Below are 44,468 nucleotides of genomic sequence, written 5' to 3'. Positions count from 1 at the left end.
GGACTTGGGGCGTCGAGAGCGAAAATCGGGCCCAGCGAGGACAGTTTTTGCCGGATTTGCAGACCCATAGCCCAGCTATGGGACAAAAAGACGGTGAAAAATGGACCGCTGCGGTCGATTTGCAGCCGACGATTCCCAAGCCCGACAGGCTCCTAGGGGCCACCGGCGGACCCTTGTTTTTGCAGCATTCAAAGTGCCTAATCGGGATGAATTTAGGGGGAACTGCCGGTTTCGGCGTGGTGTAAAGCCTGCCCTGAAGGACGCAGGGGCTTTATTTGCTCCTGTTTTGATAGCTGCTTGTGCCCGACTGGCAAGGGCTAAAGGCTAATTTGCCTTGTAGTTGGAGGTTTCGCACTGTCGGGCCCGGCAAGAATGCCCTGCAGGCTGGCTATTCTAGGGAAAACCCTTATATTGAACCCATGGTCACCCCCGGCACATTCTTCAAGGCTTCCCTGAACGCAGGCAAGGAGTTCTTCCGCGCGCCTGCGGAGGACAGCGAACGCCCGCCCTACCGCGCGCCCGTGATGGTGCCCATTCGCTCCATCGGCCCGAGCCATGGCGAGCGTATTGAAAAGCACCTGCTGGCGCTGGCTGCGCATGACCGTTATCTGCGCTTTGGCTACGCGGCCAGCGACGAGCAGATTCACCGCTATGCTGCCGGCCTCAATTTCGAGCGCGACGAGATTTTCGGCATCTACAACCGCAAGCTGGAGCTGATCGCCATGGCCCACCTGGCCCTGTCGGTGGACCCCAAGCTGACCAGCTGTGCCGAGTTCGGCGTGTCGGTCCTGCCGCATGCGCGCGGGCGCGGCTACGGTGCCCGCCTGTTTGACCGCGCCGTGATACATGCGCGTAACGAAGGCGTGAGCATGATGTTCATCCACGCCCTCAGCGAAAACACCGCCATGCTCAACATTGCCCGCAAGGCCGGCGCGGTGATCGAGCGCGACGGCTCCGAAAGCGAGGCCTACCTCAAGCTACCCCCGGCTGACCTGGACTCGCGCATGACCGAGATCGTCGAGCAACAGATTGCCCAGACCGATTACCGCCTCAAGGTGCAGGCCAAACAGTTCTGGGACATCCTGGCGGTGGTGCAGGAAGTGCGGCGCGGTGTGCGCGACAGCCGAAGGTTATAGAGCCCCCATGTTCGCTCGCTTCGCCTACGGACTGGCAAAGCCCGATCCGCAGCCCCGGCTGGTCAACACAGCCTGTCCGCAACTAGTTATCTTTCGCGATGCATGACCTGCAATCGAAGTACGTTATCCTTGTCAGCTTCGCAACTACCGAACACCGCCCGTGTCCGACGCCCCCCCCAGTAGATCTTCCAGACCGGAAGACAAACGCGGCTTTTTGCAGAAGCTCGCAGAGATGCTCCACCCGGGGCCAGATTCCAAGGACGAGTTGATCGAGACCCTGGTCGAAGCCCAGGACAACGACGTCATTGGCGCGCAAAGCCGCGAGATGCTGGAGGGCGTGATCCGCATGGCCGACATGACGGCCGGCGACGTGATGGTGGCCGCGCCGCGCATGGACGCGGTCAACATCGACGCGCCCTTTGACGAGCTGCTGCACCTCGTCATCGACACCGCCCACTCGCGTTTTCCCGTTTATGAAAACGAAAAAGAAAACATCATTGGCATTCTGATGGCCAAGGATCTGCTCAAGCTGCAGCGCGCGCCTGAGCTCAACATCCGCGCGCTGCTCAGGTCGGCGGTGTTTGTGCCTGAAAGCAAGGGCCTGAACGACCTGCTGCGCGAGTTTCGCGGCAACCGCAACCACCTGGCCATCGTGATCGACGAGTTCGGCCGCGTGGCCGGCCTGATCACCATCGAAGACGTGCTCGAACAAATCGTCGGCGAGATCGAGGACGAGTTCGACATTGCCGAGGACGACGGCGACATCTTCGGCCTGACCGACCACAGCTATCGCGTCAGCGGCGACACCTCGATAGACCGCGTCAGTGAGGCTTTCGGTGTGAAGCTGATAGACGACGATTTCGAAACCATTGGTGGCCTGGTTGCGCACGAGATGGGGCACGTGCCCAAACGCGGCGAAACCCATGTGCTGGACGGCCTGCAGTTCACCGTGCTGCACACCAAAGGCGGCGCCGTTCGCTGGTTCAAGGTCGCGCCCTTCTCCGCCGCAGCCGACACAGCCGTCCCCGTGGTCCCCGCCGCCCGATAGGCAGGCCGCGCAGCATGGGACAGCAGACCATTGACAGCCTGATGTCCCAGCTGCCCACCTTGCCGGCGCTGCTGGAGCACATCGGCTATCCGCGCCAGCGCAAGGGTTTGTCGCTGCTGCAGCTGGCTCTTGTAGTGATAGCGGGCGGCGCCCATGCAGCAAGCCTTGCATGGCCCTTTGCCTTTGGGTTGGCGCAGGGTCGGCCGGTCTGGTGGCTGCAGCTGCTGGCGCTGGGCGCGCTGGCCTGGCAACTTGACGGATGCAGGCGCTTCGGGCAGGGGTTGCAGGTTGGCTGGTTGTTTGCCACCGCCTGGCTGTGCGGCGTTTTCTGGTGGCTGTTCATTTCACTGCACACCTATGGCGGGCTGGCTGCGCCGCTGGCCGTGCTGGCGGTCATCGGGCTGGCGGTTTTTCTGGCCTCTTATTACGCACTGGCCTGCGCGCTGTATGTGACCGTGGCCCCGGCGCGGCGCACCCGGCGCGCACTGGTGTTTGCGGCCCTGTGGCTGCTTGCCGAGCTGGCGCGGGTCGAGTTTTTTACCGGCTTTCCGTGGGGCGAAGCCGGGTACGCCCACCTGAACGGCTGGCTCGACGACTACGCGCGCTGGGTGGGGGTGCATGGCATCACTTTTCTGGCCGCCTTTCTGGCGGCTGGCCTGGCGGGCTGGGGCCAGTCGCGCCGCCAGGTGCTGCTGTTTCCGATGATGGCCCTGGTGATCGTCGCGGTGTCGCTGGTGGCTGGCCGCCAGACCTCCACACCGGCAGGCAGCCTGCAGGTCACCCTGCTGCAGGGCAACATTGCCCAGAACGAGAAATTTCAGCCCGGCACCGGCCTGGCGACCGCGCTGCGCTGGTACGGCGAGCAGTTGCAGGACGCCAGAACTGCGCTGGTTGTGACGCCGGAAACCGCGCTGCCCCTGTTGTCCGGGCAGTTACCGCCCGGCTACTGGAGTGCGCTGGAAGCACGTTTTTCCTCGGGCGCGCAGGCTGCGCTGATCGGCATTCCGATGGGCAGCTACAGCGCCGGGTATGCCAACGCGGTGGTCGGGATCAAGCCGTTTTCCGCCGGGCCGCCCCAAGGAAAATCCGCCCCCTCGGGGGGCAGCGAAGTACGCGAAGCGACGAGCGTGGGCGCTTTGACCTCTGGCGCGGCGCCGACCTACCGCTTCGACAAGCACCACCTGGTGCCGTTTGGTGAGTTTGTACCGCCAGGCTTTCGCTGGTTCATCGACCTCATGAACATCCCGCTGGGCGATTTCAGCCGCGGCGCGCTCGGCCAGGCCTCTTTCGAGTGGCAGGGCCAGCGGCTGGCGCCCAACATCTGCTACGAAGACCTGTTTGGCGAGGAGCTGGCCGTCTCGTTTTCAGACGCCGCCACGGCGCCGACCATGATGGTCAACGTGAGCAACATCGGCTGGTTCGGCGACACCGTGGCGATTGACCAGCACCTGAACATCTCGCGCATGCGCGCCCTTGAGTTCGAGCGACCAATGATCCGCGCCACCAACACCGGCGCCACCGTCATCATCGACCACACGGGCAAGGTCACCCATGCACTGGCCCGCCACACGCGCGGCGTGCTGGTTGGCGAGGTCGAGGGGCGCAACGGTCTCACGCCTTATGTGCAGTGGGTGTCACGCTTCGGGCTCTGGCCGTTCTGGCTGGGCGCCGCCTTTGTGGTGGTGCTGGCCTGGGTGGCACGCCGTCGGCGCCGCTGAGCGGTCAACTGGATGCTACTAAAACAATAGCTGCTTGTAACCGTCATATAAGGGCTTGAGCCGGATTTTTCTACCAAGTCAGCGTGAAGGCAGGCCCATACGCACCAGCCGGCCGGGGCGCCCGGCGGTGATATCGCCCTCACGTTGCACCGCCACACCCGCCACCCAGGTGGCGACATAACCCCTGGCCTTTTGTAAAAACCTTTTGCCACCGGCCGGCAGGTCGCGCACCAGCGTCGGCGTGCCCACGCTCAGGCGCTGTGGATCAATCAGATTGAGGTCGGCGCGCAGTCCGGGCGCGATCTCGCCGCGGTCCGTCAGGCCGAGGTAGCGCGCATTGCGCCGCGTCAGCATCTCCACCGCCTGCGCCAGTGACAGCTTGCCCTCGGCCCGACGCTGCACCCAGTGCGTCAACATGAAGGTGGTGAAACTCGCGTCGCAGACGGTGCCCACGTGCGCACCGGCGTCGCTGAGGCTGGACAACACGCGCGGATGGTCCAGCATCTGTCGCACCGCGTCCAGCGAGCCATTGTTGTAATTGAAGATCGGGAAATAGATGAGGTGGCTGCCGTCGCCGCCGGCCAGGTGGTCATAGAGCGCCTCCAGCGGCGTGATGCCGCGCTGTTTGGCCTGCACCAGAAAACTCTGCATCACGGTTGGCTCGTAATTGAGCTCTTCATCCAGCGCAAACATGCGGCCGCTGATCATGTCGATGCGTGCCAGCAAAATATCCACCAGGGGTGGAATCGCGGTGCCGTCGCCCGCCAGACGTTCCGACTTCTCGGCCAGGATGCGCGCCTTGCGCGCCGGCTCACGCAGCGCGGCGGCGCGTTCAGCCAGCGGCAGGTGGGCGACGTCCTTGTAGCCGGGAAAACCCATGAAGGGGTGAAAGCTGGCGTCCAGCCCGTTGATCACGCCGATGCCGCGCGCGGCGGCCTGCAGATAAAGCGGCAGGCCGGCGGCCACGGCGGCATCAACGCGGGCGCGTATCGCCTCGCACTGTTCGCCGCCGGGGTCACGTTGCAGCCAGGTCATCGACAAGGGCTTGCCGCTGGCGCGCGCGAGTTGTTCGACCAGGTCAAATTCAGCGTCAAAGCCTTGCGGGCCCTGCAGCAAGTTGAAGTCGCTGACCACCTGCAGGACGCCATGTGCGATGCCTTCAAACGCGCTGGCCAGCCCGGTCAGTTCAGCAACGCTGGCTTCAGAGGCCGGCGTCTCCTTGCCTTCCGAGGTGCGGTGGTTGTCGCTGCGGCCGGTGCTGAAGCCTGCGGCGCCGGCCTGCAGCGCCTCGTGCAGCAGCGTACGCATGGCGGCAATATCGTCTGCCGTTGCGGTCTGTTTGGCCACCGCCCGCTCGCCCATGACGTACATGCGCAGCGGGTCGTGCGGCACTTGCACCAGGTAGTCCAGGCTGCGCGGGGTTTTCTCCAGCGCGTCCATGTACTGCGGAAAACTCTCCCAGTCCCAGCGTATGCCTTCGTGCAGCGCTGCGCCCGGAATGTCTTCCACGCCCTCCATGAGCTTGATCAGGTCGTCTTCGTGGCCCGGGCGCACCGGCGCAAAACCGACGCCGCAGTTGCCCATGACCAGCGTGGTTACGCCGTGGTAGATGCTGGGCGTGAAGTTCTCGTCCCAGGTGACCTGGCCGTCGTAGTGCGTATGAATGTCGACAAAGCCAGGGGTCAGCCACAGGCCGCGAGCATCCACGGTTTCGCGTGCGGCATCCGCGATGGTTCCGACTTCGACAATGCGGCCGTCCCGTACGCCGACATCGGCCACAAAGGGTTCGCCGCCGCTGCCGTCCACCACAGTGGCGCCTTTAACCAGGAGATCGAGCATCTTTTCTTCTCCACCAATAAACCAGGGCCAGGCCGCTCACGATGTGCCAGATGCCCCACAGGCTGGCCAGTGTGACCATGCCCAGGTCGCTGTTGAACTGCACGCCAATGATGCCCAGCGCCAGCCCCGAGTTCTGCATGCCGCCCTCGATCATCACCGCCCTGCGATCCTTCTCGCTGACGTGCATGGCCACGCTGGTAGCCCAGCCGAAAAACAGCCCGCAGGCGTTGTGCACCATCACAATCAGCAGCGTGGGCAGCAGGCCCAGCGTCAGCAGCTGGCGCTCCTTGATCAGCCCGGCCACGATGAACAGCAGCAGGCAGATCAGGGCAAAGTGACCCAGCGGTTTGCGAATGCGCGCCGTCAGCGTGGGCAGCTGGTGCGAAAACAGCAGGCCCAGGCTCATGGGCACGGCCAGCAAGAGCAGCAGGCTCAGCCAGATGCCGGAGGGGTCGATGCTGAGCTCGCGCATCCAGGCCGCTGTGCCGGGGTTGGTGGCGATCATCCAGCTGAAGTTGAAAGGCGTGGCAAACAGCGCAATCACGCTGGCCACGGCCGACACGCTGACCGACAGCGCCGTGTTGCCGCGCCCCAGGTGGGTGATCACATTGCTCAGGCTGCCACCGGGGCAGGCCGCCACCAGGATCATCGCGGCCTCGACATTGGGCGGCAGGTCCAGCAGCAGCGTGGCCGCCCAGGTGCCCACCGGCAGCAGGATGAATTGCGGAATCAGCCCGCAGATCACCGCGCGGGGCGTCTGCGCTACGCGCTTGAAGTCCTCGATGCGCAGCTCAAGTGCGACGGAAAAAACCATGGTCGCCAGGACCAGGGTCAGGATCAGTTGTTGTGTGGTCATGGCCTTTTGAGGGTAACCCGGTGAAAGCTCCGTAAAATCAAGGGTTTTCGCGGGCTCAGGCTCGTATTGACTTCTTCTTTCGGCCTGGTGCCGCGCGCACCCCAACTATGTTGACCTTTCAGCAAATCATCTTGAAACTGCAGTCCTACTGGGACGCGCAGGGCTGCGCGCTTCTGCAGCCTTACGACATGGAAGTTGGCGCCGGTACGTCGCACACTGCGACGTTTTTAAGAGCGCTGGGCCCCGAGCCCTGGAAAGCCGCCTATGTGCAGCCGAGCCGCCGACCCAAAGACGGCCGTTACGGCGAGAACCCGAACCGCCTGCAGCACTACTACCAGTACCAGGTGGTGCTCAAGCCGGCGCCGGCCAACATCCTGGAGCTTTACCTCGGTTCGCTCGAAGCGTTGGGCTTTGACCTGAAGAAGAACGACATTCGTTTTGTCGAGGACGATTGGGAGAACCCGACCCTCGGTGCCTGGGGCCTGGGCTGGGAGGTCTGGCTCAACGGCATGGAGGTCACGCAGTTCACCTACTTCCAGCAGGTCGGGGGCATCGACTGCAAACCCATCACCGGCGAGATCACCTACGGCCTGGAGCGCCTCGCGATGTACCTGCAGGGTGTGGACAACGTCTATAACCTGCAATGGACCGACAGCATGTCTTACGGCGACGTGTACCTGCAAAATGAGAAGGAACAGTCGGCCTACAACTTCGAGCACAGCGACGCGGACTTTTTGTTCACCGCCTTTGCCGCGCACGAAAAGCAGGCCAAACACCTGATCACCGTGCAGCTCGCCCTGCCGGCCTACGAGCAGGTGCTCAAGGCTGCGCACAGCTTCAACCTGCTGGATGCGCGCGGCGCGATCAGCGTGACCGAACGCGCCGCCTACATCGGCCGCATCCGCAATTTGGCGCGCGCCGTGGCACAAAGTTATTACGAAAGCCGCGAGCGCCTGGGCTTCCCCATGGCGCCACGCGAGTGGGTGGAACAGATGACGAAGAAGGCTGCCTGAACATGACGACGAAGAACCTTCTGGTTGAGCTGTTTGTGGAAGAGCTGCCACCCAAGGCGCTCAAAAAACTCGGCGAAGCTTTTGCCGGTGTGCTGTTTGACCAGCTCAAGGCCCAGGGCCTGACCGTGGCGGAGTCGGTGCTCAGCGTGTTTGCTTCGCCGCGCCGCCTCGCTGCGCATGTCACTTCTGTTTGCAAACAAGCGCCCGACAAACCGCTGGTGACCAAGCTCATGTCCAAGTCTGCCGCATTTGACGTGGATGGAACGCCAACGCAGGCGCTGCTCAAGAAAGCAGCAAGCAATCCGCGTTGTGTCGCCTTAGTCGCTCAGTGGCCAATTGTGGGAGATGGACCGGATCAACTGTATTTCGAAGGCGAAGGGAAAGCAGAGGCACTCTTCATGCGTAGCATTGCCAGTGGTTTTGATATCCGGGCTGGTTTGCAGCGAGCGCTTCTTCATGCGATTGAAAATTTACCGATCCCTAAGGTGATGACCTACCAGTTGGCCGATGGCTGGAGCGACGTGAAATTTGTCCGTCCCGCCCACGGGCTGGTTGCCTTGCATGGCAGTGAAGTCGTCAATGTCCAGGCGCTGGGCCTGACGGCCGGCAACAGCACCCACGGCCACCGTTTCGAGGCAGCGGTTGATCCCGTCATCCTCCAAGACGCCGACAGTTACGCCGCAACTTTGAGAAAAGACGGCGCAGTGATCGCCAGCTTTGCTGACCGCAAGGCAGAAATCGAAAAGCAACTGGCAGCCGCGGCTGCCAGGGTCGGCGGCGGTGTCAAGGCGATTGACGACGATGCCCTGCTCGACGAAGTCACTGGACTGGTCGAGCGCCCCAACGTGCTGGTCTGCGAGTTCGAGAAAGAGTTTCTGGGCGTGCCGCAGGAGTGCCTGATCCTCACGATGAAGGCCAACCAGAAGTACTTTCCGCTGCTGGAGGCTTCGGGCAAGCTCAGCAACAAGTTTCTGGTGGTCAGCAACATCAGCCCAGCGGACGCCAGCGCCGTTATTGGCGGCAACGAACGTGTGGTGCGACCGCGCCTGGCCGATGCCAAGTTCTTTTTCGACCAGGACCGCAAGAAAACGCTCGCGTCGCGTGTGGCGGGGCTCGACAAAGTGGTTTATCACAACAAGCTGGGCTCGCAGGGCGAACGCGTGGCGCGTGTGCGCGCGATTGCCAAAGCGATTGGCCAGCAGCTCGGTGGTGATGCCCTGGCACTGCAAGCCGACCAGGCGGCGCAGCTCGCCAAGACCGATCTGGTGACCGACATGGTCGGCGAATTTCCCGAGCTGCAGGGCACCATGGGACGTTACTACGCGCTCAACGACGGTCTGGCTGTCGATGTGGCCGATGCGATTGAAGACCACTACAAGCCGCGTTTTGCCGGCGACGAGTTGCCCCGCAATCAGGTCGGCGTGGTGGTGGCGCTCGCCGACAAGCTCGAAACCCTGGCCGGCATGTTCGGCATCGGCAATTTGCCGACTGGCGACAAGGACCCCTTCGCGTTGCGCCGCCATGCGCTGGGCGTTGTGCGCATGCTGATCGAGCGTGAGCTTCCGCTACAGTTTCACGAGCTCACCCGTCTGGCTTTTGGTGTCTTTTCTGGCGGCTTGCTGCAGGACAAGGCCGTCGAACTGGACGAGTTCCTGATCGAGCGCCTGAAAGGCTATCTGCGCGACGATGGTTATTCGGTGCCTGAGGTCGACGCGGCGATTTATGCGCAAAAGCTTGGCCTGTGGTCCACCCTTCCCCGACGCCTTGCCGCTGTGCGCGCTTTCGCGGCCCTGCCTGAAGCCCCAGCGCTGGCAGCCGCCAACAAACGCATCAGCAACATCCTCAAGAAGGTCGATGGCGTCGATGCCCATGTGAGCGAGCTGCTGTTGCAGGAGCCCGCCGAAAAAGCGCTGTATGCCGCGATGCAGCAGGTGGCGCCTCAGGCCAGTGCGCAGTTCGACGCCGGCGACTACGCGGCCTCGCTGCAAACCCTGGCTGCCTTGCGTGAGCCAGTGGACGCTTTTTTTGAAAGCGTGATGGTCAACGCCGAGCAGGCCGACCTGCGGCTGAACCGTCTTGGCCTGCTCAAAAGTCTGCACGAGGCCATGAACCGCGTGGCTGACTTGTCCAAACTCGCCAGCTAAGCGACACACCATGAAACTCGTGATCCTCGACCGGGACGGCACCATCAACGCCGACAGTGAAGACTTCGTCAAGACGCCGGACGAATGGATGCCGCTGCCCGGTGCGCTGGAGGCCATTGCGCGGCTCAACCATGCCGGCTGGCATGTGGTGATCGCCTCCAACCAGTCGGGGCTGGGCCGGGGCCTGTTCGACGTGGCTTCGCTCAACGCCATGCACGCCAAGATGCACAAGATGCTGGGTGCCGTGGGCGGGCGTGTGGACGCGGTGTTTTATTGCCCGCACAGCCCGGAAGAAAGCTGCACCTGCCGCAAACCGCTGCCCGGCCTGTTCGAGCAGATAGGCGCGCGTTTCGGCGTGCCGCTCAAGGGTGTGCCCACGGCCGGTGACTCGGTGCGTGACCTGCTTGCCGGCGCTGCAGCTGGCTGCGAGCCCCATCTTGTGCTGACCGGCAAGTCGGCGGCTTACAAGGACGGCGGACAACCCGAGGGCCTCCCGCAGGGCACGCAGCTGCATGCGGACCTGGCCGCGTTTGTCGAGTTCATCCTGAGCCGCAGCACCGCTGGACCGCTACAAAAATAATAGCTGTCAGCCCTTGTGATGCAAGGGCCGCAGCCCTCAAACACACACCACCTCACCGGGAACACCCATCATGCCCCTGATCCGATCCATCCTGCACCTGCTCTGGATGACCGTCACGGTGATTCCATGGGCGCTGGCCGTCCTGGTTTTCTCGCTGTTCGGCAGCAGCACCCAGATCTACTGGATGTGCGCGGGCTGGCTGCGTCTGGCCGTCAGCGGCGGCACAGTCATCCTGGGTATCAAGAACAGGGTGACCGGCATGGAAAACCTTCCCACTGCCGAAACCAGCGGTGCGGTGCTGCTGCTCAAGCACCAGAGCACCTGGGAGACCTTCTCCATGCCGACATTGATGCCGCACCCGCTGGCCTATGTGTTCAAGAAAGAGCTGCTCTACGTGCCGTTTTTCGGCTGGGCCATGGCCCGCATGGACATGATCCATATCGACCGCAGCCAGCGCGCGCAGGCCTTCAACAAGGTGGTCGAGCAGGGCCGCCGCCTGATGAGCCAGGGCGTCTGGGTCATCATGTTTCCCGAAGGAACCCGCATCGAGCGCGGGCAGCAGGGCGTTTATAAAACCGGCGGCACCCGGTTGGCGATTGAAACTGGCGCGCCGGTGATCCCAATTGCCGTGACCTCGGCCAAGTGCTGGCCGCGCAAGGCCTTCATCAAAAAGCCTGGCATTGTCGACATCTCCATCGGCAAGCCGATCAGCAGCGTCGGCCGCAAGCCTGAAGAGCTGATGCAGGAAGTGCAGGCCTGGATAGAAGCCGAAATGCGCCGGCTCGACCCCGAGGCTTACCAGGGACCCTCTGCCTGACTCCCGCCATGCGCGTTCGGATCCACAACGGGAGATTTGCTCGCCAACACCGTGCAGCGTGTGCTGAAGCACACGCAAGGGGTTTGGTGAGGAAAGCGCCCGTTTTGGTCCGAACCCCTTCGGGGGCGTGGTTTTGCGGGCTACGTACGGCCAAGGCCGTGCATACCCCATGGGCTCAAAGGGCTGCAACCGCGACCGCGGTTGCCAGCGCTTCGTTACAAAACCAGGCAAGGCAGAAAGCCTTGCCTTGGGTTTGGCGCCTCACGGCTCATCCCGCAAAAGGCCCGCCGCGCACGGCGCGAGTCAGGCAGAGGGTCCCTCGCCCCCACGCTTGTCGCTTCGCGCACTGCGCTGCGTTCGACGGCGCTAAACTGCCGTGATGCAAAGGCTTCTTCAGTTCACGCTTGACCTGTTTGGCACCGAGATACCGGCGCCGCTGCCCGGCAAGCCGCGCAAAGTCGGGAAAATCCAGCCAAATCGGACTCCAGCCCCTGCCACACCTGCCCAGGCAGCTCCTGAAAAGAGAGCGCCACTGCGCACAGAAGACCTGCTGCCGGCGCAGACGCTGCGGCAGGTGCTGGCTCCCGCCACCTACCGCCACCCGGCTGCCACGCGCGAAGCGCTGCTCGGCGACACGGTGGTGGCTTACCAGTTCCGGCGCGGCAAGCGCCGCACCATCGGTTTTACGGTGGGCGCCGACGGGCTGGTCGTCAGCGCGCCCAAGTGGGTGCCGCTGTATGAAATCGACAAGGCCGTCTTGGAGAAAACAGGCTGGATTGTCAGCAAGTTGCACGAGACCCGGGCCCGCCACGACCGGCTGGAGGCAGCGCGTATCGAGTGGCGCGACGGCGCGACCTTGCCTTTCCTGGGAGAGCCGGTGACTGTGTTGATCGATGCCCGGCACACCTTCGCAGGCATCGGTGGCGAACTCCGGGTCACAGACGCCGACGGTAGCCCGGCCGCGCCCGGGAAAAGCCTGCACATCGGTTTGGCGCACGATGCCACGGCCGAGCAGATTCGCGACTCGGTGCAGGCCTGGCTGATGCGCCAGGCCAAACGCGTCTTCACCGAGCGGTTGAACCACTTTGCGCCGCATCTGGGTGTGCAATGGCGAAAACTGAGCCTGAGCAGCGCCGGCACCCGCTGGGGCAGCGCCAGCGCCGATGGCGCGATACGCCTGAACTGGCGGTTGATTCACTTCAAGCCGTCGGTGATCGACTATGTGGTGGTCCACGAGCTGAGCCATCTGCGCGTCATGGACCACAGCCCGCGCTTTTGGGATACAGTGCGCACCGTGGTCCCTGACTACGCCGAGCTGCGCAGCCAGTTGAAAGACGAGGCTGTCCCAAGATGGTGAGCAGGTTTTGGGACCAAAAAGGCAGACGTGAGTAAAAAGGGAGTAGCCAAGGGTCCGGCTGGACAAGTTTGTGAATTTCTGTAATATGATAAATATGATGAAAATGACAACCTGCAAATAATAAGCGCATTGAAGGTCCTATGAATGACAACCCCATCCTCGTCGTTGAAGACAATCCGGACCACCTGGAACTCACGGTCCTCACGTTGCAAGAGCAGGGTGCAGACACGGCCATCGTCACCGCGCGTGATGGCGCCGAGGCACTTGACTACCTGTTTGGCCAGGGGGCGCATGCTGGGCGCGACACGCACAAACAGCCGGCCTTCATTCTGCTGGACATGAAGTTGCCCAAGCTGTCGGGTCTGGACGTTTTGCGCAGCGTGCGCGCCAATCCGCTGACAGCACTGGTGCCGGTGGTCATGCTGACCTCTTCCAGCGAGCAGTCCGACATCATTGCCTGTTACCAAAGCGGAGCCAACGGCTTCGTCCGCAAGCCCGTGGACTTTGGCGAGTTCACTGAAAAACTGAGCCGCCTGCAGGAGTACTGGCTCAGGGTCAATGAGTCCATCGCCACGGCGTGAGCTTTGACCCCGGCGGGGGGGACACGTTTTCTGGACCGGCATGCCCTGTCCGCTGCCCGCCAGTTGCTCAGTGCTGGCGCGGCCTGGCTGTAGCTGGCCTGCCTGTGCGCCGCCATCGCGGCGTGACTTACAGTCGGGGCAATCAACATTGCTGAAAGCACCATGAAGGCCAGGATCAGTTTGCGCGCGCGTATCGTCATGCTGGTGGTCGTGGCGATTGTTCCGCTGTTCGGGGTGTCCCTCGTCAAGGCCCTGCACAACGCCGACGCGGAGGTGGAACGGGCCAAAGACAACCTCCAGTTCGCCGCGTCGCTGGCGGCAGCCAGCCAGGTGCACGTTGCCGACTCCGCCCGCCAGGTACTCACCCTGCTTGCTTCGCTGCCGGGCATGCAGGAGGGCGGCACCTCCGACTGTGACCGCTATGTCGCAGGCCTGACCCGCAGCCTTCCCGAATATACCAACCTGGGCATCATCGGCCTGGACGGTTACACCCGCTGCCATGCCGTGGGCAGTGCGAAAAAGGTCTTTCTCGGAGACCGCCCCTATTTCCGGGACGCGCTCGCACAGCGACGGTTTGTGGTGGGTACCTACGCCCTCGGGCGCCTGGCTGGCAAGCCGGTCGTCACTTATGCCCAGCCGGTGATGGATGCGGGTGGCCGGGTGATCGGCGTGGCATTCGCCTCCTTCGATCTGGTCGAGATGGCCAAATTGATCGCCAGCATCCAGTTGCCCCCCGGTGCCGCACTGGGGATTCAGGATCGCGAAGGCGCCCTGCTCGCCGGAAAACCCAGGCTGTCTACCCAGGTCGGCGACCAGGTTCGCAGCCCGGTGCTGAAGGATGCCGTGAAAAACTGGAGCACCGGCGTACGCGAGGGCGTGGACGCCGCAGGGCAGAACCGGCTGTGGGCATTCATGCCCAGCAGTACCAACAAACACACAGCGGTTTTCGTTTCCGTGAGCATGGACCGCAACCTGGTTGTGGGTCCCAGCCGCACCCAACTCTGGCTGGAACTGAGTGCGCTCGCGCTGGTCGCTTTTTTGGGCGGATGGATCGCGTGGCTGATGGGCGGCGCCTTCATTGTTGCGCCGATGCGGCAGATTCTCGACGCCACGCACCAGCTGGAAGGCGGCCATCTCAATATGCGCATCCCGCTTGGTCATAACCGGCTCCAGGGGGAGTTCGCAAGGATTGCCGCCGGCTTCAACCTGATGGCCGACTCGCTTGAGCAGCGCGAGCGCGATGTCGAAAAAGAACTGGCGCGCAGCAGGCAGGCGTATGCCACCCTGGAGCTGACTGTCAACAGCATGCAGGAAGGCCTGATGGCGGTGGACGTCGCCGGACGGCTGCTGCTGATCAACGAGACCGCGTCCCGGCTGTTTGCTGTCGACGATATGTCGCTGGTCCTGTCGCCGCGCTGGCCGGAGCGCCAGGGGCTGTTTGTGCCCGGCACGCAGACGCTCTATGCTTTTGACCGGCTGCCCCTGCACCGGGCTTTGCAGGGCGAGAGCGGCGGGCCCGTGCATATCCTGGTGCGCAAGGAGAGCGAACCAGCAGGCCGCCTGATCAGTTGCAGCTACCGGCCCATGCGGGGCCAGGACGGCGTCGTCGGTGCATTGATGGTCTTCAGCGATATCACGCAGGTCGCGCAGTTGCAGATCGCGCAGACCCGCAGTTTCGAGCAACTGAGCGAAGTCCAGCGCAAACTGCTCAATGCACAGCGCCTCGGGCGCATTGGCAACTGGGAGCGGGATCTGGCGACCCGGAAAATGTGGTGGTCCGACGAGGTTTATGAATTGTTCGGTCTAGACCGGCAGACCTTTTTGGTCGAGCCGGATACGACCTCGACGCTGATGCACCCGGATGACCTGGCGGACTATCAGCGTCAGCTGGACGCGGCCACGCGGGACAACCTGCCGCTGGACGTTGAGTACCGCATCGTCACGCCGGCCGGGCAGACCCGCTGGATACACCAGCACGGCGAGTCGTTTCCGGACAGTTCGGGCGTCACCACCCTGCGTGCCGGCGTGGTGCAGGACATCACCATCAGAAAACTGGCGGAGCAGGCGGCGGCACGCACGACCGCAATGCTGCGGCGGACCGGGGAGATGGCAAAAATTGGCGGCTGGGAAATAGTGATTGATGGGATGCAGATGCTGTGGTCGGAGCAGGTCTACCTGATCCATGAGCTGGACGCCGGCGCCCCCATCAGCATTGCGATGGACCTGTCGTTTTATGCGCCCGAGGTGCAGCCTGTCCTAGAGGCCGCAGCGCGGGCCGCTGTAAAACACAGCACTGCCTGGGATCTGGAGCTGCCGATGGTGACAGCCAAAGGCCGGCACATCTGGGTGAGAACGCAGGGGCGGGCGCTGATGGAGGACGGCAAGGTCGCGCGCGTGGTGGGGGCACTGCAGGACATCACCGAGAAGCATGAGGCGCAGGAGCAACTGCGCTTGCTCGGGACCAGCATTTCCCGCTTGAATGACATCGTCATCATCACCGAGACCAGTCCTGCGGAGGAGCCCGGCCCGCGCATCGTGTTTGTCAACGACGCCTTTGAACGACGCACCGGTTACAGCCGCGAGGAAGTGCTAGGCAGGTCCCCGCGTTTCCTGCAGGGCCCGAACACGCAGCGTGCCGAGCTGGACCGCATAGGCGAGGCGTTGCGGCAAATGAAGCCGGTACGCGCCGAACTGATCAACTACAAAAAAAATGGCGAGGAGTTCTGGCTCGACCTGGATATGGTGCCCCTTGCCGATGGCAAGGGCGTGTTCACGCACTTCGTGGCGGTCGAGCGCGACATCACCCGGCGCAAGCAGTCCGAGCAGGCCCTGATGAACAGCGAGCAGCGATACGCCGCGCTGTTCGAGTCCGCCCCTGCGCCGATGTGGGTGGTGGATGCGCAGAGTCAGCAGTTCCTCGCGGTCAATGAGGCCTGCGTCAAGCGTTATGGCTACAGCCGCGAAGAATTTCTGGGCATGACTATCTTTGATATCCGCTCCGACCTCGAAGCCCGGCGGCTGAGAATGGAAATAGCCAGCGGCCTTCGCGTCGACGTCAACCGTCGCCTGCACCGGGACAAGGATGGCAGCGAGTTCCATGTCGAAACGGTGTCGCGCCTGGTTCACTACGAGGGGCGGCCAGCGCGTTTTGTGGTGGCCCTGGACATGACCGCCCAGGTCAAGGCCGAGAACGATGCACAGGCCTACCTGTTTACCCTTCAGCGTGCGGCCGACGCGACCCAGGCCATCACCGGCCACCAGACGCTGGAAGCGACCATGCAGGAAACGGTGGATCAGGCCAGGGCGGTGGTGGGTGCGCATCAGGCCATCGTCAGCCTGGCGGGCGAAGGCGAGCTGTCCAGGGCCATCCATGCCGTGTCGCATTCCGACAAATATGCCCACAGCCGGGATTTCGTCAGGCTCTCCCATGGCTGCGGCCTTTCTTCACGCGTCTGCGATTCCAACAGTCCGATGCGCCTGACGCAGGAAGAGCTCGAGGCGTTGCCGCTCTGGCGCGAGACCGGCGAACCCGTGCGTCAGGTGGGCGGGTCGCCGCCTATGCGGGGCTGGCTGGCGGTACCGCTGACAGGGCGCGACGGGCGCAATATCGGGCTGCTGCAGATGACCGATAAATACGAGGGCGAGTTCACCCTGCAAGACCAGTATGTCAGCATTGAGCTGGCCCAGCTGGCTTCGATTGCCATCGAAAATGCCACGCTTTTCGAAACAGTTCAACAACTCAACCTGAACCTGGAGGAAAAAGTGGCCGAGCGCACCGCTGCGCTGGAGCGCCAACAGGCCTTGTTCCGGGCGCTGGCTGAGCAGGCTCCGCAGGTCATCTGGAACGTGGACACCGACGGCCGCGTGACTTACCTGAACCGCAAGTGGTATGAGCTGATGGGCGGCACGCCCGCTGACTGGATGGGTCACAAATGGCTGGCGGTGGTTCATCCAGATGATCTGCCCGACATGAGCGCCAACTGGCAGACAGCGCGCGCTACCCAGACACCCTATGTGGGCCTGCGCCGAGTGTTGGCCAAGGACGGCAGTTACCACACCATGTCCTACCGGGCCACCCCCGTGCGGGGCGACAACGGCAGCGTGATGTTCTGGGTTGGCATCGACGCAGACGTGAGCGAGATCAAGGCCATCGAGAGCGCCTTGCGCCTGTCCAACCAGGAACTCGAGGCTTTTTCCTATTCGGTGTCGCACGACTTGCGTTCACCGCTGAACACGGTGGACGGTTTCAGCCGTTTGTTGGCGAAGCAGCTTGATGCCAGCCAAAGCAACGAGAAGGTGCGGCACTACCTGTCCCGCATCCAGGCCGGCGTGGCGCAGATGGGGCGCCTGATCGAAGACATGTTGTCACTGGCGCAGGTCTCGCGCATGCAATTGCGCGAGGAAACGGTGGACCTGAGTGCGCTCGCACACGAAATCGCCGGTGAATGCCGCGGCCGTGACCCGGAGCGCGTGGCAGACATCAGTATCGAAAACGACTTGCAGGCGCGCGGCGACGGGCGATTGCTGCGCGTCGTTCTGGAAAACCTGGTGGGTAATGCCTGGAAATTCACCTCCCGACGCGCGCATGCCGTGATCAGCGTGGGCCGCAAGGCAGATGCCAGCGGTGTGCCAGCCTTTTTTGTCCAGGATAATGGCGCTGGGTTTGATATGGCGTATGCCGACAAACTTTTCCTTACCTTTCAGAGGTTGCATGCCGTGAGTGAGTTTCCCGGCACAGGCGTGGGACTGGCCACAGTCAGCCGGGTGATCGGTCGCCATCGCGGCCAGGTGTGGGCCGAGTCCGAGCCCGGCAAGGGTGCCACTTTCTTTTTCACCTTGCCGGGTGCCGTTGCGCTGCGCCAGGACTAAAAAAGTACCTGTCTTTCCAGCAGAGAAAAACTGACAAAAATCAATTTGATTGATTTATTCCAATAAATCTATTAAATTCAAGTTAATTTCTTATTCAGGTTATTCCTATGCCTCGCGACTCCCAGACCTTTGAGAGTGCCTTCACCACGAACGACTTTTCAAGCGACGACTACTGCGGTACGACCTATGCCGCGAAGCTGTTGGGCCTGTCGGTGGCCACCGTGCAGTCGCTGGTTGAAAAGGGTGAAATTGAGGCTTGGAAAACGCTGGGTGGCCATCGCCGGCTGTCACTGCGGGCCATCAATGCTTACCTGCAGAAAAACAGCCCGCAGCTGGCGCAGGCCGATCCCGACCCGCGCAGCCGCCTGAGCGTGCTGGTGGTGGAGGACGACGAAGACGCCCGCGAGCTCTACAGGGCGCAGTTCGAGGAATGGGACATGGCGGTGGACTGCAGCTTCATGCCGTCCGCGCTGGAAGCCCTGATGGACATCGCCAGTATGCGGCCAGACCTGTTGATCACTGATCTGAACATGCCGGGGGTTGACGGCATGGAGATGCTGCGCGCCCTGAAGCGCAACCAGCAACTGCTGGCCATGCAGATCCTGGTGATCAGCGGCCTGCCCAAGGAGGCCGTGGCAGAAAGGGGTGGGTTGCCGCCCAATTCGCATTACCTTGAAAAACCTATCAACTTTGATTGGCTCCACGGGTATGTGACTGCCCTGCTGGTGGCCAACCGCAAATGGCGGTGATGCGCCGGTAGGCAGCGCACGCGCTTGAAAGAGAGCGGACAACTTGCAGGCTCCACTGGCTATTTTCCGGGCATGGCTCCGGTCCATGGCCTGGCCGGGCCGCAAGCGCGGGGCCTGGGACGCCAGCCCGGACGATGGCTCGGCGCCCAGCCTCGATGCCATTCAGGCGGGCCTGGAGCTGGCGACGCAAGGCATCCTCCTGCTGGACGGCAGTGCGACCATTGTGGCCGCCAACAGCCTCGCCCGGACGCTCATTCAGTCGCCGACGACAAGCTTGGCGGGCCTGGGTTTCTGGGAGACGGTCCCCGAGCCAGTGGCCGAAAATCACCGTAGCGCTTCCGATCAGGCCCTGCGGGACGGCTCCACCCATGCTTTTGTCATACACCACGCGTTTGAGGACCAGTGGATCGAGTACAGCCTGAAACGGCACGCCTGCGGGGTGGTGGTCAACATGAGGGATGTCACCGAAGCCCGCCAGGCTTTGCTGCTGCTGCAGAACAGCGAGTTTTGCAACCAGAGCCTTTTTGACGGCAACCCCCAGGCCATGTGGCTGTTCGATGGCGACTCCCGGCGGATTCTGGCGACCAACAAGGCCGCCGCCGCGTTTTACGGCATGGCGCAGCACGCCCCGGCGGAACCGACCCTTGAGACGTTTTTTCCGGACGGCGAGGGTGCGAGCTGGCTGGCTTCGCTGCCGACAGGGGGTTTTCAGCAGCAGATGCGGCTGTGCATGCAGAGAAAAATGAATGGCGAGCGCGTGCTGGTGGAACTCGCCTGCAGCACCGTGCAGTGGTTCGAGCGGCCCGCCATGCTGGTCGGCGTGGTGGATGTGGGCGCGCGGCACTTTGCGGACGTACAGTTGCAGCGACTCAATGCCTCGCTGGAGCAGCGCATCGGGCAATGCAGCACCGAACTGCAGCGCGGCCGCCATGAACTCCACACCTTCACCCAGGCACTGTCGGATGACCTGAAAGTCCCTTTGCATGCTGTCAATGGCTTTGCCACCACGCTGGCCGAGCGTTATTCGGCCATCCTGGATGAGCCGGGCCGTCACTACCTGGCGCGCATCCGCGCCAGCACCCGCCAGCTGGCCAAGCTGATTGACGACTTGCGCATGCTGGCCCATGTGCCGGGCGCGCCCATGGCCGCCGGGCCGGTGGACCTCGCGCCCGTGTGCCGCCGGCTGATCGACGACTGGCGCAGGCGCGAACCGGAGCGGCGGCTGGTGCTTGAGGTTGCGCCGACGTTGCCGGTGTACGGCGATAAAAATCTGTTGGTCACCGCGATGGACTGCCTGATGGACAACGCCTGGAAGTTCACCGCCAAAAAAGAGCAGGGCTGGATCAGGGTCGCCCTGGCGCCAGGAGGCTCTCCAGACCGCAGCGTGCTGGTGGTTGCGGACAACGGGGTCGGTTTTGATGCCGCTTATGTAGACAAACTGTTCACCGCTTTTCAGCGCCTGCATTCGTCCGCAGATTTTCCGGGAGGCGGTTTGGGGTTGGCCATCGTCAAGCGCGTGGCCGAGCGTCATGGCGGTGCCGTCTGGGCCACCGCCGTAGACGCCGGTGCCAGTTTTTTCCTGTCTCTGCCGAAAGGGATCGGGGACACGCCCCTAGCGCAGGATTGAGCGGGCCGATTCCGCCGCCAACAGGCCGACAAGCCCAGCGGGCTCCGGACTCCCCATCCGTGTGGCCGCTGCAGTATCCGGTTTGTTGAATTGGTAAGCAGAAGGACGATTCCTGGCTTTTTCCAGGAATCAGGCAGCTGTTTCCTGTTTATAGTTCGCAATGGAGTTTCCGCTGTCTGCCTTGCTGTGCAGAGACGGGAGACCTTGTTCTTACACTTGGCCGTAAAGCTTGATTTACGAAAACAGATATCTCTTCAGATCGCCGTTGCTTGACCTTAAACAGCAGGTCACGGGTTACCGGCTTGCGTGGCAAAAAAACGCAGAAGATACCTTGTCTGCTGAAGCCGACGCGTGCGATCTGCTGGCCTTCGTCGCCGAGGGTGTTCGCGACATGAAGACGGGCTTGCTGTTTATGGACGCGACCCCGGCAGAACTGTCTGCCGAACTGTTGCAAACCCTGTTGCCCGCGACGACGGTATTGATCCTGAACAGTGAGGACATGGCTGATGCCGGGCAGGTGGTTCTGGCGGCGACACTGCGCGAGCAGGGGTTTGGTTTGGCGTTACGCAACGTGGACCTTGCTTTTCTGAAGGCCAACGACCTTTTGCTGTCCCACGCAAGCTATGTTCTGGCCTGCTTTGACCACCCGGAATTCAAGGAGATATGCAGCTACGCCAAGCAAAGACCGAAGCTGTTGCGCGTGGTAGGGGAGGACATCCCGGGTTGGCAGGAGCTCGAAGATTGTGCGGCCCTGGGCGCGTGCGGCTTTTTCGGAAATCTCTGTGTGGCGCCTCGCCAGATCAGCCATCCGGCCAAATTGGCGCCGCAAGCGCAGCAGATTCTGCAGCTCATGCAGATGGTGCAGGGGAACGCGGACATACGTAATGTCGAAAAGGTTCTCAAGAGTGACCTCACACTGTCCTACAAGCTGCTGCGCTACATAAACTCGGCGGGGTTCGGTCTGGAGGTCGAGATTGAGTCCCCACGTCATGCGGTGGCCATGCTGGGGTATGCGCCCCTGTTTCGCTGGTTGTTGCTGTTGCTGGCCAGAACCAATACCACAGGATTTTCACCGGCGCTGATGCAGGCAGCGATGGTGCGCGGGCGATTTGCCGAGCTGCTTGGGCAAGACTTTCTTTCCCGCAGGGAAGCGGAAAACCTGTTTGTAGTGGGTATGTTTTCCTTTCTGGATCGTTTGTTGGGAATCCCGGTCAGGGAGGTATTGGGTCAGTTGGTGTTGCCGGATGCCGTCGCGCAGGCGCTGGAGTCGCGTCAAGGTTTGTACGGCCCTGTTCTGGCACTGGCGGAGGCCAGCGAACGCGAGGACGGCGGCGCGGCAATACTTGCGCAAGCCCTGTCCATGAAGAACACGCATGTCAACCAGGCGCACCTTTCAGCGGTTGCCTGGGCGCAAGGCATCAAACTTTGAGGCACGCGTGCTGCGCGCCGATGAGTCACGGATGATGGAGACATCTGGGGGCTGCATTCAAAAAAGAGACGGGCAGTCCCCGCTTTTTTTCACCAATCGCCATGGTGGCTACTGTTTAAGGTGCATGTTGGACGACCGTTGCCTGTTGCCAGCGCTGCTGGTGCGGGCAAGGCGCAGATGTGCTGTTTCCACAACATGGCTTTGACCGCTGATGCCTGATGACAATTACTTGGTGAGATCACCGCTGCTCGATCCCGAACAACGGATTTTGGGTTACAAGCTGGCGTGGCAGAAAAAAGAGGACCTCACGGGCGCTGCCGGGCTGGCCAAACTGGTGTCTGGCGGCGCCTTGCCGGGCACCGTGTTTCTGCAAGGCAATCCATTGGTCTTGCCCGCAAGTGCGCGACAGGCGATGGCAGGACAGAACACGGTATGGGTGCTCGAGCATGAGGCGCTGTCTGAGGCCGATTATCCTGCGCTGGCTGCATTGCGCGAAGAAGGCTTCGGTTTGGCCTTGCGCGGGGTGGATCCGGCTTTTGTGCAGGCCAACGAAGCTCTGCTTCGCCTGATGACGCACCTCGAGGTTCATGGGGACGTATTGAGGCTGACCGAGGTATCCCACCATGTCACACAGCACCACCCTGCTGTTTCTGTGCTGGCCGGGCAATCTGCCCACTGGGCGGACTTTGAAGCATGTGCTGCACGGGGCATCCCCGTGTTTTTTGAGGCGCTCTGCAGGTCGCCGCGGACGATGAGCGCTTCAGGTGCACTGAATTCTCAAGCGACGCTGATTCTGCAAATGATGCAATTGGTTCAGGAAAACGCCGATGTGCCGCAGCTTGAAAAGCTGCTCAAGAGCGACGCTGTCCTTTCCTACAAATTGTTCCGGTACATCAATTCGGCAAGTTTCGGCATTAAAGTCGAAATCCAGTCACTTCGACATGCGGTGGCGATGGTGGGCTACAGCCCCCTGTTTCGCTGGCTTTCACTCCGGCTGGCGATGGCCAGCACGGTGAGTTTTTCCCCAGCCTTGGTGCAGGCCGCGATGGTTCGCGGTCGGTTGTTGGAGCTGCTCGGGCAGGGTTTGCTTTCCAGGAAAGAGTCGGACGATTTATTTGTTGTCGGCATGTTTTCGTTGCTCGGACCGATGCTGGGTGTTCCTGTTTCGAAGGTGCTCAACCAGATAGCGCTACCGGATGCGATCGTGCAAGCACTGCTGGGGCGTGAAGGCAAGTACGGGCCTTTCATGCTGCTAGCGGAGGCGTGCGAGCATGAGGACGGGTGTGCAGCGGATCTGGCGGACGCCCTTTTTCTCACCGCAGTGCGCGTCAACAATGCGCACCTGTCCGCGTTGGCTTGGGCGCAAAGCACCAAATTCTAAAAGTCTTTCGCAAGGGGTCACGCGCAGACCGCCGGTGGCGTCCATACACAACGCCAATGCGGGCATAAGGAAAAGAAGAGGCTTTTTTGCGTGTTTTTCGGTGCATCGCGACCGGCCCGCGCTGTGTACATTGAAGTGCGTGAAAGATCTGGTGCGTGGCGCGCTGAGCAGGCCACGGCCGTGAAAGGTCTTTACGTGCGCGGATCACCTGGGAATCGGGAGGACTTCAGGGCGCGCCGGTGGCGCCGCCTGCAGGCTGGATACAAACACTCATGAACAACACACCCTACATTGCCTCGACGTCCTTGGCCGGGCCAGATTTCCTTCTTACCGACCATGATTTTTCCAGAATCCGGACCTTGATTCATCAACGTGCGGGCATTGCGCTGGGGGCCCAGAAGCGCCAGATGGTTTACAGCCGCCTGGCGCGGCGCCTGCGCGAATTGCAGATGAGGGAGTTTTCAGCCTACCTCGGCTTTCTGGAGGCCGACCCCGGCTCTGACGAGTGGGAGTTGTTTACCAATGCGCTGACCACCAACTTGACCTCCTTTTTTCGCGAGGCGCATCATTTCCCGGTGTTGGCCGAACACGTGCGCAGTTGCGCGCAGCCGGTCAGCGTCTGGTGCTCGGCGGCCTCCACGGGGGAGGAGCCCTACTCGATAGCCATGACGCTGGTCGAGGCGCTGGGCAGCCGGGCGGGCTCGGCCAGTGTGGTGGCCACTGATATCGATACACAGGTGCTGGCCAAGGCGACTGCTGGCGTATTCACGTTGGAGCAGGTCAGCAAGCTTTCCCCCGCGAGGCTCAAGCGCTTCTTTCTCAAGGGCTCGGGCGCGCACGCCGGCAAGGTCCGGGTACGGCCGGAGCTGGCCGCGATGGTGAAGTTTTCGCAGCTCAACCTGCTGGCTCCCCGCTGGGCTTTGAAGGAGCCCTTCGACGCCATCTTCTGCCGCAACGTCATGATTTATTTTGACAAGCCGACCCAGCATCAGATACTGCAGCGCTTCGTGCCGCTGATGAAGCCGCATGGCTTGCTGTTTGCCGGCCACTCGGAAAACTTTTCATTTGCAAGCCAGACGCTGCGCTTGCGTGGACAGACAGTCTATGAGCTGGTGGCCGCAACGACCAAAGGACCGGCCTGATGTCAGCTGACATGGAGTCTGTCGCCAGCCATCACTACTTTGATCGGGAGTTCGGGGTCGAGGCGGTCAAGCTGTTGCCTGGCGAGTACTACGTGACCTCCAGAGACATGGTCCTGACGACGGTGCTCGGCTCCTGCGTGTCTGCCTGCGTGCGAGACACCACGGCGGGGATAGGCGGCATGAACCACTTCATGCTGCCCAACGATGCGGACCCGGTCACCCGGGATTCGGCTGCGGCCATGCGCTATGGTGCCTACGCCATGGAGGTGCTGCTCAATGAACTGATCAAGGCCGGCGCGCGCCGGGAACGCCTGGAAGCCAAGGTCTTTGGTGGCGGAGCCGTGCTGGCCAACATGACCATGCTCAATATCGGCGAGCGCAATGCTGATTTCGTGCTGCGTTATCTCCAGCTGGAGCAGGTGCGCATCGCGGCGCAGGATCTTCGGGGGGACCTGCCCCGTCGCATCAATTATTTTCCCGGAAGCGGCCGGGTCACCGTGCGAAAGCTGGTCAAACAGAACGATGTGCTGCTGGTGCAGAAAGACGAGCTGGCGCTGGCCGGAACCCTGGCCAGGAAACGGGAGGGCGCAAGGGTGGAACTCTTCAATACGGATATCCTGCGCCGGGATACCCGCAACACGTGGGCCTTATGAGTATCAAAAAAATCCGCGTTCTGTGCGTCGATGACTCGGCGTTGATACGCAGCCTGATGACGGAGATCATCAACAGCCAGCCGGACATGACGGTGGTGGCGACGGCTTCCGATCCGCTGGTTGCGCGTGACCTGGTCAAGCAGCACAACCCGGACGTGATGACACTGGATGTCGAAATGCCGCGCATGGACGGGCTGGAGTTCCTGGAAAAGCTGATGCGCCTGCGGCCCATGCCGGTCGTGATGGTCTCTTCGCTGACGGAGCGTGGCTCGGAGGCGGCCCTGCGCGCCCTGGAGCTGGGTGCGATCGACTTTGTCACCAAGCCGCGACTGGACATACGCGACGGCCTGTTGGCCTACACCGACCTGATTGCCGGCAAAATCCGCGTGGCTGCAGCGGCCCGGATACTGCCCAAACGAACCCCGCCCGTGACAGGACCGATTGCGCCGGAAGCGCCGCTGTTGCGCAGCCCCCTGCTGAGCACTGAAAAACTCATCATCATCGGCGCCTCCACAGGGGGAACGGAAGCGATCCGGGAGCTGTTGCAACCCTTGCCGCCTGACAGCCCAGGCATCATGATCGCCCAGCACATGCCGGCCGGCTTTACCCATTCGTTTGCGCAGCGCCTTCATGGCCTGTGCCGCATTGCCGTTTCGGAAGCGGTACATGGCGAAAGGATTTTGCCCGGTCACGCCTACATTGCGCCCGGCGGATTCCATTTGTCGCTGACGCGCAGCGGCGCCAACTATGTGGCAGTGGTGGATCAGGCGGCACCGGTCAATCGGCACCGCCCGTCCATTGATGTGCTGTTCGATTCGGCGGCCCAGCATGCGGGAAAAAACGCCATCGGTGTAATCCTGACCGGCATGGGACGCGACGGCGCGGAAGGCTTGCTGCGCATGCGCCAGGCGGGCGCTTACACGCTGGCCCAGGACGAGGCCAGTTGCGTTGTGTTCGGCATGCCGCGTGAAGCGATCGCCATCGGCGCGGCCTGCGAAGTGGTCGCCATGCAAGACATGAGCCAGCGTGTGGTGGCTCACCTGAGGTCGTTTGGCGAGCGGGCCAATCGTGTGTAAGGCGAAGAAGAAATTTGTTGCGGTCGGCAAGCCGTCGGCTTGGAGTTTGTGTGTTTAGTCAATTCTGGAGTTTTACGTGGTAGATAAAAACATCAAGATTCTGGTTGTGGATGATTTCCCGACCATGCGCAGGATTGTGCGCAACCTGCTCAAGGAGCTGGAATTCGTCAACGTTGACGAGGCCGAGGACGGCGCTGCCGGGCTGGAGAAGGTCAGAAGCGGCAACTACGGCTTTGTCGTCTCCGACTGGAACATGCCGAACATGGATGGCCTGGCCATGCTGCAGGCGATCCGTGCCGATCCGCGGCTGGCCAAGCTGCCGGTCCTGATGGTGACGGCGGAGGCAAAAAAGGAAAACATCATTGCCGCAGCTCAAGCCGGTGCCAACGGCTATGTTGTCAAGCCCTTCACAGCCGTGACGCTGGAAGAGAAGATCACCAAAATTTTCGAAAAAATCGCGAAAGAAGGTGCGTGACATGGCTACGGTAGCACCGTCAAATCCGGTCGCTGGCGATTCAGCGGAGCAACTGCTCAATCGCATCGGCCACCTGACGCGCCAGATGCGTGAAGGCATGCGCGAGCTGGGCCTGGACAAGGGCATTGCGCGAGCCGCAGAAGCCATTCCGGATGCGCGTGATCGCCTGGGTTATGTGGCCCAGATGACCGAACGCGCGGCCGACAGGGCCCTCAACGCGGTTGATCTCGCCCAGCCCATCCAGGTCAAGCTGTCGCGCCAGGCACAGGCCCTGACGCAGCGCTGGGATGTCTGGTTTGCCAGCCCGCTGGAGCTCGACGATGCCCGCGACCTGGTGGTGGACACCCGCAGCTACCTGGCTGAGGTTCCGCAACAGGCAGCGGCCACCAACACCCAGCTGATCGAGATCATGATGGCCCAGGACTTCCAGGACCTGACAGGCCAGGTCATCAAGAAGATGTTGGACGTTGTCAAGGACATGGAAACGCAGCTGCTGCAGCTCCTGATCGACAACGCGCCGCCGGAGAAGCGCGCGGAGGCATCCCCCGGACTGCTCAACGGGCCTCAAACCCGGGGCGCACATGCGGATGCCGTTGACAACCAGAGCCAGGTCGACGACCTTCTGGCCAGCCTGGGCTTTTAGGGCGCCTGTCAGACCTGGGAACCGTCGGTTGCAAATTGCTTTCGACGCCCCAAGCCCGACAGGCTCCCAGGACCATCCTCCCTGATTGGCCAATGAACAGGTTTATTTGCGGCTTGTTTGGGCGATCACTTCAGAGCCATGAACTTGATAATTCAGAGGACAGGGCGCTTGTTGCGCCTGGCGCTCCGGAGCATTGATGGCGGAAGAAAGTGATCTCGAAAAAACCGAACCCGCCTCACCCAGGCGGCTCGAAAAGGCGCATGAGGAAGGCCAGGTTGCACGCTCGCGCGAACTGGTGACCTTTGTGATGTTGACCACCGGCGTTGCTGCGCTGTGGACCATGGGCGAGATGATGGGCGTGCATTTTGCCAACGCCATGCGCAACGGCCTGCAGTTTGAGCGGGCCTCCGCGTTCGATGCGTCGCACATGATGGTGCAGGCCGGAACGGCGTTGCTCCACGCGCTGCAGGCGCTGATGCCGCTGCTGGTGATGCTGCTGGTGGCTGCGCTGGTGGCACCCATGCTGCTGGGTGGCTGGCTGCTTTCCGGCAAGGCGCTGCTGCCCAAATTTTCCAAGCTCAACCCGGTGGCCGGTCTGGCCCGGATGTTTTCTGCCGAAGCGTTGGCGGAGCTGGTCAAAACCCTGGTCAAGTCCGTGCTCATCGGTGGTATTGCCTGGTGGGTGCTCTCCGGCAAGTTGCCGACCATCATGGGTCTCATGAGCGAGCCGGTGAACTCGGCCCTGCCGCACACCCTGCGGCTGGTGGCGGTCTCCTGCGCGCTGATCATTGCTTCGCTGCTGCTGGTGGCGGGCATTGACGTGCCCTACCAGTTGTGGAGCCATGCCCGCAAACTGCGCATGTCGCGCGAGGACTTGCGCCAGGAGCAGAAGGAAAGCGATGGCGATCCCCTGCTCAAGGCCCAGATCCGGCGCCAGCAGCAGCAGATGGCCAAACGCCGCATGATGGCCGAAGTCCCCAAGGCCGACATCATCGTCACCAACCCGACGCATTACGCCGTGGCACTCAAGTATTCCGACGGCGAAATGCGCGCGCCGCGTGTGATTGCCAAGGGGGCCGATCTGGTGGCATTGCGCATCCGTGCCATGGCGCAGGAACACAGCATTCCGGTTCTTGAAGCACCACCACTGACGCGTGCACTCTTTCGCCACACGCAACTGGGCGAGGAAATCCCGCTCACACTGTATGCGGCGGTCGCTGAAGTACTGGCTTGGGCCTATCAGCTCAAGCGCCAGTACAGCGAAGGCGGTGTCCTCCCGCGCACACCGCAGGATCTTCCCGTGCCCGCGTCTCTCGATCCCCTGGCGAACGCCGCATGACTGCTCTGCCTTACCTGATGAGCCTGCGCCGAAGCCTGCTCGTGGGCGGGGCCGGCAAGGGGCTGGTCGGGCCGGTCCTGATCATCCTGATTCTCAGCATGATGGTGTTGCCCCTGCCGCCTTTCCTGCTGGATCTGCTGTTCACCTTCAACATTGCCCTGTCCATCATGGTGCTGCTGGTCAGCATGTACACCAAAAAGGCGCTGGATTTTGCGGCTTTCCCCGCCGTGCTGCTGTTCACCACCTTGCTTCGGCTGTCACTCAATGTGGCCTCCACGCGGGTGGTGCTGATGGAAGGGCACACCGGCCCGGACGCTGCCGGCAAGGTGATCGAAGCTTTCGGTCATTTTCTGGTCGGGGGCAATTTTGCCGTCGGCGTCATGGTGTTCATCATCCTGGTGGTGATCAATTTCATGGTCATCACCAAGGGCGCCGGCAGGATCGCGGAAGTCGGTGCCCGCTTCACGCTGGACGCGATGCCGGGCAAGCAGATGGCCATCGATGCAGACCTCAACGCTGGCCTGATTGGCGAAGACGTGGCCCGCAAACGCCGCGCTGAAGTGGCGCAGGAGGCCGACTTCTACGGCTCCATGGATGGTGCGAGCAAGTTTGTGCGCGGCGACGCCGTCGCCGGCCTGCTGATCCTGGTGATCAACATCATCGGCGGCTTGATCGTCGGCATGGCCCAGCACGATCTCGGGTTTTCCGAGGCGGCCACAACCTATACCCTGCTGGCGATTGGCGACGGCCTGGTCGCGCAAATTCCCGCGCTCGTGGTCTCCACGGCCGCCGGTGTGATCGTTTCGCGCGTCACCACCGACGAGGACGTGGGTGGGCAACTCACTGGCCAGCTTTTTGCCAATCCGCAAGTTCTGTTCCTGACGGCCGGCGTCATTGGCCTGATGGGGCTGATCCCGGGCATGCCGAACCTGGCGTTTTTGATCATTGCTGGCGGCCTGATCTGGTTTGGCCGGCGCGTCATGAATGGAAAAACTGGAGCCACAGATGCTGCGGCGTCCGCGCCACCGCCTGCGCCAGCGGCAGCAGCAGCGGAGTCGCTGGAGGCCAGCTGGGAAGACGTCACCCTGGTCGATCCGCTCGGGCTGGAAGTGGGCTACCGGTTGATTTCCCTGGTGGACAGTGCGCAAAACGGCGAGTTGTTGGGACGCATCAAAAGTATCCGCAAGAAGTTTGCGCAGGACATCGGGTTTCTGGTGCCTGTGGTGCATATCCGCGACAACCTCGAAATCAAGCCCAACGCCTATGTCATCAAGCTCAAGGGTGTCCAGATCGGGCAGGGCGAGGCCTCGCCCGGCCAGTGGATGGCCATCAACCCGGGGCAGGTCAGCGCGACATTGCCTGGAACACAGACCCAGGATCCGGCGTTCGGTTTGCCAGCCATCTGGATCGATGCGAGCCTGCGCGAGCAGGCGCAAATCTACGGCTACACCGTGGTGGATGCGAGCACAGTGGTGGCGACCCACCTGAACCACCTGATTCATGCCCACGCAGCGGAACTGCTGGGACGCCAGGAAGTCCAGCAACTGCTGGACCGTATTGGCAAGGAGTCGCCGATGCTGATCGAGGGTCTGGTGCCCAAAACCCTGTCGCTCACGACCGTACAGAAAGTTCTGCAGAACCTGCTCGATGAGGGCGTGTCGATCCGGGACATGCGCACGATTCTTGATGTGCTTGCAGAAAATGCCCCCAGCGTCACTGACACCACGGAGTTGACGTCGCTGATCCGGCTCGCGCTGGGGCGGGCCATTGTGCAACAGATTTTTCCGGGCAACGAAGAGCTGCAGATCATCGGGCTCGACGGCTCGCTCGACCGCGTGTTGCTGCAGGCCCTGACCAATAGCAACGGGCTCGAGCCCGGCCTGGCCGACAGCCTGCTGCGAGAAGCACAGACGGCCATGGCGCGCCAAACTCAGCTGGGCTTGGCGTCCGTCCTGGTGGTTCAGCACCCGCTGCGTGTCTTGCTGTCCCGCTTCCTGCGCCGCAGCCTGCCGCAGCTCAAGGTGTTGTCGCACGCTGAGATACCCGACACCCGAACCATCAAAGTCACCAGCACCATCGGAGGAAAAGCTTGAATACCAACATGGAAGCCAATACAACCAGCTGCAGGGTGGTCGCACCCTCCAGCCGGGAAGCACTCCGCCTTGTGCGGGAAAAACTCGGTCCTGATGCCATCGTGCTGTCGAACAAGGTAACCGCCCAGGGGGTTGAAATCGTGGCTGCTCTGGAGGAGGCCGTGACCGCCGTGGCGCTCACGGCGACACAGGCGGCTGTGTCCACGCCTGCACCCACCGCCAGTTTCACGTTGCCGGAAGCTGCCAGCGGCGGCGCTGCCGTCCTGCGGGAAATCCACTCCATGCGCGGCATGATCGAAGAGCAGTTGGCCGGCATTGCGTGGAGCAGCGCCCAGAGGCGCGACCCGGTGCGCGGCCACCTGCTGCGCACGCTGCTCGGGGCAGGCTTCAGCGCCCGCCTGTCCAAGGATCTCCTGGTTGACCTGCCGACGGGTCAGAGTTATTCCGGCGGCCTGGCGTATGTCAAGGCAGCGCTTGCGCGCCAGTTGCCCGTGCTGGAAAATGAAGACGCGCTGATGGACGAAGGCGGCGTGTATGCCCTGATGGGGCCGACCGGTGTCGGAAAGACGACCACCACCGCCAAGCTGGCTGCGCGCTGTGTGATGCGTTTCGGCCCGGAAAAGCTGGCGTTGGTCACCACAGACAGTTACAGGGTAGGTGCCTACGAGCAACTGCGCATCTACGGCCAGATCCTGGGTGTCTCGGTGCATGCCGTCAAGGATGCCGCAGACCTGGAGCTGGTGCTGGCAGAGTTGCGCGACAAACACATGGTGCTGATCGACACGGTCGGCATGAGTCAGCGCGACCGGGCCGTCACGGACCAGATCGCCATGTTGTGCAGTGCCAGCCGCCCGGTCAGGCGCTTGCTGCTGCTCAATGCCTGCAGTCATGGCGACACCCTCAATGAAGTGGTACAGGCGTACCGGCATGGCGGACAGGATGCGGGCACGCAGGACCTGGTGGGCTGCATTTTCACCAAGGTGGATGAGGCGACACATCCGGGCGCACTGCTGGACATGGCGATTCGCCACCAGTTGCCGGTGCACTATGTTTCCAGTGGCCAGAAAGTGCCGGAGCACCTGGCGCTGGGCGACCGCCAACTGCTGGTTGACAGCGTGTTCCAGGCGCGCAGCGCCAGCGCGCTGTTTGTGCCCGGCGAGGCCGACCTGGACGAACGGCCAGCGGCGCTGCGCAACGACCCGGAACTGCGGGCTGCCGAGGCGGTCAGCGAGCGCCTGCGCGCCCGCTGCCAGCAACTGATCCGTGCGTTGACCCACAATGCCCAGGAGTTGGCCTCCAGTGCCGCCGCATTATCCGGCGGCCGAATTGGTTTTGACGAAACACGGTCGCTCTGGCGTCAGCTTCAGAACGATACAGCCGGAATCGCAGGGGCGCTGCAGTCGCTGGCTTGTGCGGAAATCGCGGCTGGTTGCGGGCGCCACGTGTTGCTGCTGGACGGCGAGACCAGCCTGGCCAGCGAAAAAGAAGCGGAAGTGGTGGCCCATCGAAGTGCCGTGCTGTTGTCGGATCGCACGGGCTTGCCGGTTGCTGCCTGGCACGATGGGCCGACCGCTGCTGGGCCGACCGGATCAACCGCGCAACGCGACTTCCCGAAGCCGGCTGTGCATCTTCTGGCGTGTATGCCGGAAGCGGTATTGATCGATCAGTGGCAAACCGCCGCCCACCGCTGGGCAGCCTGCGCGAAGGCCAGCCTGCGCGTCACTGCGGTTGACGGCAGCTTCACGGACACGCTGGGCAAGCTGACTGCCGTCCTGCCATTCGGCGAGGCGCAAGCCATCACCTTCCGGGGAAAAGCTGCGCTGGTTTCGGTCGCCGACGTGATGGTCAGCCTGCGCCCGTACGTGAAGAGCGGCACTTGCGCCCGCGTGGCCCCGCTTCGCTGTGTCATCAGGCGCGTGGTGGACGCGGCCAGCGGCAGGCCCATGACACACAGCTACCTGGTCGCCAGCGCCGGAATCCACGCCACGGCGCAACAGATGTCGCAGTGGCCGGCCTGGCGGGCTGCCGCCGAGCCTTATTTCAGGCTGCTGGGCCAGGCCCATGCACAGCTTGCGGACGGAGCGCCTTCCGGTGAGAGGGCCTGCCTGCAGCGGGCGTGGGTGGCAGGGCAGGTTTGCACCACGGTGCTGCGCTTGCAGCAGGCGTCGCTGCCTTGGGCGAAAACCGCGCGAGAGGTGTTGACGCAACTGGCAGGACGTGCCGTTCGCGGTGGGCGACCGGTTCCAGGTCCTGTGCTGCTTGAAGGCCTGGATAAATTTCTGGTGCTGCTGGAAGCGCTCGAGACCGATGTTGCGACAGCTTCACCGAGGCCGCTGCGGGCAGCGGCCCACAGTTGAGGCGCAAGGCGTGAAGGCAGCAGTGAACGACCAGGCCGCCGGCTTGCGACGCCTGATGGCCGTCAGCCCGGGCAGGCGGGTGGCCGTGGTCGGCTGCGAACACGCGGGCGTTGCCATGGTCACCCGCAACCTCGCTGCGGCGCTGGTGCAGGCGGGCAAGGATGTGCTGCTGTTCGACGAGCACGGCAATGTCCAGACTCCCGGGGTGCAAGGCGCGGGCAGGGTTGTGCTGATCCATGCGGCGCTGGACGGGGACGGGGCCTTGACGCCGCTGGCGGCCCAGTCCGACCATATTCTGGTGGTGCTCCAGGCCCAGGCGGCTTCCATCAAGGCGTCTTATGCCTGCATCAAAAGACTGCATAGTGCGCATGCGCTCGAGCGCATGCGGGTGCTGGTGGATGGCGCTGCCGATGCCGCCGATGCGCAGCGCATCCTCGCCAATCTTGCCGATACCGGCCGACGCTACCTGTCGCTGGCACTGGAGCCTGCTGGCTGGGTCAGAGCAGATCCGCACCTGGCCCGTTCGCAGCGGCTCAATGTCACAGTGGTTGACGCGTTCAGCAGCAGCTTGGCAGCCATGGACTACCGGCAAGTGGCCACGGGCTTGCTCCAGTGGCCGCAACCCCGAACCAACAACCAGAGCGACGCGCAGCGCACCGCCGCAGCCGTGGACCCGCGATGGGCCTGCGAGCCCGTTTTGCACTGACCCCCGCCGCGAAAGTTCAACGCGCCGACTATCAAGAAAGCAGGAGTAGCCTTCTATGTATACATCTCAGGGAAAGATGGCCAGGCCAGAGCCGACCGATCTGCTCAAGGAATATGCGCCGCTGGTGCGGCGCCTGGCCTTGCAGCTGATTGCCAAGCTGCCAGCCAGTGTCGATCTTGACGACCTGATTCAGGCGGGCATGATGGGCTTGCTCGACGCAGGCGTCCGTTATCAGGATGACCAGGGCGCAAAGTTCGAAACCTATGCCAGCCAGCGCATACGCGGCGCCATGCTGGACGAGCTGCGCGCCAATGACTGGGTGTCGCGTGGTCTGCGGCAATCGTCGCGCAGCGTTGCCAAAGCGGTGCATGCCCAGGAGCAAAAGCTGGGACGCGCGCCGAACGAAGGGGAGATCGCCCAGGAGCTGCAACTGCCTCTGGCAGCCTACCAGCATCTGCTGCAGGAGATTCACGGCTGCCAGCTGGTTTATTACGAGGACTTTGACCGCAACGAACAGGAAAACAGTTTTCTGGACCGGCAGGCCCGTGGCGAGAGCGATGTCCCGGGTCACAGCGATGGCCCGCTGGATCAGCTGCTCGAGAGCGGCTTGCGGGACCGGCTGGTCGAGGCGATTGAAGCAATCCCCGAGCGGGAACGTTTGTTGCTCAGTCTTTATTATGAGCAGGAGCTCAATCTGCGTGAAATTGGCGCGGTGATGGAAGTCAGTCAGTCGCGTGTCTGCCAGTTGCACAGTCAGGCCATCAATCGCCTGCGTGCCCTGATGGTCGAACACCTGTAAAAGCCTGGCACGGCGGCATCACATCCTTGTCGGGCTTTTGGGGACCGCTCGCGGCCCTTGGCGAAAAGCTTGCTAACCGCGATGGCCCGGGCGTTGTACGTTTTTACATTCAATCATCTGGATAAGCGGCAATTTGTGGGTGGGAGCTGGCCGAAGAGGCACTTAGCTACGCGAATGTCCCCGCAGCCTGCGGCCTCCTTCCTGATTTCGCTACGCGGAGCGTCCCGCCGGCCCGGTCGCGGCGGGTAGGCGCTTGCCTGGTAAAGACCAAGACGCCCGCCGCCAAAGAGCTTGGGTGAGCGGCGCAGCGAAGTCAAGGAGGAGGAACAGGCGTAGCCTGTTCCGGGGGTCATGAGCGCAGTCGCTCACCCAAGCTCTTTGGCTTGCCACTGTCGCAACCTGATTTCTTGTCTTTCGAAGGCAAGCTGGTATCAAAGGGCCTTAACGGGCCTGAGCCGGCCTAACCGACCGCAAGCCGGTTACCACTGGCGGCGCCCGCATGGTGGCTGCCGTCCGCTCCGTACAGCGGCTGGCCCTTGGCCTGCAGAAAGCTGATGGATTGCCGCGTGAAATCAAGATGGGTGTGAATCATCACGCCATTGCGGTGATTGTTTTCGCGGGCCAGCGCCGCCCGCGCCAGCAAGCCGGACCAGGCTTGTTCCAGGGCTGGCCCGCCGCTTGCAACGCAAGCTTGCGCGCCGGTGCGGCCGGCCGGGTAACCCATGGCCAGTTGTTCCTTCTCCCGCTGGCTGTTCAACTCCGCGATCCGATCGGCCAGTTGCGACTTGCGCTGCGCCAGCATTGGCAGCGCAGCGAAGTCGCCGCCGGTCATGGCTTGCGCTTCCAGTTCCAGAAACTCAAGGAATTCGCCGGTCGCGGCGTATTCCCGGCTCAGATGGGCGAGGAGTTGGGTGCTCATGGGCTCTTCGTGTTCAGCAGGTCGCGCACGGAAGCCAGCAGACCGTCGGCAATTTTGGTGGTATCTACCTGATAGCGGCCGGCACTGATGCTTTCGCGGATTTCAGCGACGCGGGCGGCATCGAAATCTCCGTTGGCGGAGGGCAGCAGCGGTGTGGGCGAAAGCAGCCGCGCCTGACTGGCTGCGGCGGCTGCCACGGGCGCTGACGGCGCATTCACGCCGCTCCTGCTGGAAGCCGGGATGCCTTGCGTATTTTTCAGGAAGGAAACGTTTTGATCGATTTTCATGATGTGTTCCTTAAAGGATCTCACCGGTATAACGGCAGCCTGTCCCGAAACTTTAGGGCTATCGGAGCCAGAGACTGAAAAAAAATCAGGGAAATCGCTCGACGATGCCGTTCGGTCGGACGATACCACCGAGCAACTGACCACCCTGCAATTTGACCTGCACCATGGCGCCCAGCGCTGCATCAGTCATGGCTTTGCCTTCGGCGCTGACCACAAATCCGGCTCCCCGGGAAAGCACTTTAATGCTTTGTCCCTGGTGCACGGTCACCACACCGCGCAAGAGCTCCCGGCGGATCGGGGCCCCGGCAGCGATTGAGTTCGAAGCCGTCATGCCGAGCAGTTGGGACGGGTCAGTCACAACGCTGGCCGGCAGGGCCGTCAGGTCTCCTTCACGCACAGAAGTATCGGCAGGCTCCAGGGTCTGGCCCGCGCTGATGGCTCGCGCGGCTATATGGTAGCTGCCCACCACTGCAATGTAGGCCGGCAAATAGCGGGTCCAGGGCTGGTCCGATATGCAGCGTACGCCTACCGATACACGCCCCCACGGACGGGCCCGGGCCGGCAAGAAGGGCTCAAGCAGCTCACAGGGCGGCAAGGCACCTGACCTGGGTGTGTCGATGCTGATGCTGACTTTGCCTGGAAGGCCCGAAGTCTGATTGGTCAGGAATTGCTCAATCACGGGCCGGGCGCTTCCAGCAAGCGGTGTCGGCAAGCGCCCCTCGCCACTGGCCGGCGTACTGATAGCCGCAAGAGCGAGCAGCAGCAGTGTGGCGATCTGCGGCACGGCCCACGATGCGCGGCTGCGTGTGGTTGGAGCGGCGGGTGACAGCGCGCGCAGGAGTTTTTTATGGAGCATGCAAACATTCTAGGGACCGTGGTGGGCCTGCAAATGCCTGAAATGCGATGCCATTCGCATGCTGTTGAGTCAATTGGTTTTTCCATGCTGCGCACATCGCAAGAAAAATTGAATTGACCGCTGAAAACCCGTCTGTTTCGGCGATTGCCGACCATGGCTTTGCACAATAATTTTTCATCAGAGCCGCCTGGGTGTCCAGGTGATTCCACTTCAAATGATGGGGAAATAAATGATCGACAAGCTGGATGCATCGCTGCGCTTCCACCAGGAGGCCCTCAACCTGCGCGCCAGGCGGCAGGAGGTTTTGTCGGCCAACATTGCGCATGCGGACACGCCTGATTTCAAGGCACGCGACTTCGATTTCAGCAGCGCGCTGGCGCAGGCTGTCGATCGCGGCAGGCAGACCCAGTCACTGTCGATGACGGCAACCTCATCGCAGCACCTGTCCGGCTCGGGGCAATCCAGTGTGGAGACTGAACTCATGTACCGCACGCCTAGCCAATCAAGCCTCGACGGCAACACGGTGGAGATGGATGTCGAACGCGTCAACTTTGCCGACAACGCCATGCGCTACGAATTCAACCTGACCCGGATCAGCGGGCAGATCAAAACCATGATGGCCGCCATTCAGGGATAAGGAGTCCAGCACATGTCAATGCTCAATATCTTCAACATCACCAGTTCCGCCATGACGGCGCAATCGCAACGCATGAACACCACCGCCAGCAACCTGGCCAATGCGGACAGTACATCAGGCCCGGATGGCTTGCCCTACCGTGCACGTCAGGTGGTGTTTGAGACAGCGCCTTCTGACGGGCAGGCTATCGGTGGGGTCAGGGTGGCACGGATCGTCGAGGATCCGTCGCCCCTGCGCATGGTGCATGACCCTAAAAATCCGCTGGCCAACGAGGAGGGCTACGTCACCATGCCCAACGTCAATGTGGTTGAAGAGATGGTCAACATGATTTCGGCTTCACGCTCCTACCAGGCCAACGTCGAGGTGCTCAACACGGCCAAGTCGCTGATGCTGAAAACCCTGACCATCGGTCAGTAAGCCAGCGCCCGAACAACTTCCGGATCAAAGGACAAACGCACATGGCCGTTTCCGCAATCTCCGCAACCGACAGTACCGGCGCGCTTGGCGCGCTGGCACCAACCGCCACCGGCGCAGACAGTGAACAACGCTTTCTCAAGTTGCTGGTCACGCAACTCAATAACCAGGACCCACTCAATCCCCTGGACAACGCCCAGCTGACATCGCAGCTCGCACAGATGAGCACAGTCAGCGGGATTGAAAAACTCAACAGCGCCTTTCAGTCGCTGCTCGCACAAAGCGGATCCAGTCAGGTGCTGCAATCGGCCGCACTGATCGGCCGCACAGTGCTCGTGGCGGGCAACGACCTGGCGTTCAAGCAAGGCACTGACACGTCGTTTGCCATTGACATGGCGGTACCTGCCGATGCAGTCAAGGTAACCATCGCCGATGGCGCGGGCAAGACCCTTCGCAGCTACGACGTGGGTGCCTTGCCCCAAGGGGTGAAGACACTTTCCTGGGACGGAAAAACGGACAGCGGCACGTTGGTGGCCGATGGTTCTTACACCGTCAATGTTGCCGCTTCCAGTGGCGGCAAATCAGTGGCGGCAAATGCGCTGACCTCTGCAAGCGTCGTCAGTGTGGCGCAGGGCCCGTATGGCGTTTCTCTCGATCTGGGGGCCAGCCGGAAGGTCAGCCTCAGTAACGTCCGGCTGATTTTCTGAGTCAGGTCCAGAGCCGGCCGTCTTTCCTGTTTCATCATTAATTTCAACAAGGACACATCATGGGTTTCGCACAAGGAGTTAGCGGCTTGAATGCAGCAGCCAGTAATCTCGACATCATTGGCAACAACATTGCCAACTCGGGCACCATTGGATACAAGTCGGGCACCGTGCAGTTTTCCGACGTTTACGCGGGCTCGAAGGCCGGGTTGGGGACCAAAGTGTCCAGCGTGTCCCAGAATTTCAGCTCAGGCTCGGTGCAAAGCAGCAGCCGTGCGCTGGATGTGGCCATCGTCGACGGCGACGGGTTCTTCCGGATGGCCAGTGCTGGCGGTGACATTAGCTATGGACGTAACGGCCAGTTCGATGTCGACAAGGACGGCTTTGTCGTCAATGCGGGCGGGTTGCGTTTGACGGGCTTCCAGGTGGGCGCCAACGGGGAGGTTGCTGGAGGCAGCCCAACACCCCTGCAATTGAATACTGGCGCCATGCCGCCCAAAGCCAGCACAAGCATTGTTTCCAAGTTCAATTTGGACTCCCGCGAAACTACCCCGACGGTTGCGCCATTCGATGCCAACAACTCGGCAAGTTACAACTTCTCAAACACGGCCACAGTCTTTGACTCTCTGGGCAATTCGCACCAGCTGTCTACCTACTTCGTCAAGACGGGCGTTAACGCCTGGAGCTCTTACGGGACTGCCGATGGCTACCCGCTGACGGCGACCGGCGCCATGGTGGCACCACCTACGGCTGCCGGTCCACCGACTGTTGCCAACAGCGTGGCGCTGACTGACGGCAATATGGGGTTCGACGTCAATGGCTTGTTGACCGCTGAAGCGCCCAGCACACTGGCGGGCGGCAAGATGTCCTTTGCCGGGCTGGATTTTGCCAACGGGTCCAATCCAATGGCTTTCACGGCCGACGTCACCGGTACCACCCAATTCGGTGTTTCCAACGATGTCAAGAAGCTGACCCAGGATGGTTTCAAGGCGGGCCAGCTGAGCTCGTATGCCATCAACGGGGACGGCACCGTAACAGGCAAGTACACCAACGAGCAGAGTAAAAACCTTGGACAGATTGTTTTGTCGTCTTTCATCAATCCGGGCGGCTTGCAGCCCAAGGGTGACAACGTCTGGGCTGAGACGGCCGCATCGGGCCAGCCTCTGACAGGCGCACCGGGCGCCGGTACCAAGCTGGGTTCGCTGGTCGGAGGTGCCCTGGAGCAGTCCAACGTTGACCTGACGGCCGAACTGGTCAATCTGATCATTGCCCAACGCACCTACCAGGCGAACGCACAGACCGTCAAGACGCAGGACCAGGTGGTGCAGGCCCTGATGCAAATGCGTTGATGTCGGCCCTGCGCAGCACTTGACAAACAAGGAGTAAATCATGGACCGGATGATCTACATAGGCATGGGCGGAGCAAAGCAGGCCATGGAACAACAGGCCTCAGTGGCCAACAACATGGCCAACGCATCGACGCCCGGTTTTCGCGCTCAGATCAACATGGCACGTGCTGTGCCGTTGGTCGGCGAAGAAGCCGGAACGCGCGTCATGGTGGTATCGATGACGCCAGGTGCCAATTTGCGCTCTGGCCCCATGACGCAAACAGGTCGCCCGCTGGATGTCGCCATCCGTGGTGAGGGCTGGCTGGCCGTGCAGATGCCGGATGGCGGCGAAGCCTTCACCCGCGTGGGCAATCTGCAACTCGGCGCTGAAGGACGGCTGCTGACCATGGACTCCCTGCCGCTGCTCGGCGATGCAGGCCCTTTGGTGGTGCCGCCCGGCTCATCGCTGACGGTGGCCGCTGATGGCGTGGTGTCGGCGCTCGGTGCCGGTGATCCGGCGGTGGGTATGGCGCAAGTGGGGCGCCTCAAACTGGTCAATCCTGATGCCAGAGACCTGGTGCGCGGTGACGATGGCCTTTTCCGCATGCGGGCCGGCCTGCCCGCTCCCCAGGCCGACCCGAATGTGAAATTACTGACCGGCGCGATTGAGGGTAGCAACGTTAATGCCGTGGAGGTCATGGTGGACATGATTGCCAATGCCAGGCGTTTCGAAATGCAGATGAAGACGGTGCAGACGGCCGAAAGCAACGATCAGCAGGCCAATAAATTGCTGTCCAACAGCTAGCGGATTCGCCAGTGATCAACCCCTCCCGATTTGACATCAACACGGCTGCGGCCATATCCCAGGAGATTTACCCATGATTCGTTCCCTTGCCATTGCCAAGACAGGTCTGGATGCCCAGCAGATGCAGCTCGACGTTGTCACCAATAACCTGGCCAACGTGGGCACAACAGGCTTCAAGCGCAGCCGTGCCGTGTTCGAGGATCTGATGTATCAGAACCTCCGGCAAAGTGGCGGCCAGACATCCGACCAGACCCGCATGCCGTCCGGTCTGCAACTGGGAACCGGCGTACGCGTCGTGGCCACCGAGCGTATTCATACCCAGGGCAACCCGACAAAAACGGAGAACCCGAAAGATGTTGCGATCAATGGTGGCGGTTTCTTTCAGGTGTTGATGCCCGACGGCACAACTGCATACACCCGAGACGGTTCCTTCCAGTCCGACCAGAGCGGGCAACTGGTCACGGCCAGCGGCTACCCCCTGCAGCCGGCCATCACGCTACCGCAGAACACGACAAGCATGACCATAGGGCGCGACGGCACGGTGTCTGCCACCCAGGCCGGCAGCACGGCCAGCGTACAGATCGGGCAGATCCAGCTGGCCACTTTTCTGAATCCAGCCGGCCTGCAGAGCAACGGCGAGAACCTGTATGTGGCCACCGATGCGTCTGGGGGTGCCAACGAGTCGGCGCCAGGACAGAATGGTGCCGGCATCCTCAATCAGGGGTATGTCGAGTCGTCGAACGTCAACGTCGTTGAGGAACTGGTCAATATGATCCAGACCCAACGCGCGTATGAAATCAACAGCAAGGCCGTACAGACCTCCGATCAGATGCTCGCGCGCCTGGCACAGCTGTGATGCCCCGGTTGTCATCCCGCCACATGCTGGCCTGGCAGCTTTTGGCAGCGGTCCTGCTGCTGGGCGGCTGTGCGCAGATCCCACGTGAGCCGCTGGTGCATCAGCCCATGAGCTTGCGCGCCGATGCGCAGGTTCGACCGGCTCCGCCGGTCAACGGAGCAATTTACCGAACCGGCTTCGGCGCGCAGGCCCTGTTCGAAGACCGACGGCCGCGTTACGTGGGCGACATCCTGACCGTGCTGGTCAGCGAAAACGTCAATGCCACCAAGAGCTCGGCAGCCAACGCCAGCCGCAGCGGCAGCGCCAGCGCCGAGTTGGGCCTGATTCCCAAGATATTCGGTGGTCTGATTTCCAGCGCGCAAGACGCCAATGCGGGTGGAAAAAACATCATGAGCGCAAAAGGCGGCGCCAATGCCGCCAACACCTTCAATGGCGTGATCACCGTCACGGTGATCGAAGTGCTGCCCAACGGCAACCTGATCGTCAGCGGAGAAAAGCAGATGTTGATCAACCAGGGCACCGAGTTCATCCGCTTTTCCGGTGTGGTGAACCCGCGCACGGTCAGCGCCAACAACACTGTGCCGTCCACCCAGGTGGCAGACGCCCGCATCGAATACAGCGCCAAGGGCTACATCGACGAAGCCCAGACCATGGGCTGGCTCCAGCGTATTTTCCTCAACGTACTGCCGTTCTAGCGATAGCCATGACAATCTCGTACCCACATTTTTATAGCAAGGCGCTACGGCCTGCCGCCTCATCCGGTATCAAGCTGGCCCTTCTGCTGGCCTCCTTGCTGGCCATGCCCGTGTACGCGGAAAGGCTGAAAGACCTCGCCAGTATCCAGGGCGTGCGCGATAACCCATTGATCGGCTACGGACTGATGGTGGGACTTGACGGTAGTGGCGACCAGACCGCCCCGTTCACCACTCAGAGCCTGAACACCATGCTGGGGCAACTCGGCGTCACGATTCCGCAAGGCACCAATTTGCAGATCAAAAACGTCGCAGCCGTGATGGTCACGGCAGCCCTGCCAGCCTTTGTGCGGCCTGGTCAGACCATCGACATCACCGTTTCATCGCTGGGCAATGCCAAGAGCCTGCGCGGCGGTACTTTGCTCATGACGCCTCTGAAGGGCTCTGACGGTCAGGTCTACGCCCTGGCTCAGGGCAATATGGTCATCGGCGGGGCTGGCGCATCCGCAGGTGGCAGCTCGGTCAAGATCAACCAGCTCAGCGCTGGCCGGATTCCCGCCGGAGCCATTGTTGAGCGCGCGGTGGACTCTCCTCTGGGCAGTGACGGCACCATCAGGCTGGAACTCAACAAGACCGATTTCGGAACCGCTCAAAAAGCGGTCGAGGCGATCAACCGTGCCTTTGGCCCCGGCACTGCCACCGCGCTGGATGCGCGCGTGATCCAGGTGAACGCCCCTGCCAAGCCGGAGGATCGCGTCGGCTTTCTGGCGCGTATCGAAAATATTGAGGTTGCTCCGGCGCAGGGCATTGCCAAAGTTGTCATCAACGCACGCACAGGTTCGGTGGTGATGAACCAGGCCGTCCGGATTCTGGACTGTGCCGTAGCCCACGGCAACCTGACCGTGGTCATCAAGACCGAGCCCGTCGTCAGCCAGCCCAATGCGCTGGCGGGGGGCAGTACCGTCGCGGCGCAACGGTCGCAGATAGAGCTCTCCCAGAGCGGTGCTGCGCTTCAGGTCGTGCGTGGCGGAGCCTCGCTGGCCGATGTAGTCAAGGGCCTGAATGCCCTCGGTGCCAACCCCCAGGACCTGGTGTCGATTCTGCAGGCCATGAAAGCGGTCGGTGCCCTGCGCGCCGAGCTGGAAATCATTTAGGGACGGTCATGAGCAGCCCAGGATTCCCCGGTCTTACCAACATGACGCCTTCCTCCGGCGTCCTCGACCAGCGCCTGTCGCTGGACGTGCAGGGCGTCGATGCCTTGCGGCGCACAGTGCGTTCATCGCCGCAGGAGGGCATGAAGCAGGCATCCAAGCAGTTCGAGGTGATGTTCATGCAGATGGTGCTCAAGAGCATGCGGGAAGCCACCCCGTCGGACGGCATGTTCGGCAGCCAGCAGGAAAAAATGTACACCTCCATGCTGGACCAGCAGCTGGCACAAAACCTGTCCGGGCGGGGGCTGGGTCTGGCAGAGACGATGTTCGCGCAACTCAAGCGCAGCGCCGGTGGTGATGCGGCGCAGACCCAGGCGGGCGCCATTCCAGCCGACAGTCTGCCAGGCGCGCCCGCGCCCGCTGCCGCGGCTCCCAGGATGATGCCCGTCCCACAGGCGGACCGGTCTGCGTCCGTGACCAGCAGCCGGACACCGGATCTCACCTTCTACGAAACCGCAACTGCGCAGGCAAGTCTGAGCCGGAGTGCCTTGCCGCAGGCCCACGTCGAGCAGTTTGTTTCGCGCATGCTGCCCGCCGCACAACGCGCCAGCCAGGCCAGCGGGGTGCCAGCGCAACTGATCATGGCGCAGGCGGCGCTGGAGTCAGGGTGGGGACGGCGCGAGATCCGGATGGAGGATGGCAACACCAGTTTTAACGTGTTCGGCATCAAGGCCGACCGGAGCTGGAAAGGGCCGGTGGCTGAAACCGCCACCACCGAATACGTCAATGGCGTTGCGCAGAAGACCCGGGCCACCTTTCGGGCCTATGGTTCTTATGAAGAGGCTTTCACGGACTACGCGCGGTTTCTGGTCACCAACCCGCGTTATGCCAACGTGCTGGCCACGGAAAATCCGGCCGAGGCCGCACATGGTTTGCAGCGCGCGGGTTATGCGACCGATCCGGGCTATGGCGGCAAGCTGGTCCGCATCATGCAGCAGATGTCCTGAGCCCTGCATCAGACCATGGATGAAAGCATCTGGGGCGACACGCAGAAAAAATATTTCTTGCGAAGCGTCTGTACCCTAAAGTTTTTACCCCACCTGGTCGTTAACAGATACACGTACTTGTGACGACCATTTTTTTTCGGCGAGCCGTGTATCGGGCGCCATTCAACCTATCCAAGGAGTGTTCATGCACGCAGCCAGCAATCATTTCGAATCAGCAGCACCCTCACTCGCACCGCACGGCGCACCTGCCATGAAGGCGCTGGAGTTTCTGGCCTTCACGCTGGGCCAGGAAGAGTACGGCATCGATATCCAGAAAGTGCAGGAGCTGCGCGGTTATGACACCGTGACCCGCATCGCCAATGCGCCGGAGCATATCAAGGGTGTG

General features: G+C 62.1%; 40 protein-coding genes. 35 read left to right on the top strand and 5 right to left on the bottom strand.

What is annotated here, in order from left to right; genetic code table 11:
• From ACESMT_RS09505 to lnt, 4 genes are all read left to right on the top strand, one after another.
• The coding region (locus ACESMT_RS09505) for a hypothetical protein (RefSeq protein ID WP_372826332.1) at nt 1–245 on the top strand (245 nt) is incomplete at its 5' end.
• A 174-nt stretch (nt 246–419) separates the two neighbouring features.
• Nucleotides 420–1,136 carry a GNAT family N-acetyltransferase gene (locus tag ACESMT_RS09500; protein ID WP_372826331.1) on the top strand — a complete coding sequence of 239 codons (717 nt, stop codon included), beginning with the start codon at nt 420–422 and terminating at the stop codon, nt 1,134–1,136.
• A gap of 160 nt (nt 1,137–1,296) precedes the next feature.
• A complete protein-coding gene (locus tag ACESMT_RS09495; RefSeq protein ID WP_372826330.1) occupies nt 1,297–2,184 on the top strand; it encodes an HlyC/CorC family transporter in 888 nt (295 codons plus the stop codon).
• A gap of 14 nt (nt 2,185–2,198) precedes the next feature.
• Nucleotides 2,199–3,902 carry an apolipoprotein N-acyltransferase gene (lnt, locus tag ACESMT_RS09490; RefSeq protein WP_372826329.1) on the top strand — a complete coding sequence of 568 codons (1,704 nt, stop codon included), beginning with the start codon at nt 2,199–2,201 and terminating at the stop codon, nt 3,900–3,902.
• Between the two features lie 78 nt (nt 3,903–3,980).
• Here the strand turns inward: lnt and ACESMT_RS09485 are convergent, their stop codons facing one another.
• Complete coding sequence (locus tag ACESMT_RS09485; RefSeq protein WP_372826328.1) at nt 3,981–5,741, bottom strand: amidohydrolase family protein; 1,761 nt, start codon at nt 5,739–5,741, stop codon at nt 3,981–3,983.
• On the bottom strand, nt 5,722–6,597 hold the full coding sequence (locus ACESMT_RS09480; protein WP_372826327.1) for a bile acid:sodium symporter family protein: 876 nt from the start codon (nt 6,595–6,597) through the stop codon (nt 5,722–5,724). Before ACESMT_RS09480 ends, ACESMT_RS09485 begins: the two co-directional genes overlap by 20 nt.
• A gap of 107 nt (nt 6,598–6,704) precedes the next feature.
• Between ACESMT_RS09480 and glyQ the strand changes: the two genes are divergently transcribed.
• The 21 genes from glyQ to ACESMT_RS09375 all read left to right on the top strand — a co-directional run bounded on the left by glyQ (nt 6,705) and on the right by ACESMT_RS09375 (nt 34,427).
• Complete coding sequence (gene glyQ, locus ACESMT_RS09475) at nt 6,705–7,610, top strand: glycine--tRNA ligase subunit alpha (protein ID WP_372826326.1); 906 nt, start codon at nt 6,705–6,707, stop codon at nt 7,608–7,610.
• Nucleotides 7,611–7,612: 2 nt separating this feature from the next.
• A complete protein-coding gene (gene glyS, locus ACESMT_RS09470; protein ID WP_372826325.1) occupies nt 7,613–9,754 on the top strand; it encodes a glycine--tRNA ligase subunit beta in 2,142 nt (713 codons plus the stop codon).
• Nucleotides 9,755–9,764: 10 nt separating this feature from the next.
• Nucleotides 9,765–10,334 (top strand): D-glycero-beta-D-manno-heptose 1,7-bisphosphate 7-phosphatase, encoded by a 570-nt coding sequence (gene gmhB / locus ACESMT_RS09465; RefSeq protein WP_372826324.1) that lies wholly within the window; start codon nt 9,765–9,767, stop codon nt 10,332–10,334.
• Between the two features lie 70 nt (nt 10,335–10,404).
• Nucleotides 10,405–11,151: a lysophospholipid acyltransferase family protein gene (locus ACESMT_RS09460; RefSeq protein ID WP_372826323.1), complete on the top strand. Its 747-nt coding sequence runs from the start codon at nt 10,405–10,407 to the stop codon at nt 11,149–11,151.
• 379 nt (nt 11,152–11,530) lie between these two features.
• Nucleotides 11,531–12,508, top strand: coding sequence for a M48 family metallopeptidase (locus ACESMT_RS09455; RefSeq protein WP_372826322.1), 978 nt, complete (start codon nt 11,531–11,533; stop codon nt 12,506–12,508).
• Nucleotides 12,509–12,648: 140 nt separating this feature from the next.
• Nucleotides 12,649–13,089, top strand: coding sequence for a response regulator (locus tag ACESMT_RS09450; protein WP_372826321.1), 441 nt, complete (start codon nt 12,649–12,651; stop codon nt 13,087–13,089).
• A gap of 162 nt (nt 13,090–13,251) precedes the next feature.
• Nucleotides 13,252–17,958 carry a PAS domain S-box protein gene (locus ACESMT_RS09445; RefSeq protein ID WP_372826320.1) on the top strand — a complete coding sequence of 1,569 codons (4,707 nt, stop codon included), beginning with the start codon at nt 13,252–13,254 and terminating at the stop codon, nt 17,956–17,958.
• Nucleotides 17,959–18,065: 107 nt separating this feature from the next.
• Complete coding sequence (locus tag ACESMT_RS09440; RefSeq protein WP_372826319.1) at nt 18,066–18,707, top strand: response regulator; 642 nt, start codon at nt 18,066–18,068, stop codon at nt 18,705–18,707.
• 43 nt (nt 18,708–18,750) lie between these two features.
• Nucleotides 18,751–20,334 carry an ATP-binding protein gene (locus tag ACESMT_RS09435; protein ID WP_372826318.1) on the top strand — a complete coding sequence of 528 codons (1,584 nt, stop codon included), beginning with the start codon at nt 18,751–18,753 and terminating at the stop codon, nt 20,332–20,334.
• 229 nt (nt 20,335–20,563) lie between these two features.
• The gene (locus ACESMT_RS09430; protein WP_372826317.1) at nt 20,564–21,763 is read left to right on the top strand and encodes an EAL and HDOD domain-containing protein; all 1,200 of its coding nucleotides are present in this window, start codon (nt 20,564–20,566) and stop codon (nt 21,761–21,763) included.
• Between the two features lie 211 nt (nt 21,764–21,974).
• Nucleotides 21,975–23,144: an EAL and HDOD domain-containing protein gene (locus tag ACESMT_RS09425; protein WP_372826316.1), complete on the top strand. Its 1,170-nt coding sequence runs from the start codon at nt 21,975–21,977 to the stop codon at nt 23,142–23,144.
• A gap of 272 nt (nt 23,145–23,416) precedes the next feature.
• The gene (locus ACESMT_RS09420; RefSeq protein ID WP_372826315.1) at nt 23,417–24,286 is read left to right on the top strand and encodes a CheR family methyltransferase; all 870 of its coding nucleotides are present in this window, start codon (nt 23,417–23,419) and stop codon (nt 24,284–24,286) included.
• Complete coding sequence (cheD, locus tag ACESMT_RS09415; protein ID WP_372826314.1) at nt 24,286–24,939, top strand: chemoreceptor glutamine deamidase CheD; 654 nt, start codon at nt 24,286–24,288, stop codon at nt 24,937–24,939. The genes ACESMT_RS09420 and cheD overlap by 1 nt, the downstream gene beginning before the upstream one ends.
• Nucleotides 24,936–26,015 carry a chemotaxis response regulator protein-glutamate methylesterase gene (locus ACESMT_RS09410; protein WP_372826313.1) on the top strand — a complete coding sequence of 360 codons (1,080 nt, stop codon included), beginning with the start codon at nt 24,936–24,938 and terminating at the stop codon, nt 26,013–26,015. The genes cheD and ACESMT_RS09410 overlap by 4 nt, the downstream gene beginning before the upstream one ends.
• Nucleotides 26,016–26,091: 76 nt before the next feature.
• Nucleotides 26,092–26,490 carry a chemotaxis response regulator CheY gene (cheY, locus tag ACESMT_RS09405; RefSeq protein ID WP_372826312.1) on the top strand — a complete coding sequence of 133 codons (399 nt, stop codon included), beginning with the start codon at nt 26,092–26,094 and terminating at the stop codon, nt 26,488–26,490.
• A gap of 1 nt (nt 26,491) precedes the next feature.
• The gene (gene cheZ, locus ACESMT_RS09400) at nt 26,492–27,133 is read left to right on the top strand and encodes a protein phosphatase CheZ (protein ID WP_372826311.1); all 642 of its coding nucleotides are present in this window, start codon (nt 26,492–26,494) and stop codon (nt 27,131–27,133) included.
• A gap of 196 nt (nt 27,134–27,329) precedes the next feature.
• Entirely contained in the window at nt 27,330–28,472 is a 1,143-nt protein-coding gene (flhB, locus tag ACESMT_RS09395; protein ID WP_372826310.1) for a flagellar biosynthesis protein FlhB, read from the top strand.
• Complete coding sequence (gene flhA / locus ACESMT_RS09390; protein ID WP_372826309.1) at nt 28,469–30,565, top strand: flagellar biosynthesis protein FlhA; 2,097 nt, start codon at nt 28,469–28,471, stop codon at nt 30,563–30,565. Before flhB ends, flhA begins: the two co-directional genes overlap by 4 nt.
• Complete coding sequence (gene flhF, locus ACESMT_RS09385; RefSeq protein WP_372826308.1) at nt 30,562–32,922, top strand: flagellar biosynthesis protein FlhF; 2,361 nt, start codon at nt 30,562–30,564, stop codon at nt 32,920–32,922. Before flhA ends, flhF begins: the two co-directional genes overlap by 4 nt.
• A 10-nt stretch (nt 32,923–32,932) precedes the next feature.
• Nucleotides 32,933–33,628 (top strand): hypothetical protein, encoded by a 696-nt coding sequence (locus tag ACESMT_RS09380; protein ID WP_372826307.1) that lies wholly within the window; start codon nt 32,933–32,935, stop codon nt 33,626–33,628.
• 55 nt (nt 33,629–33,683) lie between these two features.
• Nucleotides 33,684–34,427 (top strand): RNA polymerase sigma factor FliA, encoded by a 744-nt coding sequence (locus ACESMT_RS09375; protein ID WP_372826306.1) that lies wholly within the window; start codon nt 33,684–33,686, stop codon nt 34,425–34,427.
• Between the two features lie 460 nt (nt 34,428–34,887).
• Here ACESMT_RS09375 and ACESMT_RS09370 read toward each other — a convergent pair whose 3' ends face one another.
• From ACESMT_RS09370 to flgA, 3 genes are all read right to left on the bottom strand, one after another.
• Complete coding sequence (locus tag ACESMT_RS09370; RefSeq protein WP_372826305.1) at nt 34,888–35,346, bottom strand: flagella synthesis protein FlgN; 459 nt, start codon at nt 35,344–35,346, stop codon at nt 34,888–34,890.
• Entirely contained in the window at nt 35,343–35,633 is a 291-nt protein-coding gene (gene flgM, locus ACESMT_RS09365) for a flagellar biosynthesis anti-sigma factor FlgM (RefSeq protein WP_372826304.1), read from the bottom strand. The genes ACESMT_RS09370 and flgM overlap by 4 nt, the downstream gene beginning before the upstream one ends.
• Nucleotides 35,634–35,718: 85 nt before the next feature.
• Nucleotides 35,719–36,489 carry a flagellar basal body P-ring formation chaperone FlgA gene (gene flgA, locus ACESMT_RS09360; protein ID WP_372826303.1) on the bottom strand — a complete coding sequence of 257 codons (771 nt, stop codon included), beginning with the start codon at nt 36,487–36,489 and terminating at the stop codon, nt 35,719–35,721.
• 229 nt (nt 36,490–36,718) lie between these two features.
• Here flgA and flgB point away from each other — a divergent pair, with 229 nt between their 5' ends.
• The 10 genes from flgB to ACESMT_RS09310 all read left to right on the top strand — a co-directional run.
• On the top strand, nt 36,719–37,126 hold the full coding sequence (flgB, locus tag ACESMT_RS09355; RefSeq protein ID WP_372826302.1) for a flagellar basal body rod protein FlgB: 408 nt from the start codon (nt 36,719–36,721) through the stop codon (nt 37,124–37,126).
• 12 nt (nt 37,127–37,138) lie between these two features.
• A complete protein-coding gene (gene flgC, locus ACESMT_RS09350; protein WP_372826301.1) occupies nt 37,139–37,543 on the top strand; it encodes a flagellar basal body rod protein FlgC in 405 nt (134 codons plus the stop codon).
• A 41-nt stretch (nt 37,544–37,584) separates the two neighbouring features.
• Complete coding sequence (locus ACESMT_RS09345) at nt 37,585–38,247, top strand: flagellar hook assembly protein FlgD (protein ID WP_372826300.1); 663 nt, start codon at nt 37,585–37,587, stop codon at nt 38,245–38,247.
• A 59-nt stretch (nt 38,248–38,306) separates the two neighbouring features.
• Entirely contained in the window at nt 38,307–39,593 is a 1,287-nt protein-coding gene (gene flgE / locus ACESMT_RS09340) for a flagellar hook protein FlgE (protein ID WP_372826299.1), read from the top strand.
• Between the two features lie 40 nt (nt 39,594–39,633).
• The gene (locus tag ACESMT_RS09335; protein WP_372826298.1) at nt 39,634–40,377 is read left to right on the top strand and encodes a flagellar basal body rod protein FlgF; all 744 of its coding nucleotides are present in this window, start codon (nt 39,634–39,636) and stop codon (nt 40,375–40,377) included.
• A 73-nt stretch (nt 40,378–40,450) separates the two neighbouring features.
• Nucleotides 40,451–41,233, top strand: coding sequence for a flagellar basal-body rod protein FlgG (gene flgG, locus ACESMT_RS09330; protein WP_372826297.1), 783 nt, complete (start codon nt 40,451–40,453; stop codon nt 41,231–41,233).
• Nucleotides 41,233–41,928: a flagellar basal body L-ring protein FlgH gene (locus ACESMT_RS09325; RefSeq protein ID WP_372826296.1), complete on the top strand. Its 696-nt coding sequence runs from the start codon at nt 41,233–41,235 to the stop codon at nt 41,926–41,928. Before flgG ends, ACESMT_RS09325 begins: the two co-directional genes overlap by 1 nt.
• An 8-nt stretch (nt 41,929–41,936) precedes the next feature.
• The gene (locus ACESMT_RS09320) at nt 41,937–43,079 is read left to right on the top strand and encodes a flagellar basal body P-ring protein FlgI (RefSeq protein WP_372826295.1); all 1,143 of its coding nucleotides are present in this window, start codon (nt 41,937–41,939) and stop codon (nt 43,077–43,079) included.
• 41 nt (nt 43,080–43,120) lie between these two features.
• Nucleotides 43,121–44,083, top strand: a complete 963-nt coding sequence (flgJ, locus tag ACESMT_RS09315) for a flagellar assembly peptidoglycan hydrolase FlgJ (protein ID WP_372826294.1) — start codon at nt 43,121–43,123, stop codon at nt 44,081–44,083.
• A 250-nt stretch (nt 44,084–44,333) separates the two neighbouring features.
• Nucleotides 44,334–44,468 (top strand): chemotaxis protein CheW (locus ACESMT_RS09310; protein ID WP_372826333.1); only part of this gene is annotated, 135 nt, incomplete at its 3' end.

The sequence above is a fragment of the Polaromonas sp. genome, from assembly GCF_041689105.1.
GTDB lineage: Bacteria > Pseudomonadota > Gammaproteobacteria > Burkholderiales > Burkholderiaceae_C > Polaromonas.
Note: the sequence above shows the minus strand (reverse complement) of the source record. Positions and strands in the feature narration are given on the sequence as shown.

Bases quoted from the DNA above. Each gene is read 5' to 3' on its own strand.
- ACESMT_RS09500 (WP_372826331.1), top strand. From the start codon at position 420: ATGGTCACCCCCGGCACATTCTTCAAGGCTTCCCTGAACGCAGGCAAG.
- lnt (WP_372826329.1), top strand. From the start codon at position 2,199: ATGGGACAGCAGACCATTGACAGCCTGATGTCCCAGCTGCCCACCTTG.
- ACESMT_RS09485 (WP_372826328.1), bottom strand. From the start codon at position 5,741: ATGCTCGATCTCCTGGTTAAAGGCGCCACTGTGGTGGACGGCAGCGGC.
- ACESMT_RS09480 (WP_372826327.1), bottom strand. From the start codon at position 6,597: ATGACCACACAACAACTGATCCTGACCCTGGTCCTGGCGACCATGGTT.
- glyQ (WP_372826326.1), top strand. From the start codon at position 6,705: ATGTTGACCTTTCAGCAAATCATCTTGAAACTGCAGTCCTACTGGGAC.
- glyS (WP_372826325.1), top strand. From the start codon at position 7,613: ATGACGACGAAGAACCTTCTGGTTGAGCTGTTTGTGGAAGAGCTGCCA.
- gmhB (WP_372826324.1), top strand. From the start codon at position 9,765: ATGAAACTCGTGATCCTCGACCGGGACGGCACCATCAACGCCGACAGT.
- ACESMT_RS09460 (WP_372826323.1), top strand. From the start codon at position 10,405: ATGCCCCTGATCCGATCCATCCTGCACCTGCTCTGGATGACCGTCACG.
- ACESMT_RS09455 (WP_372826322.1), top strand. From the start codon at position 11,531: ATGCAAAGGCTTCTTCAGTTCACGCTTGACCTGTTTGGCACCGAGATA.
- ACESMT_RS09450 (WP_372826321.1), top strand. From the start codon at position 12,649: ATGAATGACAACCCCATCCTCGTCGTTGAAGACAATCCGGACCACCTG.
- ACESMT_RS09445 (WP_372826320.1), top strand. From the start codon at position 13,252: ATGAAGGCCAGGATCAGTTTGCGCGCGCGTATCGTCATGCTGGTGGTC.
- ACESMT_RS09440 (WP_372826319.1), top strand. From the start codon at position 18,066: ATGCCTCGCGACTCCCAGACCTTTGAGAGTGCCTTCACCACGAACGAC.
- ACESMT_RS09425 (WP_372826316.1), top strand. From the start codon at position 21,975: ATGCCTGATGACAATTACTTGGTGAGATCACCGCTGCTCGATCCCGAA.
- ACESMT_RS09420 (WP_372826315.1), top strand. From the start codon at position 23,417: ATGAACAACACACCCTACATTGCCTCGACGTCCTTGGCCGGGCCAGAT.
- cheD (WP_372826314.1), top strand. From the start codon at position 24,286: ATGTCAGCTGACATGGAGTCTGTCGCCAGCCATCACTACTTTGATCGG.
- ACESMT_RS09410 (WP_372826313.1), top strand. From the start codon at position 24,936: ATGAGTATCAAAAAAATCCGCGTTCTGTGCGTCGATGACTCGGCGTTG.
- cheZ (WP_372826311.1), top strand. From the start codon at position 26,492: ATGGCTACGGTAGCACCGTCAAATCCGGTCGCTGGCGATTCAGCGGAG.
- flhB (WP_372826310.1), top strand. From the start codon at position 27,330: ATGGCGGAAGAAAGTGATCTCGAAAAAACCGAACCCGCCTCACCCAGG.
- flhA (WP_372826309.1), top strand. From the start codon at position 28,469: ATGACTGCTCTGCCTTACCTGATGAGCCTGCGCCGAAGCCTGCTCGTG.
- ACESMT_RS09375 (WP_372826306.1), top strand. From the start codon at position 33,684: ATGTATACATCTCAGGGAAAGATGGCCAGGCCAGAGCCGACCGATCTG.
- ACESMT_RS09370 (WP_372826305.1), bottom strand. From the start codon at position 35,346: ATGAGCACCCAACTCCTCGCCCATCTGAGCCGGGAATACGCCGCGACC.
- flgM (WP_372826304.1), bottom strand. From the start codon at position 35,633: ATGAAAATCGATCAAAACGTTTCCTTCCTGAAAAATACGCAAGGCATC.
- flgA (WP_372826303.1), bottom strand. From the start codon at position 36,489: ATGCTCCATAAAAAACTCCTGCGCGCGCTGTCACCCGCCGCTCCAACC.
- flgB (WP_372826302.1), top strand. From the start codon at position 36,719: ATGATCGACAAGCTGGATGCATCGCTGCGCTTCCACCAGGAGGCCCTC.
- flgC (WP_372826301.1), top strand. From the start codon at position 37,139: ATGTCAATGCTCAATATCTTCAACATCACCAGTTCCGCCATGACGGCG.
- ACESMT_RS09345 (WP_372826300.1), top strand. From the start codon at position 37,585: ATGGCCGTTTCCGCAATCTCCGCAACCGACAGTACCGGCGCGCTTGGC.
- flgE (WP_372826299.1), top strand. From the start codon at position 38,307: ATGGGTTTCGCACAAGGAGTTAGCGGCTTGAATGCAGCAGCCAGTAAT.
- ACESMT_RS09335 (WP_372826298.1), top strand. From the start codon at position 39,634: ATGGACCGGATGATCTACATAGGCATGGGCGGAGCAAAGCAGGCCATG.
- flgG (WP_372826297.1), top strand. From the start codon at position 40,451: ATGATTCGTTCCCTTGCCATTGCCAAGACAGGTCTGGATGCCCAGCAG.
- ACESMT_RS09325 (WP_372826296.1), top strand. From the start codon at position 41,233: ATGCCCCGGTTGTCATCCCGCCACATGCTGGCCTGGCAGCTTTTGGCA.
- ACESMT_RS09320 (WP_372826295.1), top strand. From the start codon at position 41,937: ATGACAATCTCGTACCCACATTTTTATAGCAAGGCGCTACGGCCTGCC.
- flgJ (WP_372826294.1), top strand. From the start codon at position 43,121: ATGACGCCTTCCTCCGGCGTCCTCGACCAGCGCCTGTCGCTGGACGTG.